Source organism: Nocardia sp. NPDC050717, from assembly GCF_040654275.1.
GTDB lineage: Bacteria > Actinomycetota > Actinomycetes > Mycobacteriales > Mycobacteriaceae > Nocardia.
The window spans coordinates 1-56,333 of record NZ_JBFAHR010000009.1 but is presented as its reverse complement, the minus strand read 5'-3'; the positions used below and the strand labels follow the sequence as shown (position 1 = coordinate 56,333).

General features: G+C 70.5%; 55 protein-coding genes (1 of these 55 running past the window's edge). 27 read left to right on the top strand and 28 right to left on the bottom strand.

Annotated elements, in window-relative coordinates; genetic code table 11:
- The 6 genes from AB0H56_RS19055 to AB0H56_RS19030 all read right to left on the bottom strand — a co-directional run.
- Positions 1–901 carry the 5' portion of an AMP-dependent synthetase/ligase gene (locus tag AB0H56_RS19055; protein WP_357164679.1) on the bottom strand. It extends 764 nt beyond the left edge of the window, so the window shows 901 of its 1,665 coding nt (coding positions 1–901); its start codon is at positions 899–901; the stop codon falls past the left edge of the window.
- Positions 902–988: 87 nt separating this feature from the next.
- Positions 989–1,912 (bottom strand): LysR substrate-binding domain-containing protein, encoded by a 924-nt coding sequence (locus tag AB0H56_RS19050; protein ID WP_232999450.1) that lies wholly within the window; start codon positions 1,910–1,912, stop codon positions 989–991.
- Between the two features lie 206 nt (positions 1,913–2,118).
- On the bottom strand, positions 2,119–2,790 hold the full coding sequence (locus AB0H56_RS19045; RefSeq protein ID WP_357164675.1) for an O-methyltransferase: 672 nt from the start codon (positions 2,788–2,790) through the stop codon (positions 2,119–2,121).
- A gap of 27 nt (positions 2,791–2,817) precedes the next feature.
- Entirely contained in the window at positions 2,818–3,801 is a 984-nt protein-coding gene (locus AB0H56_RS19040) for a hypothetical protein (RefSeq protein WP_357164672.1), read from the bottom strand.
- Between the two features lie 2 nt (positions 3,802–3,803).
- Entirely contained in the window at positions 3,804–4,133 is a 330-nt protein-coding gene (locus AB0H56_RS19035) for a type VII secretion target (RefSeq protein ID WP_357164669.1), read from the bottom strand.
- 111 nt (positions 4,134–4,244) lie between these two features.
- Complete coding sequence (locus AB0H56_RS19030; RefSeq protein ID WP_357164666.1) at positions 4,245–4,781, bottom strand: YbaB/EbfC family nucleoid-associated protein; 537 nt, start codon at positions 4,779–4,781, stop codon at positions 4,245–4,247.
- Positions 4,782–5,046: 265 nt separating this feature from the next.
- Between AB0H56_RS19030 and AB0H56_RS19025 the strand changes: the two genes are divergently transcribed.
- Entirely contained in the window at positions 5,047–6,354 is a 1,308-nt protein-coding gene (locus AB0H56_RS19025; protein WP_357164663.1) for a lipase family protein, read from the top strand.
- A 49-nt stretch (positions 6,355–6,403) separates the two neighbouring features.
- Here AB0H56_RS19025 and AB0H56_RS19020 read toward each other — a convergent pair whose 3' ends face one another.
- The 4 genes from AB0H56_RS19020 to AB0H56_RS19005 all read right to left on the bottom strand — a co-directional run bounded on the left by AB0H56_RS19020 (position 6,404) and on the right by AB0H56_RS19005 (position 9,311).
- Positions 6,404–8,125 carry an urease subunit alpha gene (locus AB0H56_RS19020; protein WP_357164660.1) on the bottom strand — a complete coding sequence of 574 codons (1,722 nt, stop codon included), beginning with the start codon at positions 8,123–8,125 and terminating at the stop codon, positions 6,404–6,406.
- Positions 8,122–8,448, bottom strand: coding sequence for an urease subunit beta (locus tag AB0H56_RS19015; protein ID WP_357164657.1), 327 nt, complete (start codon positions 8,446–8,448; stop codon positions 8,122–8,124). The genes AB0H56_RS19020 and AB0H56_RS19015 overlap by 4 nt, the downstream gene beginning before the upstream one ends.
- Before the next feature lie 9 nt (positions 8,449–8,457).
- Positions 8,458–8,760 carry an urease subunit gamma gene (locus AB0H56_RS19010; RefSeq protein WP_110035401.1) on the bottom strand — a complete coding sequence of 101 codons (303 nt, stop codon included), beginning with the start codon at positions 8,758–8,760 and terminating at the stop codon, positions 8,458–8,460.
- Positions 8,761–8,885: 125 nt separating this feature from the next.
- Positions 8,886–9,311, bottom strand: a complete 426-nt coding sequence (locus tag AB0H56_RS19005; RefSeq protein WP_357164653.1) for a PaaI family thioesterase — start codon at positions 9,309–9,311, stop codon at positions 8,886–8,888.
- A 318-nt stretch (positions 9,312–9,629) separates the two neighbouring features.
- Between AB0H56_RS19005 and AB0H56_RS19000 the strand changes: the two genes are divergently transcribed.
- Positions 9,630–10,142 carry a L,D-transpeptidase gene (locus AB0H56_RS19000; protein ID WP_357164650.1) on the top strand — a complete coding sequence of 171 codons (513 nt, stop codon included), beginning with the start codon at positions 9,630–9,632 and terminating at the stop codon, positions 10,140–10,142.
- On the opposite strand, the gene AB0H56_RS18995 is transcribed toward AB0H56_RS19000, so the two are convergent.
- Entirely contained in the window at positions 10,097–11,080 is a 984-nt protein-coding gene (locus tag AB0H56_RS18995; protein ID WP_357164647.1) for a MerR family transcriptional regulator, read from the bottom strand. The genes AB0H56_RS19000 and AB0H56_RS18995 overlap by 46 nt on opposite strands.
- 68 nt (positions 11,081–11,148) lie before the next feature.
- On the opposite strand from AB0H56_RS18995, the gene AB0H56_RS18990 reads away from it, so the two are divergent.
- Positions 11,149–11,754 carry a maleylpyruvate isomerase family mycothiol-dependent enzyme gene (locus AB0H56_RS18990; protein ID WP_357164644.1) on the top strand — a complete coding sequence of 202 codons (606 nt, stop codon included), beginning with the start codon at positions 11,149–11,151 and terminating at the stop codon, positions 11,752–11,754.
- 174 nt (positions 11,755–11,928) lie between these two features.
- Here the strand turns inward: AB0H56_RS18990 and AB0H56_RS18985 are convergent, their stop codons facing one another.
- Positions 11,929–12,813: an NAD(P)-binding domain-containing protein gene (locus AB0H56_RS18985; RefSeq protein WP_357164641.1), complete on the bottom strand. Its 885-nt coding sequence runs from the start codon at positions 12,811–12,813 to the stop codon at positions 11,929–11,931.
- A gap of 47 nt (positions 12,814–12,860) precedes the next feature.
- Here AB0H56_RS18985 and AB0H56_RS18980 point away from each other — a divergent pair, with 47 nt between their 5' ends.
- The 3 genes from AB0H56_RS18980 to AB0H56_RS18970 all read left to right on the top strand — a co-directional run bounded on the left by AB0H56_RS18980 (position 12,861) and on the right by AB0H56_RS18970 (position 17,706).
- A complete protein-coding gene (locus tag AB0H56_RS18980; protein WP_357164638.1) occupies positions 12,861–13,256 on the top strand; it encodes a MerR family transcriptional regulator in 396 nt (131 codons plus the stop codon).
- Positions 13,257–15,241: 1,985 nt separating this feature from the next.
- Positions 15,242–16,279, top strand: a complete 1,038-nt coding sequence (locus tag AB0H56_RS18975) for an alpha/beta hydrolase family protein (protein ID WP_357164635.1) — start codon at positions 15,242–15,244, stop codon at positions 16,277–16,279.
- On the top strand, positions 16,276–17,706 hold the full coding sequence (locus AB0H56_RS18970) for a wax ester/triacylglycerol synthase family O-acyltransferase (protein WP_357164632.1): 1,431 nt from the start codon (positions 16,276–16,278) through the stop codon (positions 17,704–17,706). Before AB0H56_RS18975 ends, AB0H56_RS18970 begins: the two co-directional genes overlap by 4 nt.
- On the opposite strand, the gene AB0H56_RS18965 is transcribed toward AB0H56_RS18970, so the two are convergent.
- Entirely contained in the window at positions 17,703–18,413 is a 711-nt protein-coding gene (locus AB0H56_RS18965; RefSeq protein WP_357164629.1) for a hypothetical protein, read from the bottom strand. The two genes, AB0H56_RS18970 and AB0H56_RS18965, sit on opposite strands and share 4 nt — an antisense overlap.
- Before the next feature lie 180 nt (positions 18,414–18,593).
- Here AB0H56_RS18965 and AB0H56_RS18960 point away from each other — a divergent pair, with 180 nt between their 5' ends.
- The 13 genes from AB0H56_RS18960 (at position 18,594) to AB0H56_RS18900 (ending at position 31,866) form a co-directional block, all read left to right on the top strand.
- Complete coding sequence (locus tag AB0H56_RS18960) at positions 18,594–19,571, top strand: iron ABC transporter permease (protein WP_357164626.1); 978 nt, start codon at positions 18,594–18,596, stop codon at positions 19,569–19,571.
- A complete protein-coding gene (locus tag AB0H56_RS18955) occupies positions 19,568–20,677 on the top strand; it encodes an iron chelate uptake ABC transporter family permease subunit (RefSeq protein ID WP_357164623.1) in 1,110 nt (369 codons plus the stop codon). The genes AB0H56_RS18960 and AB0H56_RS18955 overlap by 4 nt, the downstream gene beginning before the upstream one ends.
- Positions 20,674–21,498, top strand: a complete 825-nt coding sequence (locus AB0H56_RS18950; RefSeq protein WP_232999470.1) for an ABC transporter ATP-binding protein — start codon at positions 20,674–20,676, stop codon at positions 21,496–21,498. Before AB0H56_RS18955 ends, AB0H56_RS18950 begins: the two co-directional genes overlap by 4 nt.
- A 71-nt stretch (positions 21,499–21,569) precedes the next feature.
- Positions 21,570–21,950, top strand: a complete 381-nt coding sequence (locus tag AB0H56_RS18945; RefSeq protein ID WP_110035413.1) for a BlaI/MecI/CopY family transcriptional regulator — start codon at positions 21,570–21,572, stop codon at positions 21,948–21,950.
- 63 nt (positions 21,951–22,013) lie between these two features.
- On the top strand, positions 22,014–22,952 hold the full coding sequence (locus AB0H56_RS18940; protein ID WP_232999471.1) for a M56 family metallopeptidase: 939 nt from the start codon (positions 22,014–22,016) through the stop codon (positions 22,950–22,952).
- Between the two features lie 299 nt (positions 22,953–23,251).
- Positions 23,252–24,676, top strand: a complete 1,425-nt coding sequence (locus tag AB0H56_RS18935) for a DEAD/DEAH box helicase (protein WP_357165229.1) — start codon at positions 23,252–23,254, stop codon at positions 24,674–24,676.
- A 207-nt stretch (positions 24,677–24,883) separates the two neighbouring features.
- Positions 24,884–25,747: a DMT family transporter gene (locus AB0H56_RS18930; RefSeq protein ID WP_357164618.1), complete on the top strand. Its 864-nt coding sequence runs from the start codon at positions 24,884–24,886 to the stop codon at positions 25,745–25,747.
- 42 nt (positions 25,748–25,789) lie between these two features.
- Positions 25,790–27,226: a GuaB1 family IMP dehydrogenase-related protein gene (locus AB0H56_RS18925; protein WP_110035416.1), complete on the top strand. Its 1,437-nt coding sequence runs from the start codon at positions 25,790–25,792 to the stop codon at positions 27,224–27,226.
- Positions 27,227–27,474: 248 nt separating this feature from the next.
- Entirely contained in the window at positions 27,475–28,830 is a 1,356-nt protein-coding gene (locus AB0H56_RS18920) for a hemolysin family protein (RefSeq protein WP_357164615.1), read from the top strand.
- A complete protein-coding gene (locus tag AB0H56_RS18915) occupies positions 28,823–29,887 on the top strand; it encodes a hemolysin family protein (RefSeq protein ID WP_357164612.1) in 1,065 nt (354 codons plus the stop codon). Before AB0H56_RS18920 ends, AB0H56_RS18915 begins: the two co-directional genes overlap by 8 nt.
- Positions 29,888–29,985: 98 nt before the next feature.
- The gene (locus AB0H56_RS18910; RefSeq protein WP_357164609.1) at positions 29,986–30,921 is read left to right on the top strand and encodes an LLM class F420-dependent oxidoreductase; all 936 of its coding nucleotides are present in this window, start codon (positions 29,986–29,988) and stop codon (positions 30,919–30,921) included.
- Positions 30,922–30,985: 64 nt separating this feature from the next.
- Entirely contained in the window at positions 30,986–31,348 is a 363-nt protein-coding gene (locus tag AB0H56_RS18905) for a metalloregulator ArsR/SmtB family transcription factor (RefSeq protein ID WP_357164606.1), read from the top strand.
- The gene (locus AB0H56_RS18900) at positions 31,345–31,866 is read left to right on the top strand and encodes an SRPBCC family protein (RefSeq protein WP_357164603.1); all 522 of its coding nucleotides are present in this window, start codon (positions 31,345–31,347) and stop codon (positions 31,864–31,866) included. Before AB0H56_RS18905 ends, AB0H56_RS18900 begins: the two co-directional genes overlap by 4 nt.
- Positions 31,867–31,899: 33 nt before the next feature.
- Here the strand turns inward: AB0H56_RS18900 and AB0H56_RS18895 are convergent, their stop codons facing one another.
- From AB0H56_RS18895 to AB0H56_RS18855, 9 genes are all read right to left on the bottom strand, one after another.
- Entirely contained in the window at positions 31,900–32,865 is a 966-nt protein-coding gene (locus AB0H56_RS18895) for a glycine betaine ABC transporter substrate-binding protein (RefSeq protein ID WP_357164600.1), read from the bottom strand.
- Positions 32,862–33,599, bottom strand: coding sequence for an ABC transporter permease (locus AB0H56_RS18890; protein WP_357164597.1), 738 nt, complete (start codon positions 33,597–33,599; stop codon positions 32,862–32,864). The genes AB0H56_RS18895 and AB0H56_RS18890 overlap by 4 nt, the downstream gene beginning before the upstream one ends.
- On the bottom strand, positions 33,596–34,876 hold the full coding sequence (locus AB0H56_RS18885) for an ATP-binding cassette domain-containing protein (RefSeq protein WP_357164594.1): 1,281 nt from the start codon (positions 34,874–34,876) through the stop codon (positions 33,596–33,598). The genes AB0H56_RS18890 and AB0H56_RS18885 overlap by 4 nt, the downstream gene beginning before the upstream one ends.
- Positions 34,873–35,517: an ABC transporter permease gene (locus AB0H56_RS18880; protein ID WP_357164591.1), complete on the bottom strand. Its 645-nt coding sequence runs from the start codon at positions 35,515–35,517 to the stop codon at positions 34,873–34,875. Before AB0H56_RS18880 ends, AB0H56_RS18885 begins: the two co-directional genes overlap by 4 nt.
- 140 nt (positions 35,518–35,657) lie before the next feature.
- Entirely contained in the window at positions 35,658–36,590 is a 933-nt protein-coding gene (locus AB0H56_RS18875; protein WP_357164588.1) for a TauD/TfdA family dioxygenase, read from the bottom strand.
- 218 nt (positions 36,591–36,808) lie between these two features.
- Entirely contained in the window at positions 36,809–37,291 is a 483-nt protein-coding gene (locus AB0H56_RS18870; RefSeq protein ID WP_357164585.1) for a nuclear transport factor 2 family protein, read from the bottom strand.
- 22 nt (positions 37,292–37,313) lie between these two features.
- The gene (locus AB0H56_RS18865; protein WP_357164582.1) at positions 37,314–37,643 is read right to left on the bottom strand and encodes a hypothetical protein; all 330 of its coding nucleotides are present in this window, start codon (positions 37,641–37,643) and stop codon (positions 37,314–37,316) included.
- A gap of 39 nt (positions 37,644–37,682) precedes the next feature.
- The gene (locus AB0H56_RS18860; RefSeq protein WP_357164579.1) at positions 37,683–39,608 is read right to left on the bottom strand and encodes a S9 family peptidase; all 1,926 of its coding nucleotides are present in this window, start codon (positions 39,606–39,608) and stop codon (positions 37,683–37,685) included.
- The gene (locus AB0H56_RS18855; protein WP_357164576.1) at positions 39,589–40,344 is read right to left on the bottom strand and encodes a MerR family transcriptional regulator; all 756 of its coding nucleotides are present in this window, start codon (positions 40,342–40,344) and stop codon (positions 39,589–39,591) included. The genes AB0H56_RS18860 and AB0H56_RS18855 overlap by 20 nt, the downstream gene beginning before the upstream one ends.
- A 184-nt stretch (positions 40,345–40,528) precedes the next feature.
- On the opposite strand from AB0H56_RS18855, the gene AB0H56_RS18850 reads away from it, so the two are divergent.
- Positions 40,529–41,413 carry a 3-methyladenine DNA glycosylase gene (locus AB0H56_RS18850; RefSeq protein ID WP_357165226.1) on the top strand — a complete coding sequence of 295 codons (885 nt, stop codon included), beginning with the start codon at positions 40,529–40,531 and terminating at the stop codon, positions 41,411–41,413.
- Here AB0H56_RS18850 and AB0H56_RS18845 read toward each other — a convergent pair.
- The gene (locus tag AB0H56_RS18845; protein ID WP_244198017.1) at positions 41,410–43,188 is read right to left on the bottom strand and encodes a BCCT family transporter; all 1,779 of its coding nucleotides are present in this window, start codon (positions 43,186–43,188) and stop codon (positions 41,410–41,412) included. The two genes, AB0H56_RS18850 and AB0H56_RS18845, sit on opposite strands and share 4 nt — an antisense overlap.
- Positions 43,189–43,409: 221 nt before the next feature.
- On the opposite strand from AB0H56_RS18845, the gene AB0H56_RS18840 reads away from it, so the two are divergent.
- The 3 genes from AB0H56_RS18840 to AB0H56_RS18830 all read left to right on the top strand — a co-directional run bounded on the left by AB0H56_RS18840 (position 43,410) and on the right by AB0H56_RS18830 (position 46,936).
- Positions 43,410–44,978 carry a hypothetical protein gene (locus tag AB0H56_RS18840; RefSeq protein WP_357164572.1) on the top strand — a complete coding sequence of 523 codons (1,569 nt, stop codon included), beginning with the start codon at positions 43,410–43,412 and terminating at the stop codon, positions 44,976–44,978.
- Entirely contained in the window at positions 44,975–45,589 is a 615-nt protein-coding gene (locus tag AB0H56_RS18835; RefSeq protein ID WP_357164569.1) for a DUF305 domain-containing protein, read from the top strand. The genes AB0H56_RS18840 and AB0H56_RS18835 overlap by 4 nt, the downstream gene beginning before the upstream one ends.
- Positions 45,590–45,727: 138 nt before the next feature.
- On the top strand, positions 45,728–46,936 hold the full coding sequence (locus AB0H56_RS18830; protein ID WP_357164566.1) for a molybdopterin-binding protein: 1,209 nt from the start codon (positions 45,728–45,730) through the stop codon (positions 46,934–46,936).
- 250 nt (positions 46,937–47,186) lie between these two features.
- On the opposite strand, the gene AB0H56_RS18825 is transcribed toward AB0H56_RS18830, so the two are convergent.
- Genes AB0H56_RS18825 through AB0H56_RS18815 form a run of 3 tightly spaced genes read right to left on the bottom strand, consistent with a single transcriptional unit; the run spans position 47,187 to position 49,329 of the window.
- On the bottom strand, positions 47,187–47,843 hold the full coding sequence (locus AB0H56_RS18825) for a GntR family transcriptional regulator (protein ID WP_357164563.1): 657 nt from the start codon (positions 47,841–47,843) through the stop codon (positions 47,187–47,189).
- A complete protein-coding gene (locus AB0H56_RS18820) occupies positions 47,830–48,561 on the bottom strand; it encodes a maleate cis-trans isomerase (RefSeq protein ID WP_357164560.1) in 732 nt (243 codons plus the stop codon). The genes AB0H56_RS18825 and AB0H56_RS18820 overlap by 14 nt, the downstream gene beginning before the upstream one ends.
- A gap of 27 nt (positions 48,562–48,588) precedes the next feature.
- Positions 48,589–49,329 carry an Asp/Glu/hydantoin racemase gene (locus tag AB0H56_RS18815; protein WP_110035438.1) on the bottom strand — a complete coding sequence of 247 codons (741 nt, stop codon included), beginning with the start codon at positions 49,327–49,329 and terminating at the stop codon, positions 48,589–48,591.
- Positions 49,330–49,425: 96 nt separating this feature from the next.
- Here AB0H56_RS18815 and AB0H56_RS18810 point away from each other — a divergent pair, with 96 nt between their 5' ends.
- Together AB0H56_RS18810 and AB0H56_RS18805 are read left to right on the top strand one after the other, a co-directional pair.
- Complete coding sequence (locus AB0H56_RS18810; RefSeq protein WP_357164557.1) at positions 49,426–50,391, top strand: D-2-hydroxyacid dehydrogenase; 966 nt, start codon at positions 49,426–49,428, stop codon at positions 50,389–50,391.
- Positions 50,392–50,402: 11 nt separating this feature from the next.
- Entirely contained in the window at positions 50,403–51,800 is a 1,398-nt protein-coding gene (locus tag AB0H56_RS18805; RefSeq protein WP_357164554.1) for an amidase, read from the top strand.
- 13 nt (positions 51,801–51,813) lie between these two features.
- Here the strand turns inward: AB0H56_RS18805 and AB0H56_RS18800 are convergent, their stop codons facing one another.
- Together AB0H56_RS18800 and AB0H56_RS18795 are read right to left on the bottom strand one after the other, a co-directional pair.
- A complete protein-coding gene (locus AB0H56_RS18800; RefSeq protein WP_357164551.1) occupies positions 51,814–52,308 on the bottom strand; it encodes a DUF3830 family protein in 495 nt (164 codons plus the stop codon).
- Positions 52,309–52,334: 26 nt separating this feature from the next.
- Positions 52,335–53,576, bottom strand: coding sequence for an aminotransferase class III-fold pyridoxal phosphate-dependent enzyme (locus AB0H56_RS18795; protein ID WP_357164548.1), 1,242 nt, complete (start codon positions 53,574–53,576; stop codon positions 52,335–52,337).
- Positions 53,577–53,681: 105 nt separating this feature from the next.
- Between AB0H56_RS18795 and AB0H56_RS18790 the strand changes: the two genes are divergently transcribed.
- Positions 53,682–55,184, top strand: a complete 1,503-nt coding sequence (locus tag AB0H56_RS18790) for an NAD-dependent succinate-semialdehyde dehydrogenase (RefSeq protein ID WP_357164545.1) — start codon at positions 53,682–53,684, stop codon at positions 55,182–55,184.
- A 10-nt stretch (positions 55,185–55,194) separates the two neighbouring features.
- The gene (locus AB0H56_RS18785) at positions 55,195–56,286 is read left to right on the top strand and encodes a tartrate dehydrogenase (protein ID WP_357164542.1); all 1,092 of its coding nucleotides are present in this window, start codon (positions 55,195–55,197) and stop codon (positions 56,284–56,286) included.
- Positions 56,287–56,333 lie beyond the last annotated feature (47 nt).

The following is a 56,333-nucleotide window of genomic DNA, read 5'->3' as shown; positions in this document are numbered from 1 at the left end:
CGGTGGCGGTGGGCGCGGTACCCGCGCGCAGCAGCGCCAGGCCACGCTCGACGGCCGCGGCCTCCTGCCCCTCGGGCAGCAGCGCGCGGACGTGTTTGCGGATCTTCTCCAGCGCGTACGGGATCAGCGCGAGGAAGGTCGGGCGCAGCGTCGCCAGCGCCGGGACCAGGTCGGGCACGCCGGGCAGCAGATGGGTCCGGCTGCCGCCGTACAGGCAGGCGAACAGGATCGTCTGGCCGAACACGTGCGAGAGCGGCAGCGCCAGCACCGTGGTGCCGTCGAAGATCCCCTCGGCCTGCCGCGCGGTGTTCGCGGCCGTGACGTACATGTTGCGGTGGCTGATCATGCAGCCCTTGGCCAGGCCGGTGGTGCCGCTGGTGTAGACGATCATCGCCAGGTCGGCGGCGCCCACCGCGGCGATCCGCGCGTCGAGGCCCGCGTGCTCGCCGCCCTCGGCCCACGAGTCCAGCTCGTCGAACGACCACACGTCGCCGGAGGCGCCCGCGTCGGTCAGGCGGGCGGCGTCGGCGGCGGTCTCGGCCGCGTGGAACCGGCTCCCGCTGTCGCGCAGGATGTGCGCGATCTGCGCGGGCGAGGAGGTCGGGTACACCGGCACGATCACCGCGCCGACGGCCATGGCCGCACAGTCGAGCAGCGCCCACGCCAGGCTCGTGCGGCCGAGCACCGCCACCCGGTCGCCCGCGGCGACCCCGCGGTCGAGCAGGGCCGAGGCGAGCGCGCGGACCCGGGTGTCGAGCTCGCCGGTGGTCAGCTGGGTGCCGTCGGCGGCACACAGTGAGGGACGGGCCGGGTCACGCCGCGCCGCGTCGGAGACAATCGCGTACAGACTGGACGAATCGGCCGGAACGAATCCGTTCGCGGTGACAGACACTGTGTTCACGAATTGAATTCTTCACGGCGCCAACCATTCCCGTCGCCGCCGCGCTCCCGGTTCCTACCGTGCGAAAGTCATCGCCTATCGACGGGTTCACGCCGACAATGCGCGGACATCATCGAGTTGTGCCGATTCGACGCATTCCAGGAACAACGCGACCGCGGGATTCGGTTCGTCGGCCCGCCACACGGCGTGCAAATCCAGGGTCGGCACCGGATCGAACAATTTCACCGCCACCGAACTACTGCCCGGCACACCCATTCCCATCGAAATCGCACGCGGCAACGAGGCGAATCCGACGAGGGGACGCACCGAGACCATGTGCGCGGTGGCGCCGGGATCGTCGGCCGAATGCGTGACATTGAGCGAGATCCTGGTTTCGGCCGCCGACCGCAGGATGGTGTCGTACATCGCCGGACACTGTTCGCGGGCGAACAGCACGCAGTCCTGACTCTGTAGTTCCGCGAACGGGACACCGGGCCGGTCGGCCCACCGATGCCTGCGGCCGACCACGGCGACGAGCGGCACCCGGTGCAGCAGCCGGCGATACCGGAAATCGGCGGTACTGGGATGCCCGTACACCAGGGCCACGTCCAGGGAACCGTCGGCGAGGGCGGCCAGCTGCGGGCCGGTCCGCTTCTCCCACAGCGACACCACGATGTCGGGGTGCCGTTCGGTCATCCTGGTGAGCGCCTCCGGCAGCACATGTCTGCTGGCGGGCAGGTTGTAGCCGATGCTGAGGCTGCCCGCCCTGCCCTCGGCGGTGGCCTTGGCCGCCTGGGCGGCGCGGTCGAGCTGGGCGACGATCTGGCGGGCCTGGTTCTCGAACTCGCGCCCCGCGGGGGTCAACCGGACCTCGTGGGAGTTCCGGGCGACCAGCTGGACGCCGAGCGATTTCTCCAGCTTCTGCAGCTGGGCACTGAGACTTGGTTGGGTCAGATGGAGGCGCTGCGCTGCGCGACCGAAATGCAACTCTTCGGCGATGGTGATGAACGAAACGAGGTGTCGGAATTCCATGACGCCGGGCTCCTTCCGAGTACCACCACGCTATCGAGGCCGGATAACCGGTGATGAATGGCGATCTCCCAGCAGTTGCCGTGCGCGTTGCCGGTGGGTGAACCCGGGCGCGTCCCGACGCGGCGCGCCGGGCGGCCCGGCGAAAGACCCGGCACGGCAACGGCTTACACGTCGGCGAACGGCACAGTCTACCGGCCTGCGGCCGATCAGGCGAGCGAACCGGTGACCACGGCGTAGGCGAAGCCGTCCCAGCCCTTGGCGCCGACGGTCTGGATGACCGTCGCGTCCAGGCTCGGCTCGGCGGCCAGCAGCTCGACCAGTTCGCGGCTGGCGCGCACGCTCGGGTCGTCGGAGTGCTCGTCGGCCAGGGCGCCCCCGCGGACCACATTGTCGACGATGATCACCGAGCCGGGGTGCGTCAGCCGCAGCGCCCACTGCACGTAGTTGGCGTTGTTGACCTTGTCGGCGTCGATGAACACCAGGTCGAACGGTTCGGTGAGGTCCTCGGCGACCTGCGGCAGGGTGTCCAGCGCCGCGCCGACCCGGATGTCCACCCGCGCACCGACGCCGGCGCGGTCGAGGTTCTCCCGCGCCACCTTGGCGTGCCGCGGTTCGAACTCCAACGTGACCACGGTGCCGTCGGTACCCACCGCGCGGGCCAGCCACTCGGTGCTGTAGCCGCCGAGCGTGCCGACCTCGAGCACCCGCTTCGCTCCGGCGCCACGGGCGAGCAGGTGCAGGAACTTCCCCTGCGGCGGTGACACGTCGATCGGTGGCAGTCCCGCGTCGGCGTTGGCGGCGAGCGCGGGCGCGCCCTCGCCGCCGATCAGGGTGTCCACGACGTACCGGTCGACCTCGGCCCAGTTGTTGTCGGTCATAGGCGCCAGTGTGCCACCCCGCGTGGGCTACTTCGCGGTCTCGACCTCGGTGACACCCCGCACCACCGCCACCGCCGTGGACGCCAGGGTCTTCACCTCGACCAGCGCCTTCGCGAGCTCGATCAGCAACGTGCCCACCTTCGCCGACGCCAGCCCGATGTCGAACAGCGCGCGGGCGATCAACGCGGGCGTCGCGGTGCCGCCGGAGATCAGCAACAGCGCGGTGGCCTCGGCGAGCATCCCGGCCAGGCTGCTCAGGATCTCCACGATCACGCCGCGGACGGCTTCGACGATGCGTTTCATCCCCGTGTTGCAGTCCGACAGCACCTGCGCGATCGCCCCCTGTTCGGCGATCTTGCCCGCGAGTTCGGTGGCGTTGGCTCGGTAGGCCTCGGCCGCCGAGCCTGCCCAGGCGCCGATTCCGGAGTCCAGCGCGGTGGCCAGCTGCCCGGCCGTGGTGGTGAGGTGTTCGCCGATGGCCTTCCACGAGTCGGAGTAGGCCTGCACCATGTCGGGGTTGCCGCTGACCGAGTCCAGCGCCTTGCGCAGTGGTTCGACGTGCTCGAGCATCCAGCTCATCAGCTGGGAGCCGAGGAAGTTGAACGGATCGAACTTGCGCAGTGTGGTGGTGCCCTTGATGGCCTGGACGAACATGGTGGCGGCGTCGCCGACGTCGCGCGCGGTGGCACCCGCCTTGGAGATGGCGTCGACCTTGCCCATCACCTCGCCACCGGTCATCGCCGCGTACGCGCTCGCGCCGTTCTCGAGGACGTCACCGTGCAGCGTGCCCTTGAAGAACCCGGCGTTCGGTTCCTCCGCGCCGAGGTCCGGCGCGCCGATGTTGCTCAGCAGCGTCGCGGTCTCCTGGTAGTAGGTCTGCCGGAAGTCCACGCCGTCGCTGAGCAGGTCGTTCTCCGGCGCCTCGGCGTCGTCGAAGGTGTCGATGGTCCCCGGGACGGGCAGGGTGTGCTCGTTGAGCCAGCGGCCGACGGCGGTCTGTTCGTCGGCCATCGCTATGCCACGTCCATGATCTCGGCCGCGGTGGCGACCAGCGCGGTGGCGCTCGCGTTGTCCTGCGACTCGAAGGTGTCGGCGGCGGTGCGCAGGGTGCCCGGCACCTGTCCGCTCCGTTCGGTGAGCAGGTCGAGGAGCCGGGTGATCTCGTCGTGCAGTTCGCCGAGGGTGGTCACCGCGTACGGCTTGACGAACAGCCCGTACGCGTCGTCGGCGTGCGCCAGGTACTCGGCCGCCTCCTGCGCCTTCGCCACCCCGTTCGCGACCTCCTGCACCGCGTCGGCGTGGGCCCGGATCGCCATCGCGTCGACATTCACCGCACCAGTCATGTTCGCCTCCCTCGTCATCGCGGACCACCGCCCGCACACCCGTTCTCGAATTCTTTGGACGCGCCCGCCCCCGATTCGGTTCCCCGCCCGGCGGAACCGGCGCCGCCGCGGCTACTGGAGCCAGGACTTGCGCTGGAAGTACAGGTCGTCCTCGTCGGGCTCGTCCGGGGTGACGACCCGGTCGCGATCCGGCTTGCGCGTGGCGGGCGGGACCGGCGCGGAGTACGCCGGCGTGGGCCACGGCGGCGGGGACGTGGGCGCCGGCGTGGCGGGCGGCGGAGTGGGCGCCGGGTCGGGGAAGCGCTCCGCGTACTGGTCGACGATGGTGCCCGCGGCGGTGTCGGCACCGACGATCTCGTCGATCAGCCCGGTGACCGTCCCGCGCAGGCGCGCCTGGGCGCGGCGGGTGCAGGCCATCAACTCGGCCGCGACCGCTGCGGGGTCCATGCCACGGACGGCGGGAGCCAGGGTGATCGCGGTGGTGGCGCCGTTGACGTCGACGGTGACACCGATCCGCCCGTCGGCCGAGGTCTCGCTGACGCTGACCTCGGTCATCCTGGCGCGCAGTTCCTGGTAGCGGGTCGCTTGCCGCTCGAGCTCGCGGGCCCGCTGCGTGAGTTCGTCGGCGGCGCCGGTCAACTCGTCCATGTCGGTGGCTCTCCCCTCCTGCCGGAAACCCCGGCGGGTACGCGGCGGAGGCGGCCCGAGCGATCCGCCCCCGATCGGATCGCGCCGAGACTAGCGCCGCGCGGATCGCCGCCGTGCGACCGGGTCGGCGGACCGGGCGTGGACCCCGTTCGGTAACAGTGTTACCGTTTGCGCGCCGCCGGAATCGTGACGTGGGTCATGATCGATGTCCGCTGCGGCTCGGGACACGTCCGCGACGGCGCGGACGTGGTTGGGAAGGAATGGCATGCGGCAATCACGATCGCTGGTGCGGCGCGCGGCGCTGACCGTGGCGGCTTGTCTGGCGGCGGTGGCGGGGCCTGGCCTCGGCGCGGCACCGGTGGCAGGCGCGCCGATGAGCGCTTTCTACACCCCGCCCGCGGAGATTCCGCAGGCCCCGGGTTCGATCGTGCGGACCGCCCCGATGACGCTGCTCGCGACCCCGCCGACCGCGAAGGGCTGGCCCACGCAGGGACAGCACGTCCTCTACACCTCCACGCTGCAGGACGGCTCCCCCGTTGCCGTGTCCGGCACCTACATCGAGCCGCAGAACCCCTGGCAGGGACCCGGCGCGCGCCCGACCGTAGTGATCGGCCCCGGCACCTCCGGACAGGGCGACCGGTGCGCGATGTCGGTGGCGTTCTCGACGGGTGTCTCGGTCACCGCCGATCCGCTCGGCCTCTCGGCGAATCAGGAGCTGCCGTCTTCGGCGGTGTGGAGCGCACTGGGCGCGCGCGTGCTGATCACCGATTACATCGGTCTCGGCACGCCGGGCATCCACACCTACGCCAACCGGTTCGAGAGCGGGCACGCCATCCTCGACGGTGCCAGGGCCGCCAACGCGCTCGGCGGTGTCGGCCCCGAGACGCCCCTGATCCTGTGGGGCTATTCGCAGGGCGGCGGCGCCACCGCGGCCGCGGCCGAGATGCAGCCCGAGTACGCACCGGAGCTGAATCTGAAGGGCACCTGGGCGGGCGGTCCGGTGGCCGACCTGGCCGCGATCCTGACCAAGATCGACGGCGCGCTGATCGGCGGCGCCATCGGCTTCGCGGTCAACGGCATGCTCGCCCGCTACCCCGAACTCCACGCGGCGGTCGACCGGGTGACCAGCCCCGCGGGCCGCGAGATGCTGGCGACACTGAGCGACTCCTGCGTCGCCGACCTGATCACCCGGCACCCGTTCCTGCGGACGAATTCGCTGACGGTGGACGGGCGTTCGCTCACCGAGCACCTCGCCGAGATCCCCGAGGCCGCGCCGGTGCTCGCCGAACTGCGCATCGGCGGCGCGGCACCGGCCACCCCGGTGCTCATCACCAGCGGCCGCAACGACGACACCGTCCCGTACGGGCAGGCCAGGCGCCTGGCCGAGGACTGGTGCGGCCAGGGCGCCACGGTCACCTTCCGCACCAACGAACTGCCGCCGATCCTGCCGGGCACCACCATCCCGAACCACTTCGGCCCGGAACTGATCGATGGCTTCGGTCCCGACAACGCGGTGACCTACCTGCTCGACCGGCTTGCCGACAAGCCGGTCGGCGGCTGCTCGTTCGACTGAGCGCCGCGCGAGAGGCCCCGCCGACAACGAGGTCGGCGGGGTTTCGCCGTCAGAACAGGAAGTAGCGCTGCGCCATCGGCAGTTCGGTGGCCGGCTGTTCGGTCCACACCTCGCCGTCGACACGGACGGTGAAGGTGTCGGGGTCCACCTCGATGCGCGGCATGGCGTCGTTGTGCGGCATGTCGGCCTTGGTGATCGCGCGAACGTTCTTGACCGGCGCCAGCTTCCGGCGGATGTCGAGCCGGCCTGCCAGCCCGTCGTCGATGGCCTGCTCGGAGACGAAGTGCAGCGAGGTGGCCGCGGCGGCAGGCGCGGCGGCGCCGAACATGGGGCGCGGCAGCACCGGCTGCGGGGTGGGGATGGAGGCGTTCGCGTCCCCCATGGCGGCCCAGGCGATCATGCCGCCCTTGAGGACCGCGTGCGGGCGGACACCGAAGAACGCGGGCTCCCACAGCACCAGATCGGCGAGCTTGCCGACCTCCACCGAGCCGATCTCGTCGTCGAGCCCGTGCGAGATCGCCGGGCAGATGGTGTATTTCGCGATGTAGCGCCGCACGCGGGCGTTGTCGGCGGCGCCGTCGCCCGCCAGCGCGCCCCTGCGGCGTTTCATCACGTGCGCGGTCTGCCAGGTCCGCATCACGACCTCGCCGATGCGGCCCATCGCCTGGGAATCGGAGCCGATCATGGAGATGGCGCCCAGATCGTGCAGCAGGTCCTCGGCGGCGATGGTGGACGGGCGGATCCGCGATTCGGCGAAAGCCAGGTCCTCGGGAATCGAGGGGCTCAGGTGATGACACACCATGAGCATGTCGAGATGCTCGTCGAGGGTGTTCACGGTGTGCGGCCGGGTGGGGTTCGTCGAGCTGGGCAGCACGTTGAGATGCGAAGCCACGGTGATGATGTCGGGCGCGTGTCCCCCGCCCGCGCCCTCGGTGTGGTAGGCGTGGATGCCGCGGCCCGCGATGGCGGCGAGGGTGTCCTCGACGAAGCCCGCCTCGTTCAAGGTGTCCGAGTGCAGCGCCACCTGCACGCCCGCCGCGTCGGCGACGGTCAGGCAGGCATCGATCGCGGCGGGCGTGGAGCCCCAGTCCTCGTGCAACTTGAATCCCGAAGCGCCGCCGCGCAATTGCTCCCACATGGAGTCCTGGCTGACCGTGTTGCCCTTGCCGAGCAGCACGATGTTCATGGGCCAGTGGTCCAGGGCTTCCAGCATCCGGGCCAGATGCCAGGAGCCGGGGGTGACGGTGGTGGCCTTGGATCCCTCGGCCGGGCCGGTGCCGCCGCCGATCAAGGTGGTGATGCCACCGCCGAGGGCTTCGTCGAGCAGCTGCGGGCAGATGAAGTGCACGTGGCAGTCGATGGCGCCCGCGGTGAGGATGCGGCCGTTGCCCGCGATGATCTCCGTCGACGGGCCGACCACCAGGTCCGGGTGCACACCCGACATGGTGTCGGGGTTGCCCGCCTTGCCGATTCCGCAGATGCGGCCGTCGCGGATGCCGACGTCGGCCTTGATGATCCCCCAGTGATCGACGATGACGACGCCGGTGATGACGGTGTCCGGGGCGCCGTCGGCGCGGGTGGCCCTGGACTGGCCCATCGATTCGCGCAGCACCTTGCCACCGCCGAACACCGCTTCCTCACCGGCCAGTCCCGGTCCGCCGCTGCGGTCCTCGGTGATCTCGATGATCAGGTCGGTGTCGGCGAGGCGGATGCGGTCACCGGTGGTCGGCCCGAACAATTCGGCGTAGCGGGCGCGGCTCAGTTCGGTCATCGGTTCTCTCTCGTCTCGTCCAGGCGCCCCGGCGCGCTCGCGCTGATGCCGTACACCTCGCGGGTGCCGCCGAGCGGAACCAGCGAGACACGCTGCGGCAGACCGGGTTCGAACCGGACCGCGGTGCCCGCGGGAATGTCGAGGCGATGGCCGTGCGCGGCGGCGCGGTCGAACTCCAGCGCGGCGTTGGCCTGGGGGAAGTGCACGTGCGAACCCACCTGGACCGGCCGGTCGCCGGTGTTCACCACCTCGAGGGTGAGCCGGACCGCACCCTCGTTCAACGTGATCGTGCCTTCGGCACAGAGGTATTCACCGGGAATCATGGGCGTGACCTATCCGATCGGGTGGTGCACGGTGACGAGCTTGGTGCCGTCGGGAAAGGTCGCCTCGACCTGCACGTCGTGGATCATCTCCGGCACCCCGGCCATCACGTCGTCGCGGGTGAGCACCGACCGGCCCGAAGACATCAGCTCGGCGACGGTGCGCCCGTCCCGCGCCCCTTCGAGCACGTGGTCGGTGATCAGCGCGACCGCCTCGGGATGATTGAGCTTGAGCCCCCGCGCCTGCCTGCGGCGCGCCAGTTCGGCCGCGTAACTCAGCAGCAGCCGTTCCTGCTCGTGCGGCGACAAGCGCATCGGGTCTCTCCTCGGCGGGTCGTGATCGGGTGAGCGACATTCTGGCACGTCGTCGTGCCCCCCGCCCGCACAGTGCGCTCGAACACAGCCCACCCGTGTCGTCGTCGCACGCTCCCGAGAACGGGTCAGGTGGCGAGGTTCTGGAGGCGGACCTGGCCGCGGGCGACGGTGCGGCCGTCGGCGTCGGTGATCACGACGACCCACAGCTGCTGGCTGCGGCCGCGGTGGATGGGGGTGGCCTCGCCGGTGAGGACACCGTCGCTGACGGCGCGCAGGAAATCGGTGTTGTTGTTGACGCCGACCACGGTGCCGCGGTCACCGAACCAGACGCTGCCGCCGACACTGGCCAGCGTCTCGATGATGGTGCAGTACACGCCGCCGTTCTGGATGCCCGCGGGCTGGAACAGCTGCGGGCGCACCTTCCACTCGCCGCGCACGCGGTCGGCGGTGACCTCGGTGTAGCGCAGCCCGATGAGGTCGGTGAAGGTGCCTTCGCTCATCTTGGTCATCTGCTCGGCCGTGACGTCACGCCACTGTGCGGATTCACTCATGCGTTCCGGTTTACACCATCGCCGACCGACCGGTACGAGACGATGCGGCGGACCCGTCCGGAGACGGGCCCGCCGCGGCAGGAATGAGGGGGTCGACCGCAGCCCTCGGGACCTCCGGCTCATCCATACGCCGCGTTGAGCATAGGTCAGGCTTACCTAAGTGGTCAAGTGCCGTGTCGCGGTGGGCTTGCTCAACAGGATCGCAATACTCCATGATCACTCGTACCTCTATGTTCCGAGGCTTGTGTCGATGTTGAAAGCTCACGATCTGGGCGCACGACGGCCAGGGGGTGGGCGCGGCGAGAGAGGCAAGATTTCGTGAGTAGTAGTCGTATCCCCCGCTGGGCCGCGCAGGCGGCGATGTGCGCGGCCGTGGCAGGCGCGGCCGTCGCGGCGCCGGTCCAGGCCGAACCGCTGTGGCCCGGCGGCCCCGATGTCCCCGGCGTCCCGGCCATCATTCCGGCGCCGCCGCCGGAGCCGGTCGTCGCGCCGTGCAGCGAGAAGGCCAGGGCCTGCCTGCAGCTGTCGACCAACAACGCCTGGCTGATGGACAACGGCAAGGTGACCTTCGGCCCGAGCCCGATGTCGCACGGCCGTCCCGGCTACGAGACCCCGCCCGGCGTCTTCAAGGTGGCGTTCAAGAAGCCGTTCCACTGGAGCACCCTGCACAACGCCCCGATGGAGTACGCCGTGTTCTTCAACGGCGACATCGCCTATCACATCGGGCCCACCGAGGAGCAGTCCCACGGCTGCATCCGGCTGACGCCCGAGGGCGCCAAGGCCCACTACGACTGGCTGGAGCCGGGCGACATCGTCGAAGTGGTTCCGTGAGTTCGCCACGGTGAGTCAGGGGAGGCCGGATCATCGGCCTCCCCTTCGCTTTTCGCCGACACGGTGAGCGCGTCGAACAACCACAGGTGCGCGGCGCCGGAGGTCACCGCGTCGCCGGCGAGGGTCGCGGTGAGCCGCCAGTAGCGACGCGCGGGCTCGACTCCCCCGGCGTCGGCCAGGAGCTGCCTGCGGAAGGACGGGGTGTCGGCGCGGTCCCGTGCCGCGGCGTGGACCTCGACGTAGCGATCGAGCGCGGGCCCCGGCGCGGGCGCGCGACCGGCGGCCACCAGCGGCGCCGCGACGAGGCACGCGTCGGCCACGTCGAGGAGCAGGCGGCGCTGGTCACGGACGCCGGGGGTGCCACGATGCCGGACGGTGCCGGACATGGCCGGGCCGAAGGCCGGATCTGCCACGGCGGCAACGAGTTCCGCATAGGCGAGCACCTGCTCGGGGTCGGCGTCGGCGGCGGGTTCCGGGACGTTCATGTCGACGAAGTCGTCGATCACCTCGGACGGCAGCGGGGCAAGCAGGCGCCGCCAGAACATCCCGAGCGCCGCGCGCGCTGCCGCCGGATCCGACACGGCGGCAAGAAGAGTCAGCTGCTCCGGAGCGCCCCGCTCGACGGCGCGCAGCAGGGAACGGCGGCGCGCCAGCGCGTCCAGCTCCAGCTCGAGGGCGGCACGCTCGGCCGCGACGACCTCCGCGACCGAGCTGGTGCCCGCCAGTACGTCACCGATGGCCGCCAAACCGATGCCCAACGACCGCAGCCGCCGCAGCAGCAGGAGCCGGTCCACCGCGGCCGGGTCGAAGATCCGATGCCCGGCCGAGGTGCGGGAGACATCGAGCAGTCCTTCGTCGCAATAGAACCGGATCGTGCGCACCGCGACGCCCGTGCGCGCGGCGAGCTCGCCGATCGTCCATCGTGTGCTGTCGGTCACAGTCGCTGGCACCTCCACCTCGGTGGAGTTCCTACGGTACCCACGACGACCACACGAAGGAGCCCACGATGACCCGACACCACGTTACCGACGACCTCGTCTGGCTGGCGGTGGCCGAGGAACGGACCACCCTCGCCGATCTGCTCGCCGATCTGCCGGAATCGGCCTGGGACACCGCCTCGCTCTGTGACGGCTGGCGGGTACGGGATGTGGTGGCGCACCTGGTGATCGCCACCAGGGTGACCCTGGGATCGCTGCTGCTCGAGCTGCTCCGCGCCAGGGGGAACACCGATCGGCTCATCCACGACACCGCGGTCCGGCTCGCGGACCGGACCCCGACCGCCGACCTGCTGGCCGATCTGCGGGCGACCGTCGATTCCCGCGTCACACCGATCGGCACCACCCCGATCGACCGGCTCATGGACCTGCTGGTGCACGGCCAGGACATCGCGGTGCCCCTCGGCCTCGACCGAGTGATGCCGATCGAGGCCGCGCAGTGGTCACTGGAACGCGTGTGGACGATGGGCGCACCGTTCCACGCCCGGCGCCGCCTCGCCGGCTACGCGCTCACCGCGACCGACACCGGCTGGACCGCGGGGTCCGGGACGCCGGTCACCGGGACTGCCGCCGACCTGCTGATGATCGTCACGGGCCGGAAGCCGGTGCGGCCCTGAGCATTCCGGCAGCCACGGAGCCGATCGCGGCCACGAAGCGTGCGCTGCCCCGCGCGGCGCCTCGCTCGTCGTCGCCGCGGCGCGCCCGACAGCCGGGACCGGTGCAGCGTCGCCGCGACAACCGAACTCCGCCGAGGCGGCCGAATCACCGGGGAGTGGCTGCCGCCCGGTGCGTCAGGCCGACCGGGACGGCCGGGCGAACTGGTCGATCAGCGCGGCGTAGCTCTCGCCCTCCTGTCCCGCCGCGACCGCGCGGTCGACCACTGCGGCGAAGAGCCTGGGGAGTTCGGCGTTCACACCGAGCCGCTCGGCCTCCTCGACGAGGTGGGACAGGCCGCCCGCATGGGTGGCCAGGGTCGCGTCGTCGGGTGGGAACTTCCCGCTGTCGACCTGCTCGGCGTAGCCGGCCAGCCACCCCGCGGTGCCCTGCGCCATGGCGGTCGCGAACGGCGTGAACGCCGACGCGTCGACACCGGCGGTGCGCAGCAGGGCGACCCCCTGCAGCCAGCCGTTCAGCACACTCCACATCATGCTCAGCCCCGCGACGTCGTAGAGGGCGGACAGCCCGTGGTCCGCCCCGAGGTACGTGGCGGTACCCAGCCCGTCGAGGACCGCGCGGTGGGCGTCGAAGGCGGCCCGCGGGCCACTCACCAGGATCACCGCTTCGGGGGTGCCGATGTCCGGGGGTACCGCCATGATCGCGCCGTCGAGATAGGCCGCCCCCGGTCGCTCGGCCCAGCGGGCGGTGTCGCGGGCTTGCGCCGAGTCGCCCGAGGTGAGGTTCACCAGGACGCGACCGTCAAGCGCGTCGGCGGCCAGCGCCTGGCGCAACGCCGCGTAGTCGGAGACGCACGCGAGCGTCACGGGACTGGCCGCGACCGCGGCGGCGGCCGAGTCGGCGAGCCGCGCGCCCCGGGACACCAGGTCCGCCGCCTTGCCGGGGGTTCGGTTCCACACGGTGACCCGGTGTCCCGCCGTCAGCAGCGCGCCGGCCAGCGCGCTGCCCATGAGACCGAGGCCGATCACCGTCACATCAGAATTCGTCGAAGAAGAAGTCATGGCAGCATCATGAACATTCACACCGGTATGAAGGTCAAGGAGAAACCGTGCACATCGGCGAGCTGAGCCGGCTGAGCGGGGTCAAGGCACACCAGCTGCGGTACTACGAAGCGCAGGGCCTGCTGGAACCGGACCGCACCACGACCGGCTACCGGGTCTACGACCGGACCGATGTCGTGAAGGTGAAGCAGATCCGGCATCTCCTCGACGCCGGACTGTCCACCGACGACATCGCCTACCTGCTCCCCTGCGCGACCGGGGAAGCCCCCGAACTCGCCGGCTGCCCCGAGTTGCTGGCGGCCATGCGAACCAGGTTGCGGCGCTTGGACGATCAGCTGGACGCACTGGCCCGGTCCCGGCAGGCACTGGCGCACTACATCGACGAGGCGGCCCGGATCGGCGGCGAGACCTACGGACCGTTCGGATACCTCCAGGGGGATTGACATTCACGACGGCGAACGTCCACGTTCGCCGTCCGACTGACGGGACTGGTCATCCGTACAGGTCACGGCGCGATCCGTTGTGACGCACACCAACACCGGCTGGTACTTCCACCGGGAAGGATGCCGGACCGAATTGCACCGATCGGGCGATTTTCCTTGCCGAGGGAAATGAGCGGGGCTACGTTACCCACATCACAACAGAGATCTGATTGTGATCACACATCGCGGCCGACGGATTTCCATTTCCGGCCGGATGTTCATCAATCATGCAAGGAGATTCACCATGGGTTCGCTGACCGAGATAATGATGGCCGCTATCGCGGGATTGGGTTCTGCGGTCGAGGGCGACGGCCTGCTGGCAGTCTTCCTCGGCTCGGTCGAGGCCTTCTTCCCGTAAATCGCGCCACCCCGACTCACACGCCCGAACTCGTTGACGAGTTCGGCACCCCTCATCCCTCAGGAGCAGGCACATGGGATCTCTCTACGAATTGATGCAGACCGGCGCGGGCAGCCTCAGCGAGGCAGTCCTGCCTTTCATCCAGGCACTGATCTCGGTCAGCGGCGGAACGCCGACGCCGGGTAAGTAAAACACGGTAGAGCAGTCGGGGGCGGGCCAGGAAGGTCCGCCCCCGACTCGTTTTCCAGGGCACACCACCGCCTGCAATGTCTCCTATTCATAGCTTGTATGCATTACTTGGAATCGTTTTCATCCTTGAATAAAGAGGATTCCCTGGCCACGTACCGACCCACGATCAGACGATTCCGGCGAACCCGGAGCGAGCCGGCAGCGAAACCCCTGCGCCCCCGACTCCCACGGCCCCACGACGCCCGGACGGCACCCGCCCTCAACGCGCCGAAGCCGCCGAGTGACCACTCAAGTACCCAGATCAGACGGCTATCACCAGATATCAAGCCCCATTGACAGACTCATCGTGAACGTCGACGTTCACCACCGGAGGGGCGATTTCCGTACCAGACAGTCGCAGTAACTACAGGTCACACGTAGTCCCGTCGCCCGCGACAGCAATGGGCGAGTAGCTTCCATCGGGAAAGAAAAAAATGAACGAATCAGTCTGAGTGAAACACCCTGTTGCCACTCCTCAGCGGCGGCGCTACGTTACCGGCATCACATCAGCTACACGATCGTGATGACTGCTTCCAGAAAAAGCGCAAGGAGATACCACATGGGCTCGTTCGATGAGCTACTACTCGGCATCCTGGGCGGAATGGCATCCGCGAACCAGGGCGACCTCTTGCTCGAGACCTTCCTGGGCTCGCTCGAATCGTTCTTCCCGTAGTTCGATCCGCCGACCACCCCCGAATTCGGCCGAAACGCCGAATCACCCGTCCCCGAAGGAGTAGAAGTGGGATCGCTCTACGAAATGTTCGCGACCGGCATGGCCAGCCTCGGCGATGGCGCCCTGCCGTTCGTCCAGGCACTGATCTCCCTCAGCGGCGGCACGCCCATCGGCGGCTGACCAGGCGGTTCACTGAGTGAAACACCCGTTTGCCACATTACGGCGAACGCGATATGTTACCGGCGTCACAGGAGCGATCGGCTTGTGACGATGCTCGACAAGCAAGGAGTTAGACCATGGGTTCGTTGACTGAGCTGATGATGGCGGCGATCGCGGGCTTGGGTTCCGCGGCCGAGGGCGACGGCCTGCTCGCCGCCTTCCTGGGTTCGGTGGAGGCCTTCTTCCCGTAGACCCGGTGCTCGACGGCACCTCGGCTCGATTCCGGGCCTGATCCACCTCACCACCATCAGGAGGAAGACATGGGTTCCCTCTACGAACTGCTGGAGACCGGCGCGGGCAGCCTCAGCGACGCGGCGCTGCCCTTCGTGCAGGCGCTGATCAGCCTCAGCGGCGGCACGCCGACTCCGGGCAAGTAATCCCAGCGCACGTAGGTCAGCGCGACCGGGGGTCGGCCGTCATCCGGCCGGCCCCCGCTCCCGCCCGAGAAGTCAGCAGGCTCGCACCACCATGAAGAACGAAATGCTCCGCGGCATCATGTCGGCCGTCTGCGTTCTGGCCGTCGCCGCGGCCCCCGTGTTCGTCGACGCCACGCAGGCAGCGGCCGCTCCCGGCGCCCGGCTGGTGAGCCAGACCCGCTCCGGCCAGGTCGTCGACATCACCGTTTACTCCCCCGCCATGGACCGCACGATCGCGCTGCGAGTCCTGCGCCCCACCGACACCGCGACCCCGGCGCCGACGCTCTACCTGCTCAACGGCGCGGGCGGCGGCGAGGATTCGGCGAACTGGCCCGGGCAGACCGACGCGGGTGGGTTCTTCGCGGACAAGCACGTCAACGTCGTCATCCCGATGGAGGGCGCGTTCAGCTACTACACCGACTGGCAGCGGCCCGACGCCGGACTCGCGAAGAACCTCGAGAACAACGGCAACAACATGTGGACGACGTTCCTCACCCGCGAACTGCCGCCGGTGATCGACGCGACCTTCGGCACCAACGGGGTGAACTCGCTGGCAGGCATCTCGATGGCGGGCACGTCGGTGCTGGATCTGGCGATCCAGGCGCCCGAGCTGTACCGCAGCGTCTCCGCCTACAGCGGCTGCGCGATGACCAGCGACCCGATCGGCCGGGCGTTCGTCTCGCTGGTCGTGCGAATGGGCGGCGGCGACGTCGAGAACATGTGGGGTCCGGCCACCGACGCCGCCTGGCGCGAGCACGACCCCTATGTGCAAGCTCATCGTTTGCCTGATATTCCGATCTATATTTCCGCGGGCACCGGATTGCCGGGGCCGCACGACACTTTGTCGAATCCGCGCGTGCACATCAACGGCAAGAATCCGAATTCGATTCTGACGAATCAAATGCTCGTCGGCGGCGGGATCGAGGCCGCGACCGCGTATTGCACGGCGAATCTGGCGCAGCGCACGCGAGAACTCGGCCGCACGAATATCACTTACAACATCCGCCCGACGGGCACCCATTCGTGGGGCTACTGGGAGGACGATCTGCACGCCTCGTGGCCGATGATGGCGACAGCGCTCGGCATATGAGTGCCGAACTCCGGGTCCGCGCCGAGCGGCTGGACCCGCGCGACGCGGTGTTCGTCTACGACGAGACCGACCGGCACCTGTCCAACGTGGTCGCGGTGTACATCGCCGACGCGTCGGGGCGGGCGCCGCTGACCCGCGACGAGGTGCTGGACTGGGCGCGCGCGAACATCGGCCACGCGGCACTGTTCCATCGGACCCTGCGGCGGGTACCGCTGGACCTGGATCTGCCGTCGTGGGTGCCCGACCCCGGACTGTCGGTGCCCGAGCACGTCGTCCTCGACCGGCCCGGCGACGGGTCGTGGGCGGCGGCGCGCGCCCGGATCGCCGAGATCACCGCGGCGCGGATGGATCTCACCCGGCCGCCGTGGGAGCTCCATCTCCTCGACGGCGTCGAGGGCGTGCCCGCCCTGCCCGGCACGGCCACGGTCATCGTGCTCAAGTTCCATCACAGTGCCGGGGACGGCGTCGCGACCCGCGCGCTCGAGCGCAAGCTGTTCGGGCCGGAGCCCGCGCCGGCGATCCGCCTCGACCCGCCGTCGTCGCTGCGCACCGCAGCACGGACGGCCGGCGCGTTCCTCGCCGCGCCCGTCCGCTTCGCCGGTGGATTGCGGCGCGCCGCGGCGGCCGGTGCGGAACTGCGGGGACTGGTCGAGGCGGGCACGATCCACGAACCGGTCGCACTACGTCCGGCGACGCGGTTCAACCGGGACGTCCACGCCGCGTTGACCTTTCACCTGCTGCCGATTCCGATGGCCGAGGTGCTGGCCGCCAAAGCCGCCGCGCCGTACCGGGTCACGATCAACGACCTGATGCTGACGACGATCGCCGGTGCGCTCGCGGCCTGGCTCGCCGAGCACGGCGAGACTCCGGACGGCTCACTGGCCGCCATGGTCCCGATGTCGATGCGCGGTGTGGCCGACTGGAATTCGGCCAATCAGCTCACCCAGATGATCGTCGACCTGCACACCGACATCGCCGACCCCGCCGAGCGGCTCGCCGCGATCCAGCGGTCGGCGGGCATGGCCAAACAGCGCACCGCGAACCCGGTGGTGCTGCGCGGTGACCGGCGAGTCGAGACCGCGCCCGCGCTGCTGCTCCGCGCGGCCGGATGGGCAAGGGCACAGCGACGTTTCGACGCCGCCGCGACGGTGCCGCTGTGCAACACCACCATCAGCAATGTGCCGCCGGTGACCGACAGCCTGGCCTTCCTCGACCGCCCGATCCGGCGCGTGGTCGGCTCGCTGCCGATCCTCGACGGCGACGGCCTGCGCCATCTGATCACCTCGCAGGGCGAGGAGATCGTGATCGCCGTGACGACCGACGCGGCGATGATGCCGGACCCGGAGCACTACGGCGACCTGCTGGTGCGGTCGTTCCGCGAACTCGCCGCGGCGCTGGGCCGGGACGTGCCCGCGCCGGCGTCCTAGCGTTGCAGGCAGCCGGTGCGCCGGACCGGGAGGCCGCGGTCGGTGAGCGCGCCGAGCAGCAGCTGGCCGCGGCGGGCACCGGCGGCGCCGTCGACGCGGGCCAGGTCGGGCACATAGGTCGCGGCGCCGATGACGGATTCGCCCACCAGCGACCAGAACCGGCGCGCGGGCAGTCCGGAGCAGCGGGTGAGCACCGACTGCAGCGGGATCAGCGCCGAGGCGCACCGCTGGGCCAGCCAGACCGCCATCGCCGCCTCGCACGGCAGCGCGACCGTGCCGGGGTCGGCGGCGTCGGGATCGCCGTCGACGACGCGAATCGTGGTGTCGGACAAGCCCGCCCAGTCGATGCCGCCGTCGTTGTCGTGATGGATCCACAGGTTGTCGCGGCCAGGATCCCAGGCCTGCGCGTCGAGCACGAACAGCGCGGTCACCCGGCCGACGACGGCGTGGATGAGCGCGGTCGCCACCACCTCGGCGGCGATGTCGTCGTTGATCATCTCCGCGGCGTGCCTGCGGTACATGAGTTCGACGCGCCCCTCGGACAGACCGTTGGGGACGTGCCACCAGCGGCGTTTGCCCTGACCTGCCATCGCCGCCACGGCGTAGACCCGCGGATGTTCGGGTTGCAGCGATTGCAACCTGGCGCACGCGCGATCGAACGCGGCGGTGGTGCGGGTCATGGCGGTGGTGGTGACGGGCTCGGGCATCGAACCTCCTCGAACGCTGGGCTCCCGTGACGATGATGTCACGAAACATAGGTTAGGCTTACCAGACTTCACAAGTCGTGTCCGGTATCGAGGCAGGAGAAGTTCGTCGCCGTGATCCACCCTGGCAGTGTCAGACGCCGTCGTCTGACCGGGCTTCTTCTGCTCGCGGTACTGCTCGCCGTGGCAGTGCTCGCGAGCATCGCCATCGGGACCCGCTCGCTCGCACCCACCACGGTGCTAGACGCCGTCGTGCACGCTCTCGGCTGCGACGGCGGCCCGTTCCGCTGCGCGGCCGGCTCCACCGCCGAGGAGATCGTGCGTGAGCTGCGTCTACCGCGCACCGCGCTGGCCCTGATCACCGGCATGGCACTGGGCAGCGCGGGCGCGCTCATCCAGGGGTATACCCGGAATCCGCTCGCTGATGCCGGTTTGTTGGGACTCAATGCCGGCGCGGGCTTCCTGGCCGCGCTCAGCATCTATCTGTTCGGCTTCACGATGCCCGGCCAGTACATCTGGTTCGCCTTCGCCGGCTCCGCGATCGCGGGCGTCATCGTGTTCGGGGTGTCCTCGATCGGCGGCGGTAAGGCAAGCCCGTTGAGCCTGGTGCTCGCGGGCGCGGCACTGACCGCGTTTCTGCAGGCGATGACGAACGCGGTGGTCGTGCTCGACAACGCGGCGCTTGACACCTATCGCTTCTGGGTGGTCGGCACCGTGAACGGTCGCGAGGCCGACGTGTTCTGGCAGGTGCTGCCCTTCCTCGTCCTCGGCATGGCGATGGCGGTCGCGGCCGCGCCGAACCTGAACCTGCTCAGCCTCGGCGACGACGTCGCGCGCGGGCTCGGCGTCGATCTCGGCAGGGCGCGTGCCTTCGGCCTGTGCGCGATCGTGCTGCTCAGCGGCGCGGCGACCGCGGCGGTCGGGCCGATCGCGTTCCTCGGTCTGGTGGTGCCCCATCTCGCGCGCACGATCACCGGACCGGACAATCGGTGGCTGATCCCCTACTCGGCGTTGCTCGGCGGGCTGTTGCTGCTGGTGGCCGACATCGCCGGACGGGTGGTCGCCCGGCCGGGCGAGCTGCAGGTCGGGGTGATGCTGGCCGCGATCGGTGCCCCGTTCTTCATCGCGCTGGTACGCCGCAAGAAGTTGGTGAGTCTGTGAGCACGATCGAGGCCGACACGCCACGGGAGGCCGTGGCCCGGGTGCGACCGGCGCTGCGGGTGGGACCGGTGTCACTGGTCCTGCGGCCCGTGCTGTTCGGCGTGGTCCTCGCGCTGGCGGTGCTGGTGTTCGGCCTGTTCTGCCTCGACATCGCCGTCGGCGACACCCGGATCCCGCTGGGCCGCGTCCTCGAGGTGCTCGGCGGCGGCGGCACCCGGTCGCAGCGGTTCATCATCATGGAGTCCCGGCTGCCGCGCGCGCTCACGGCCGTGGTGGTCGGTGCCGCGCTCGGGCTCTCCGGCGCGCTGATGCAGTCGATCCTGCACAATCCCCTGGCCGGACCGGACGTGCTCGGCATCACCACCGGCGCCAGCGTCGGCGCGGTCGCGGTGCTGGTCGGCAGCGGTGGCGTGACCACCGGGCTGATCGCGACCGTCGGCGCCCCGCTGGCCGCGCTGCTGGGCGGGCTGCTCACGGCGGCACTGATCTATGTGCTCGCCTGGGGACGTGGGCGATCCGGCGAACAGGGCGTCACCGGCTTCCGGCTCGTGCTCATCGGCATCGGCGTCAACGCGGTGCTCATGTCGGTGATCAGCTGGCTGCTCACCAGGGCCACCCTCACCGACGCCGCGAGGGCCCAGATCTGGCTCAACGGCTCGCTGGCCGCGGCCGACATCGCCCGCGTGGTGCCCGCGGCGATCGCGCTCACCGTGGTCACCACGGTGGCGCTGGTCTCGGCCCGCACTTTGGCGGCGCTGCGCCTGGGCGAGGAGTCGACGCGGGTGCTCGGCGTGCGGATCCAGTCCCAGCAGGCGCTGCTGATCGGCGCGTCCGTGGTGGCGGCCTCGGTCGCGACGGCGGCGGTCGGGCCGGTCGGCTTCGTGGCGCTGGCGGCGCCGCAGATCGCCAGGATGGCGCTGCGCACGCCCGGCGAACCGCTCATCGCCTCCGCGCTCACCGGCGCGGGCCTGGTCGCCGGGGCCGACATCGTCTCGCGCACGCTGCTGCCCGTCGAACTGCCGGTCGGTATCGTCACCGCCGCGCTCGGCGGACCGTTCCTGCTGTATCTGCTCGTCCGCATGAACCGGAAGGCCACGCTCTCATGACCAGCCCCGCCCATCGCCTCGCCGCCGACAGCGTCTCCCTCGGCTACGGCGAGCGGGTGATCGTCGACGAGCTCAGCCTCGACATCGCGCCCGGGGTGGTCACCACCGTCATCGGACCCAACGGCTGCGGCAAGTCCACGCTGCTCAAGTCCCTCGGACGGCTGCTGCGCCCGCGCGCGGGCCAGGTCGTGCTCGACGGCAAAGCCATCTCGACGATGAAGACCAAGGACGTGGCCAGGGTCGTCGGGATGCTGCCGCAGACCCCGGTCGCCCCGGAGGGCCTGACCGTCGCCGACCTGGTCGCCCGCGGCAGGCACCCGCACCAGTCCTGGCTGCGGCAGTGGTCGGCCGACGACGAGACCGAGGTGGCGGCCGCGCTGGCCCAGACCGGCATCGCCGACCTGGCCGAACGCACCCTCGACGAGCTCTCCGGCGGCCAGCGCCAGCGCGCCTGGATCTCGATGGCGCTGGCCCAGGGCACCGACATCCTGTTGCTCGACGAGCCGACCACCTATCTCGACCTCGCGCACAGCCTCGAGGTCCTCGACCTCGTCGACCGCCTGCACGCCGACCTCGGCCGCACCATCGTGATGGTGCTGCACGACCTCAACCTCGCCATCCGCTACAGCGACGAGCTCGTGGTGATGGCGCAGGGCCGGATCGTGGCGCAGGGCAAGCCCGCCGAGATCGTCACCGCCGAACTGCTCGCCGAGGTGTTCGGGCTCGAGGCGACCGTGCTCACCGACCCGGTCTCGGGGCGCCCGCTCATCGTCCCGATCGGCACCCGGCACGTGCACGGCGCCGACGGGTATGACGAATGACACACCAGCAAACCCCCCGTTACGACAATCTGTAGTACGCATCTTTGTCGTTGAGTCCGTAAAATTGTGGGATGGCAGGACTCGGCGAACTCGAAAAAGCGGTCATGGACCAGTTGTGGTCGGCCGACGAACCGCAGACGGTGCGGCAGGTCCACGAAGCACTGGCCGCGCGGCGCGAGCTCGCGTACACGACGGTCATGACGGTGCTGCAGCGACTGGCGAAGAAGAATCTGGTGGTGCAGCGCCGCGATGACCGCGCGCATCGATACGCACCGGTGCACACCCGCGACGAGCTGGTCGCGAGCCTGATGGTGGACGCGTTGCAGCAGGCCGACGCCGCGGGCAGCCGCGCCGCCGCGCTGGTGCACTTCGTGGAACAGGTCGGCAAGGACGAGGCCGACGCCCTCCGCGAGGCCCTCGCCAAGCTCGAATCCGACGAGCAGAGCAGCTAGACTCCTGGCGGCTCTCACAACGACGTGAGCGCCCCTGGCCCCACAACGCAGTGAGCAGAGTCGATGAACGCAACCGCGGCAGTCTTCGCAGGTCTCGCCTTGCTTCTCGCAGGGCCGGTGCCCGCACTGCTCAGCCGCGCGACCTGGGTGCACCGCACGCCACGCGCGGCGCTGGTGTTGTGGCAGGCCATCGCGCTGGCCGCGGTGCTCAGCGCCTTCGGCTCCGGGCTGGCCATCGCCAGTCTGCTGCTCGTCCCCGGCCCCGACGGTAGGCCGACCACCTCTCCCACCAAGGAGATCGACGCGCTCGGTCTGCCGCTGTGGACGGTGTACGTCACGGTCTTCGCGTTGACCCTGATGGTCGGCGCCCGGTTGATGTTCTCCATCGTGCGCGTGGGCGTGCACACCCGTCGCCGCAGGTCCCGGCACCGCATGCTGGTCGATCTGCTCGATCAGAGCGGCCCGGTGCGCCGGGCCGCCGACATCCGGGTGCTCGCCGCCACCGAACCCATCGCCTACTGCCTGCCCGGCCTGCGCCAGCGGGTCGTGCTCAGCGAAGGCACCCTCACCAACCTCGACGACGCCGAGGTCACCGCGATCGTGAGCCACGAGCGCTCGCATCTGCGGGCCCGCCACGACCTGGTGCTCGAGGCGTTCACCGCCGTGCACGAGGCCTTTCCCCGGGTGGTCCGCAGCAAGGCGGCGCTCGGCTCGGTGAAACTGCTCATCGAGCTGCTCGCCGACGATTCCGCGGTGAAGGTGACCGGGCCCAAACCGCTGGCCCGCGCGCTCGTCGCGTGCGCGAAGTCGACCGCGCCGCAGGGCGCGCTCGCCGCGGGTGGGCCGACCACGCTGATCCGCATTCAACGTCTCGCCGGGCACACCGGGGACGTGAGAGTCGCCACGGCCGCCTACCTCGGTTCGGCCGCGATCCTGGTGGTGCCGACCCTCGCCGTCGCGGTGCCGTGGTTGCAGGAGCTCAACCGCCTCTTCCACGGCTGACCTGGCGATCAGGCGTTTCCGTTCGGCGCTTTCCCACCCCCGCTCGGCCGTTCCAGGTCCGTACCCGACCACCCAGACAACCACCGGTACAAACCATCGGCTGACCTGCCTGTTTACCCACGCGAGCGCGAACACGCCTATCCTGGGAGACCGGTCCTTCCTGCTGGGCCGCACCCCGGGCCCGTCGTGCGCGGCTCCGGGTCATCGGCACCGGTCATCTTCCAGTGCGATGCGCAGCCCAACGAAAGGCCATTTTGTCTACCTCCACGCGTCCTGACGCCACCTTCGCCGACCTCGGTCTGCCCGTCGCCCTGGTCCAGACCCTGCGCAACGCGGGCATCGAGAAGCCCTTCCCCATCCAGGCCGCCACCATCGGCGACGCGCTCGCCGGCCGTGACGTGCTCGGTCGCGGCCCGACCGGCTCGGGCAAGACCCTGGCCTTCGGCCTGCCGATGCTGACCCGCCTCATCGGCGCCTCCGCCAAGCCCGGCCGCCCGCGCGGCCTGGTCCTGGTGCCCACCCGCGAACTGGCGACCCAGATCGAGCGCGCCCTCGACGAGGCCGCGCTCTCGCTCGGCCTCCGTGTCGCCTCCGTCGTCGGCGGCGCGCCGATCAAGCGCCAGGCCGACCGGCTCGCGCGCGGCGTGGACCTGCTCATCGCCACCCCCGGCCGCCTCGACGACCTGATCAAGCAGCGCGCCGCTGACCTGTCCGACGTGACGATCACCGCGCTCGACGAGGCCGACCACATGGCCGACATGGGCTTCCTGCCCCAGGTCACCCGGCTGCTGGACCGCACGCCGAAAGACGGTCAGCGCCTGCTGTTCTCGGCCACTCTCGACGGTGACGTCGACAAGCTGGTCAAGCGCTACATGAACCAGCCCGTCACCCATTCCACCGCGCCGCCGGAGGCGTCGGTGACGACGATGTCGCACCATCTGCTGTATGTGCGCGACAAGAACGTCAAGCGCACCGTCGCCACCGAGATCGCCGCGCGCGAGGGCCTGACCATCATGTTCGTGCGCACCAAGCACGGCGCCGACCGCCTCGCCAAGCAGCTGCGCGGTGCCGGTGTCGCCGCGGGCTCGCTGCACGGCGGCAAGGCGCAGAACAACCGCACCCGGACGCTGGCGGCCTTCGCCGACGGTTCGGTGCCGGTGCTGGTCACCACCGATGTCGCCGCGCGCGGCATCCACATCGACGGCGTCTCGCTGGTGGTGCACTTCGATCCGCCCGCCGAGCACAAGGCCTACCTGCACCGCGCCGGGCGTACCGCGCGCGCCGGGGAGGACGGTGTGGTGGTCACCCTGGTCACCGACGAGGAGCGCAAGGACGTCGCCGCGATGACCCGCAAGGCGGGCGTGCGGACCGACGGTGTCGACGTGCGCCCCGGCGACCGGAACCTGGTGGAGATCACCGGCGCCCGCAAGCCAAGCGGCATCGCCCTGGCCGCGCCCGCCGCGCCGGTCCAGAACGCGCCGAAGTCGCCCGGCGGCGGACGCCCGCGCCGCGGAAGGTCCGGTGGCGCACCGGGTTCCGAGGCGTCGCAGGGTCACAGCCGTGGCGGCGCGCCGCGCCGGGAACGTCCGGCCGGGGAGACCCGCGGCCGCAAGCCCGCGGGCGCGGGCGGACACGCCCGCAGCGGCGACACGCCGACGAATTCGCGGCGTCGCGCCGCGCGTCCGGCGGGTTCGGCGACCCACCGCAACCGCACCGCAAACTGAATCCCCGCACCGTCCCGAATCACCGCGTGGCCGAACCGAATACGGTTCGGCCACGCGTGTTTCGGTAGGCCGCCCGCCGTTCCCCGGCCGCCGAAACCAGCGGCGACGAGCTCGCCCCGTGGCCTCGGCCCCCGCCGCGCCTGCGGCGGCCCCGACACACGGCCCGCCACCGTGGGCACCGCCGCGCGGATCCGCCACACTGAACAGGTGACGGACCGTCCGATCCTCGCGATCGTGTGCGCCCTGCTGGCCGCGCTGCTGTTCGCGGTGTCCTCGGTGACGCAGCAGCGGGCCGCCGCGGCGGTGCCGCAGGGCCAGGCCCTGGCCGGCGGGCTGATGCGCAGCCCGCGGTGGTGGGCGGCGATCGTCGGGGACGTGGGCGGCTACGGCATGCAGGTGCTCGCCCTCGGCTTCGGCGCGGTACTGCTCGTGCAGCCGATCCTGGTGTGCTCGCTCGTCTTCGCCCTGCCGCTGGCGGCGCGGCTGAACCGGCAGCGCGTCACCGGCCGGGCCGCGGCGACCGCGCTCGTCCTGGTCACCGCGCTGGTGGTCTTCCTCGTCGTCGGCCATCCGACCGCGGGCGCGGAGACGGCGCCGCTGCGCGATTGGCTGGCGCCCCTGGCGATTCTGCTCGGTGTCGTGGCGGCGGCGACCGCGGCGGGATTCCTGCGCGCGGATCGTGCCGAGCAGGCACTGGCCCTCGGCCTCGCCGGTGGCTGCCTGTTCGGTCTGGCCGCCGCGCTCACCGACCGGGTCGTCGCGCTGTTCGGCGACGGCCTCGGCGCCGTGCTCGCAGGCTGGCAGACCTGGGCGCTGGTCGCCGCGGGTCTGCTGGGGTTCGCCCTGCAGCAGCGCGCCTACCAGGTCGGGCCGCTGGTGGCCTCGCTGCCCGCGGCGACGGTGGCCGAACCGCTGGCCGCGGCGTTCCTCGGCCTCACCGCCCTCGACGAGCGGTTACGCACCGGCGGCTTCGGCCTGATCGTGGTCGTGGCCTGCGTGATCGTGCTGTGCGTGACCACCGTGCAGCTGTGCCGGTCGCAGGCGGAGCCGCAGCGCGACACCGTGCGCTGAGGTGTTGCGCACGCCGGCGCTCACAGCGCTATCATCGACCAAGTGCGATTTCTTCCGGGACCCCAGCCGCCGTATGATCTGACCTACGACGACCTCTTCCTCGTCCCGAACCGGACGGATGTCGCGTCCAGGTTCGATGTGGACCTGGCCAGCGTCGACGGGACCGGCACCACCATCCCCCTCGTGGTCGCGAACATGACCGCCGTCGCGGGCAAGCGGATGGCCGAGACCGTCGCCCGGCGCGGTGGCCTCGTGGTGCTCCCCCAGGATCTGCCGATCCCGGCGGCCGCCGACACCATCGCGTTCGTGAAGAGCCGCTCGCTCACCGCCGACACCCCCGTCACCCTCGATCCCGACCAGTCGGTGTCGGACGCGGTGGCGCTGATGCACAAGCGCGCGCACGGCGCGGTGATCGTGGTCGAGGACGGCAAGCCCGTCGGCGTCGTCACCGAGGGAGCCTGTGCCGATGTGGACCGGTTCGCGCGGTTGCGCGAGGTCGCCGTCACCGATTTCGTGCAGGCGCCCGTCGATCTGTCCCCGCGCGAGATCTTCGACCGCCTCGCCGAATCACACGCCCAGCTCGCCGTGCTCACCCACACCGACGGCACCCTGGCCGGCGTGATGACCCGCACCGGCGCGATCCGTGCCGGCATCTACACCCCCGCCGTCGACGCGAACGGCAAGCTGCGGATCGCGGCCGCGGTCGGCATCAACGGCGACGTGGCCGCCAAGGCGAAGGCGCTGGCCGAGGCGGGCGCCGACGTGCTCGTCCTCGACACCGCGCACGGCCACCAGACCAAGATGCTCGAATCCCTGCGCACCGTCGCCGATCTCGGACTCGGGCTGCCGCTGGTCGCGGGCAACGTGGTCTCGGCCGAGGGCACCCGCGACCTGGCCGAGGCCGGCGCGACGATCATCAAGGTCGGTGTCGGACCCGGCGCCATGTGCACCACCCGCATGATGACCGGCGTCGGCCGCCCGCAGTTCTCCGCGGTGGCCGAATGTGCCGCGGCGGCAAAGGAACTCGGCGTGCACGTGTGGGCCGACGGCGGCGTGCGGCACCCGCGCGATGTCGCCTTGGCGCTCGCCGCGGGCGCCTCGAACGTGATGATCGGGTCGTGGTTCGCCGGCACCTACGAGTCCCCTGGCGACCTGCGCGTCGACCGCGACGGCAACAAGTACAAGGAGAGCTTCGGCATGGCGTCCAAGCGGGCCGTCGCCGCCCGCACCGCCGCCGACAGCGGCTTCGACCGCGCCCGCAAGGCCCTGTTCGAGGAGGGTATCTCCAGCTCGCGGATGCGCCTGGATCCCGAGCGCCCCGGTGTCGAGGACCTCATCGACCACATCTGCTCGGGCGTGCGCAGCTCCTGCACCTACGCGGGCGCCCGCTCGCTGCCGGAGTTCCACGAGCGCGCCGTGCTGGGCGTGCAGTCCGCCGCGGGCTTCGCGGAGGGACGCCCGCTGCCCAGCGGCTGGTGACCGCGCCGGGCCGGTTCCCCAGGGGCCGGCCCGCGCCGCTGACACATCATCGGTGGGGACCGATTACTATGGTGTTGCCGGTATCGGCATGCTTCTTCCACCGAAAGGATCCAGTTGTCACCCGCGTCCAAGGGCGCCACACAGGAGGGTTCCTCTACGGAGCCGGGTGACAAACCCGGCGTCCGCGACCTCCTTTCCGCAGCGTCCGTTCGATCCGTCCCCGCCACCGTGTCCGGGTGGTGCTGAGGATGTCCCCCGTGCTGACCGTGCTCAGCCTGATCGGTTTCGTCGCTCTCACCCTCGGTACGGCGTTGTTCGTCGCCGCCGAGTTCTCCCTCACCGCCCTGGAACGCAGCTCCGTCGAGGCCGCCGCGCGCGCCGGTGACGTGCGGTCCCGGCTGGTCAAGCAGGCCCACAACACCCTGTCGTTCCAGCTCTCCGGCGCGCAGCTCGGCATCACCATCACCACGCTGATCACCGGCTTCATCGCCGAGCCGGTGCTCGCCCGGTTGTTCGCGCCGCTGCTGGACGCGGTGGGGCTCGGCCCCGGCGCCGCGCAGGGTGTCGCCCTCGCGCTGGCACTGGTGCTGGCCACCTCGCTGTCGATGATCTACGGCGAGCTGGTGCCCAAGAACATCGCGATCGCCGAACCGATGTCGACGGCCCGGCTCACCGCGGGCCCTATGATCTGGTTCTCCGCGCTGTTCAAGTGGCTGATCCGGTTCCTCAACGGCGCCGCCAACTGGATCGTGCGCAGGCTCGGCATCGAGCCCGCCGAGGAGCTGCGCTCAGCGCGTTCCCCGCAGGAACTCGGCTCGCTGGTGCGCACTTCGGCGCTGCGCGGCGCCATGGACCAGCGCACCGCGCAGGTGATGGACCGTTCACTGGAATTCGGTGAGCGCAGCGCCGAAGACCTGATGACACCGCGGGTGAAGGTCGAATCCCTCGACCGCGACGACACCATCGCCGACCTCATCGCGGCCTCCGCCCGCACCGGCTACTCCCGGTTCCCGGTCATCGACGGCGACCTGGACAACTCGCTCGGCGTGGTGCACGTCAAGCAGGCGTTCACCCATCCGGCGCATCTGCGCAAGCACATCCCGCTGAGCAAGCTGGCGGTGGCGGTGCCGATCGTGCCCGCCAGTCTCGACGGCGACGAAGTGCTCGAGCGGGTACGCGCCGACGGTATGCAGGTGGCGCTGGTCGTCGACGAATACGGCGGCACCGCGGGCCTGGTCACCATGGAGGATCTGATCGAGGAGATCCTCGGCGATGTGCGCGACGAGCACGACGAGGAGGAACGCGATGTCCGCCGGGTCTCCGACGGCTGGGACTGCTCGGGACTGCTGCGCATCGACGAGGTGTCGCGCGCGACGGGCTACGAGGCGCCCGAAGGCGAATACGAGACCCTGGGCGGCCTGGTGCTGACCCAGCTGGGACAGATCCCGGCGACCGGGGAGGAAGTGGTGCTGCCCGAATCCCGCGGCACCGGCGGCGGCTGGATCGCGCGGGTGGACCGGATGGACGGCCGCCGCATCGACCGGGTGCGGTTGATCCCGGTGGACGCGGAGAACCTGGCGGCACGGGAGCACCACCATGGGTGACCTGTTCGGCATCGTGCTGACCATCGTGCTGCTGGCGGCGAACGCGTTCTTCGTCGCCGCCGAGTTCGCGCTGATCTCGGCGCGCCGCGACCGCTTGGAAGCCCTTGTCGCGCAGGGCAAGCGCAAGGCCGAGACCGTCATCGCGGCGGGCGAGAACCTCTCGATCATGCTGGCGGCGGCCCAGCTCGGCATCACCATCTGTTCGATCCTGCTCGGCCGCGTCGGCGAGCCCGCGGTGGCGCATCTGCTCGAGCAGCCGTTCCACGCGCTCGGCATGCCCGATCAGCTGCTGCATCCGGTGTCGTTCACCCTGGCGCTGACGCTGGTGGTGATCCTGCACATCCTGCTGGGCGAGATGGTGCCGAAGAACATCGCGCTGGCCGGGCCGGAGCGCTCCGCGCTGCTGCTGGTGCCGGTCCACCTGGTGTGGTTGCGGATCGCGCGCCCGCTCATCGCGCTGTACAACTTCCTGGCCAACATCTCGCTGCGGATGCTGCGGGTGGAGCCCAAGGACGAGCTGGAGGCGACGGTGTCGACGGTGGAGCTGGCCGAGATGATCGGCGAGTCCCGCTCGGAGGGACTGCTCGACGAGGAGGAGCACCGCAGGCTCACCCAGGCGCTCGGCACCTCCGAGCGCATCGTCGGCGATGTGATGGTGCCGCTGGCCCAGGCCCGCTCGGTGCCGTTGCGCGGCAACGGAACCACCCTCGGTGACATCGAGGCGGCGGTCGGCGAGACCGGCTTCTCGCGGTACCCGGTGCGGGCCGCCGACGGCTCGCTGGTCGGCTATCTGCACGTGAAGGACGTGCTCGACAAGGTGGCCGACGACACCGCCGGACCCGACACCCAGATCCCCCGCACCGACATCAGGCCGCTGCCGACGGTGAGCACGGGCACCGCGCTCTACGAGGCGCTGGCGCGGCTGCGCCGCACCAACTCGCATCTGGGCCGGGTGGTGGACGGCCGGGGCAACACCGTCGGTGTGGTGGCGCTGGAGGACCTCATCGAGGAGTTCGTCGGTACCGTCCGCGACGGCACCCACCGCCTCAGCGAATGAGCGTCGAGCCCGCGCGGCAGCAGACCGCGCGGGCTCGATCCGTTCAGGCCGTCGCGCCACGCACGGGAGGGTGTCCGGTGCACGGTACGTTGGAGCGCGTGGACCTACGGATCTTCACCGAACCCCAGCAAGGCGCGACCTACGACGATCTCCTCCGTGTCGCGCGGGCCACCGAGGACGCGGGCTACGACGCGTTCTTCCGCTCCGACCACTACCTGCACATGGGTAGCGTGTCCGGTCTGCCCGGCCCCACCGACGCGTGGATCACCCTGGCGGGCCTGGCCCGCGAGACCTCCCGGATCCGGCTGGGCACGCTGGTGACCGCCGCGACCTTCCGGCATCCCGCGGTGCTGGCCATCTCCGTCGCGCAGGTCGACCAGATGTCTGGTGGCCGAGTGGATTTCGGGTTCGGCGCGGGCTGGTTCGCCGACGAGCACACCGCGTACGGGATCACGCTCCCGGAGGTGCGCGAGCGGTTCGACCGCTACGCCGAGCAGCTAGAGATCATCACCGGGCTGTGGGAGACCCCGGTCGGTGAGACCTTCGACTTCGTCGGCAAGCACTACGAGCTGACGCGGTCCCCCGCGCTGCCCAAGCCCGTCCAGCGGCCGCGTCCGCCGGTGATCATCGGCGGCACCGGCAAGAAGCGCACGCCGGAGCTGGCGGCCCGCTTCGCCCAGGAGTTCAACCTGCCCTTCGCCGACCCCGACACGGCCATCGCGCAGTTCGACCGCGTGGCAGCCGCCGCTCGCGCGATCGGCCGGAACCCGGACGAGATCATCCGCTCGGCGGCGCAGGTCGTGTGCGTCGGCCGCGACGACGCCGAGGTGGCCCGCCGAGCCGCCGCGATCGGCCGCGAGGTCGACGAGCTGCGCGTCAACGGACTCACCGGCACCCCGGCCGAGGTGGTCGACAAGATCGGCCGCTACCACGAGCTGACCGGCATCTCCCGCCTGTATCTGCAGGTCCTCGACCTGTCGGACCTCGACCACCTCGAGCTCGTCGCCGCGGAGGTGGCACCGCAGCTGACCTGACTCCCCACTCGTTCCCGATGAGCAACCCTTGACGATTGGTAATCGATAGGTTACCAATTAGAGGGTGGACGTGTTCGAAGCTCTGGCCGACCCGGTCCGGCGTGACCTGCTCGAACGACTCGCCGGTGCCCCGGCCCGGGTCGTCGACCTCGCCGCGGAGTATCCGATCAGCCGACCCGCGATCAGCAAGCACCTGCGGCTGCTCACCGAGGCGGGCCTGGTCAGCGCCGAAGCGCACGGGCGCGAACGGCACTATCGCCTCGCCTCGACGGGCCTCGAACCCCTCCACCGCTATCTGGAACGGTTGCGGCCCGCCGCGCCCCCGATTCCGGAGCACGCGCTCGACGGCCTCGACCTCGAGGTTCGCCGGACCACCAGGGAACGCCGCACCACCGGCATCGAGACCGACAAGGAGCAGACAGCATGACCACTCCCACCGCGACCGGCCACCGCCGCGAACACACCGACGGCACCTACTGCGAATGGACCCGCACCTTCCGTGCGCCGATCGAGGACGTGTGGGCCGCGGTCACCGAGCCGCAGCGCCTCGCGCGCTGGCTCGGTACCTGGACCGGCGACCCGGCGACCGGCCAGGTGACCTTCCAGATGTTGTTCGAAGGCGAGACGCCCGCCGAGGGGTTCCGCATCGATGAGTGCGAGGCACCGCACCGCCTGCGGATCACCACGTCGTCGCCGCACGACGGCGACGATCCCGAACACTGGCAGTTGCGCCTGGATCTCACCGAGGAGGCAGGCATCACCACCCTGGTCTTCGCCCAGAACGTGCCCGACCCCACCATGGCCGAGGGCGTCGGGCCGGGCTGGGACTACTACCTCGATCGCCTGGTCGCCGCCGAGGCGGACCGCGACCCCGCCACGGTGAACTTCGACGACTACTTCCCGGCCCTGTCCGAGCACTACCGCAAGGAATTCGGCACGAACTGAGGCCGGCGCGGTGAATCCCGCTCCGGCGCCGGACTACTCGATCAGCCCCTCGCTCCGCAACCAGTCGTAGGCCACGTCGGCGGGGTCCTCCCCGTCGATGTCCACGCGGCCGTTGAGTTCCTGCATCAGATCGTCGGTGAGGCGTTCGGAGATGGTGCCGAGCAGGTCCTTGAGCTCGGGGTGCCGCTCGATGACCGCGCCGCGCACGACCGCGGTGCCGCTGTAGGGCAGGAAGTACTTCTTGTCGTCGTCCAAGACGACCAGATTCAGGTTCTTGACCCGACCGTCGGTGGTGTAGACCATGCCGAAGTTGCAGGGCGCGCTGCGGGCGGTGGCCGTGTAGACCACACCCGCGTCCATCCGGGTGACATTGCCCGCGGGCACGCCGTTCGGATCGTTGTACGGGATCCCGTATTTCTGCAGCATCGGCAGGAAACCGTCGGAGCGGCTGAAGAATTCGTCGTCGACGCAGAAGGTGCGCTCCGAAACGGGCAGCGCGGCCGCCGCCGTCAGGGATCGGACGCCGAGCCGTTCGGCGGTCGGGGTCGACGCGGCGAAGGCGTAGGTGTCGTTGAAGTTCGCCGGGGCCAGCCATTCGAGATCGTGGTCGCGGCGCTCGATGTCGTGCACGCGGCGCCACAGCTCGTCGGGATCGGCGATCGTCTCGGTCTGGTTGTGGTAATTCACCCAGCCGGTGCCGGTGTACTCCCACAGCACGTCGGCGTGGCCGTTGAGCTGGGCCTGGCGCGAGGAGGCCGAGCCGGGCGCGCCGGTCAGATCGGTGACGGTGGCGCCTGCGGCCGCGAGGTAGGTCGCGGTGATCTTGCCGAGCAGCACGCCCTCGGTGAAGCTCTTCGAGGTGACGACGAGCTTCGCGCCGTCGAGCGGGCGCTCATCGCCGGGCAGGCTCGCGTCGTGGAAGGTCCCCGAGGAACTCACCAGCCCGCAGCCGGTGAGCAGCGCCATCGTCGCGACGAGCGCCGGGATCAGCCGTCTCATGAGATTCCTCGTGGGGTCGCGGCCAGTTCGACGAGCCGGCCGAGCCAGTCGATGGTCAGCGCCAACAGGCCGACCAGGACGGCGCCGGAGATGAGCAGCTTGGGCAGGAACAGCGTGACCCCGGTGGTGATGAGCGTGCCCAGGCTGGTCGCGCCGATGAACGTGCTCAGCGTGGCGGTGCCGACGAGGATGACCAGCGCGGTGCGCACCCCGTTCAGGATCACCGGCACCGCGAGCGGCAACTCCACCTGGACCAGCGTGCGCACGGCCGAGAAGCCGATGCCGCGGGCGGCCTCGATGGTGCGCTGGTCCACCTGCCGCAGCCCGATGATCGTGTTCTGCAGGATGGGCAGGATCGCGTAGACGACCAGACCCACGATCGCCGTGCGGAATCCGGTGCCGAGCCAGAAGGTGAACAGCACGAGCAGCCCCACCGCGGGCGCGGCCTGACCGATGTTGGCGATGTTCACCGCGAGCGGCTCGAGCCGCTTCAGCGCGGGTCTGGTGAGCGCGATACCCAGCGGAATGGCGACCACCACCACGATCACCGTGGCGACGACCGTGAGCCGGATGTGCTCACCGATCGTGGTGCGCAGCGTCGACCAGCCGAGCGCGGCCTGTTCGGTCGGGGTGAAGGTCGTCGAGCGGTACCAGAGCAGGTAGCCGATGCCGATCACCAGGATGACGATCGGTTCGAACCACACGTCGACCGGGACGCGGCGCCATCGGTTCACGACGGTTCGGCCGTTCCGGGGAGGTCGTCGGCGGCGACGATCGGCGTCGGCGTCGGATCGGACCCGTCGACGTAGGTCTCGTAGGAGGGCGCGGCCTCGGCGGCGTGGCCCTCGGCCAGCTTGGTCTGGATCACCTCGGTCACCGACCCGATGCTGAGCGAGCCGACGACCGCGCCGCGGCCGTCGGTGACGAGCGTGGCGCCCTGACTGGCGGCCAGCATCGCGTCGAGCGCGTCGTTGAGCGTGGAGGACTGCGCGACCACCGGCAGCCTGCGGTCGAGGTAGTCCGACACCTCCGGCTTGCTCGCCACCTCGGTCAGCGACGGCCACGACCGGGGGCGGCCCGCCGCGTCGACGACCACCACCCAGGTGTGGCCCGCCGCCTTCGCCCGCTGGATCACCGTCTGCGCGGGTTCGCCGATCCGGGCGGTGGTGACCGGGTCGACCTCCACGTCACGCACCCGGGAGACGGTCAGGTACGCGAGCTTGGCGCCCGACCCGACGAACTCCTCCACGAACGGTGTCGCCGGATCGGTGAGGATCTCCTCCGGTCGCGCGTACTGCTCGACGTGCCCGCCCTCGGACAGGATGAGCACCTTGTCACCGAGCTTGGTGGCCTCCTCGAAATCGTGGGTGACGATCACGATGGTCTTGCCGAGCTCCTGCTGGATCGCGATCAGGCTGTCCTGCAACCGAACCCGGGTGATCGGGTCGACCGCGCCGAAGGGTTCGTCCATCAGCAGCACCGGCGGATCGGCGGCGAGCGCGCGGGCGACGCCGACGCGCTGCTGCTGGCCGCCGGACATGTCCTTGGGCAGCCGGTCGGCGAAGGTGGTGGGGTCGAGACCGACCAGATCGAGCAGGTATTCGGTCCGCTCGGCGATGCGCGCGCTGTCCCAGCCGAGCACCCGCGGAATGGCGCCGATGTTCTTGGCGACCGACCAGTGCGGGAACAGCCCGCCGGACTGGATGACGTAGCCGATCGACTGGCGCAGCTTGTCGGGATCTTCCCTGGTGACGTCGCGACCGCCGATGAGGATCCGGCCCTCGGTCGGCTCGATCAGCCGGTTGATCATCTTGAGCGTGGTGGTCTTGCCGCAGCCCGACGGCCCGACGAACGCGACGATGTCACCGGCTTCGATCTCGAGATCGAGGCGTTCCACGGCGGGCGTGCGCTGGCCCTTGTACCGCTTGACGACCCCGTCGAGCGTGATGGACGCGCCGGTGACGTTGCGCTCCGGCGTCGCGGGGGTGGGCTGGCTGGTCACCTCGGTCATGACAGTCCTTCGGCGATGGTGAGTCGTCCGAGCAGGACGAGGAGGGCGTCGAAGACCAACGCGATCGCGACGATGAGCAGGGTGCCGGTCAGCGCCATCTCGAGGGCGTTGGCGCCGCCGAGCCGGGACAGACCGTTGAAGATGAGCGAGCCGAGTCCCGGCCCGAGCACATAGGCGACGATCGCCGCGACGCCGACGATCATCTGCGTGGAGACCCGGATGCCGGTGAGGATCACCGGCCAGGCGATCGGGAACTCGACGGTCAGCAGGATCCGCCAGCGCGGCAACCCGATACCGCGCGCGGACTCCACCACCGTGGCCGGCACCGCGCGCAGGCCGACGATGGCGTTGCCGATCACCGGCAGCGCCGCGAAGAAGGTCAGCATGAGGAACGAGGGCACCACGCCGAGCCCGAACGGCACCAGCAGCAGGGCCAGCAGCGCCAGGGAGGGAATGGTCAGCGCCACCCGGCTCGAGGTGAGAGTGAGCGACGCGGCCAGCGGCAGCCGGTAGACCGCGACGGCGATGAGCAGCGCGATGAGGGTGCCGACCAGCACGGTCTGGAAGGCCAGGGACGCGTGCTGGTAGGTCAGGAAGGCGAGCACCTCCCCCCGCCCCTGGACATAACTCCACAGGTTCACGGAAATCCCCTCGTCGGATCGGGCCGGTCAGGACCTGTACGCGCGCGAGCACCGGGCAAACGTGTCGTCGAAGGGTAGTTCATGACAGGCGCCGGTCCGGGGACCCGAAGCTCAGAAGGCGTTGCGGTGAGCGTCAATTGCTAGGCCGCGCGTCCCAGCGGGGCGCTCGCGTACGCCTCGGCGTCGCCCGCGATGACGGTACTCGGGGTGCCGTCGACACCGACCGGGATCGCGCCGGCCAGCGTGATGCGGGTGAGGCGGCGGTGCGCGCCGTCGTAGTCGTCGACGGCGTAGTGCTGGGTGGCGCGGTTGTCCCAGATCGCGACGTCACCGAGCGACCAGTCCCAGCGGGTGGTGTGCTCGAGGCGGGTCACCCGATCCTGGAAGAGCCGGAACAGCGCGCGGGATTCGGCGCTGGACAGGCCGACGATCTCCTGCACGAAGCAGCCGAGCAGCAAGGCGCGTTCGCCGGTCTCGGGATGCACCTCGACCACGGGGTGTTCGGTCTCGAAGTAGGTCGACTCGAATTCGCGACGGTAGGTGCGGTCCTTGTCGTCGGGACGGTCCTCGACATCGGCGGCGTAGTCGTAGCGATTGGAGTGCCGGGCGCGCAGGTTCTCGGCCAGCAGGCGCAACGGCGCGGGCAGCGACCGGTAGGCGGCGACCGTCGAGGCCCAGGTGGTCGAGCCGCCGTAGGCGGGCAGCGCGACCGCGCGCAGGATGGAGGCGCTGGGAACGCGGTCGACGAAGGTGACATCGGTGTGCCAGACATTGGATCGGGTCTGGTGCGAGTCGATCGCCAGGCTCTTCGCGCCCGCCGAGGTGACCGTGGGATGCGGTGTGGTCGGGGTGCCGAGCAGCCGCGCGAACTCGTACTGGCCGTCCTCGGTGAGGTGGTGCTGACCGCGGAAGAAGATCACCTTGTGCTCGTGCAGCGCGGCCCGGATGTCGGCCACTGTCCGCGCGTCCAGGTCGCCCCCGAGCCGCACACCCTCGATCCTGGCCCCGAGGTGCGCCCCCAGCTTGACCACCCGCACACCGCTCCCGGAAACAGCTGCGTCATCGACGGACATACGGTGGCCTTTCGCTCGAACCAGGAACTGGTTCACACGAAACCACCCCCACCCCACCCCGACCACCTTTCGGCTCACCACGAGCCGAATCCCTCCGAGCGGATCACGCCCCGCTCGCCGCCCCGATCACGGCACTCGTCCGGTCACTGCGGTTCCGGTCCGGAGTGACCGCGGCCCGTCGTCGGCATCTCGGGTGGGTTGTCGAGACCACCGGAACCTCAGTGCGGCAGGTTCTCGGCCCAGCGGTTCGCCAGGAGGGTGAAGCTCGGGGTGTCGGCCAGGGAGGTGCGGGACTCGTAGATGCGTTCGTAGCCGGTGGCGGTGATGCGCCACTGTCCGTCGGGGTCCTTGCGGTACTCGTCGAAGTAGTAGCCGGCGCCCTCGATGCGCATCTTGTAGTCGGGGACGAGCACCGTGTCCTCGAAGGCCCAGGTGCCGCGGGCGACGGAGCCGTCCACGTCGATCTCGGGATGGTTGGCGATGTGGACGGTGACGATCTGCGGACCCAGGTTCTCCGACATGAACCGCACGACGGCCTCGCGCGAGTCGTAGTGCAGCGGGTCGCCCATCGCGTGGGTGCCGTACCTGGCCTTGATGTCGGTGGCCAGGCAGTCACCGAAGTCGCTCCACTGCTTGAGATCCAGGGTGCGGAAGTAGCGATACTTGAGGCGCTTGATCTCCTCGATCGCGATGAGGTCCATGCGTCCGATGATAGAACGCGTTCTAGTTCTGGTGGCCGGATCCGGTCCGATCGTTCGGCACGCCAAGGGCCGAGCGCACCGAGGTCTTGCTGCTGAACAGACCGATGCCGAAGCCGAGGACCGTCAGCCCGAAGAAGCACATCAGCAATCCGCCGATCTTCGCCTCGGCGTCGGTGTCCGGGCTGCGCGCGGAGCGCGACGACCCGGCGACCACGGCGCCCGGGTCCACGATCGCGTCGATGCCGGTGTACAGCAGCCCCGCCGCCACCAGGATCAGGGCGGCACCACCGAGCATGCGCTGGACGGTGCGGCGGGGCGGGGCGAGGTCGTCGGCGGGTTCGGGGGCGGACATGGCACGCAACCTATCAGCGATGCCGGTTCCTTGCGTGCGCTAACGAATCGGCTCGAGCGCGCGCCCACCCAGGTGCCGGGCGAAATGCCGTTCGACCGCGCGATAGAACCGGATCTGGTTCTCCGGGTTGGCGAAACCGTGCCCCTCGTCCTGCGCCACGAGGTATTCGACCGGCACACCCCGCTCGCGCAGGGAGGCGACGATGTTGTCGGATTCGGCCTGCACCACCCGGACATCGTTGGCGCCCTGGGCGACCAGCAGCGGGGTGCGGATCCGGTCGGCCATGGTGAGCGGCGAGCGGGCGCGCATGTCGGCCTCCTGGGCGGGGTCCTCGGGGTCGCCGACGTACCGGTACCAGCTGTTGACGTTGTAGGGCCGGACGAACGGCGGCAGGGTCCGCAGGAAGTTCGCCAGATCCGAGATGCCCACGTAGTCGACGGCGGCGGCGAAGTAGTCGGGCGTGACGGTGACCCCGACGAGGGCTGCGTAGCCCCCGTAGGACCCGCCCATGATGCCGATCCGCGCCGGGTCGGCGTAGCCCTCGGCGACCGCCCAGTCGGCCGCGTCGATGAGGTCGTCGTGCATGGCACCGGCGAATTCGCCGATCGCCGCGGTCAGGTGGCGTCTGCCGTAGCCGGTCGAGCCGCGGAAGTTGACCTGCAGCACCGCGTAACCGCGGTTGGCGAGGAACTGCGCCGGGGCGTCGTATCCCCAGGAGTCGTTCGCCCACGGCCCGCCGTGCACCAGCAGCACCAACGGCAGCTTCCGGGGTTCGACCCCGACCGGCAGGGTGAGGAAACCGTGCAGGGGCAGTCCGTCGCGCGCCGCGAAGGCGACCGCGGTCATCGGCGCCGCCGTCGCCGGGTCCAGGCGCGGATAGGCGCGGAACAGCTGCCTGCTCTCGCCGGTCTCGTGGTCGTAGAGCCAGGCCACCGCCGGATCGCGGTCGTGGACGAAGGTCGCTACCCAGCACCGCTCGGATTCGTCCGAGGACAGCGTGCCGAGCACGCCGTCCGACAGCCGGGCGAGCCGCGCGTAGATCTCGGCGAAGGCCGGGTCGACCACCTCGATCCGGGGCCGGTCGCCGACGAACCGCGCCGCGAGCACCTCCCCGGTCCGCCTGCTGCGGAACACGGTGGGCGGCAGCACATCCGGCGCCATCGTGCCCATGATGTCCAGGCTGTGCCCCGGCACGGCGGCCACCACATCGCGCTCGCCGGTCTCCCGATCGATACGGACCAGGGCCAGCTCGTCGGAGTCCTGATACACGCCGACGAGCAGAGCGTCGCCGTGCGGCGTCACCAGCTGGGGCTGCACGCCCACCGGATGCTCCGCGCCGCCGATGCGCTGCAGCGGGCGCTCGTCCCCGGTCTCGGGGTCGATCGCGTGGAACTCGATGGTGCCGTCGTCGGCCTGCCGTGACACGAACGCCGGTCGCTCCCGGCGGTCCAGCAGGACCGTGGTGCCGGGTTCGGTCTGCTCCAGGTGCAGGGTGGTCACCCCGGTGGCGACCTCGATGCGGAAGGTGTCGAGGAACATCGGCCGCCGGTTCATCCAGGCCAGCACGGTGCCGGGAACCTCGGTCGACCGTTCGATCCCGAAGACGCGGGAGCCCGGCGCCATCGGGGTCAGGTCGACGGCGGGTTCACCCGGCGCGTCGAGGTCCACCCGGAACAGGTGCCAGTCCTCGTTGCCGTCGGTGTCCTGCAGGTACAGCAGCCAGCGCGGATCGTCGGTCCAGTGGAAGGCGGTGATGCCGCGCCGCGCGTCGTGGGTCACGCAGACGGCGTCGGCGTGGTCCTGCTCGATGCCGCGCACCCAGATGTTGAGCCTGCCGTACGCGGGCGCGCGGTAGGCGATGCGGGTGCCGTCCGGCGAGATCGTGGCCCCGGAGAACTCCGGGTCGGCGAAGAACTCCTCGATGTCGATCAGCTCGGGCAGGGCGTCATTCGTCGTTGTCGTCATGGGTGGCTCCTCCGGAACGGCGACCGTCGTCGGCCATGATGGATTCGATGTGGCGCAGGACCCCCAGTTGCGCCGGGTTGTAGAGGTCGCGCAGCACCTGCGCGACCGTGTCGGCGGTGACCTCGACGGCCGGTGCGGTGTAGGCGGCGGGATCGGCGGCCCAGGGGTGCCGCTGCCGCAGGTCCTGGATGACGGGAACCATCCGCTCGGCCAGATCCTCGACCGTGTCGGCGCTCGCGTCGGCGGGCAACGCGTCGAACTCGTCATCGGTGGGATGGCGTCGCGCGACCATCTCGGACAGTTGCGTCATCGCCTCCGCGGTGAACAGCCGCGAGTAGACGGTGATCAGCGACCGATCCGAGGCGGACAGCTCCTGCGCGAGATGACCGAATCCGGTCGGCACGTCGACCGGCGCCCGGTATCGCAGCAGGACCGCCAGTTCCGCGCGGATCCGCTGCAGCCGCTCGATGGTCGCCGCGAGCTCGGCGTCCAGCACCCGGATGGCCGCGTCGGGGTCCTCGTCCGCGCGTCCCATCGCCTCGATCTGCGCCAGGGGCACGCCGAGGTCGCTGAGCCGCTTGATCTGCAACAGCCGCACCAAATGCTCGGTGCGGTACTGCTTGTACCCGTTCGCGGCGCGCTCGGGTTCCGCGAGCAACCCGATGTCGTGATAGTGCCGCACCGCCTTGACTGTCGTGCCCGCCAGCTCGGCGAGTTGCCGCGTACTCCACGCCATCGTCTTCCTTCCCGCGCCGCCTCGACCGCGCACCGCTCGACGACCACCAGTGGAAACCATGCCCTCGGGGCACAGTCAACTCCTCCCCTGCGACCAGGTCTCGCACGTTCGGCACGCGGGGGCGGCCGAGGACGACCGCGCGGTGCGGGAGAATGGCCGGGTGAGCACGCGCGACAACCTGGACCTGTCTCTCGACCCGCGGGTATTACCGGCGGTCGAGTGGCGGGCGCGTGCCGGGGAGCATCGGGAGCGGCTCGATCGTCTGGTCGGGCCGTATCTGGAGCGGCGGGCAGCGGGGACCACGCATCCGGTCATCGATTTCCTGTTCACCTACTACGGCAACAAGCCGTCACAGCTGCGGCGCTGGCATCCCGGGTTCGGGATCGGGATGGCCGACGCGCACGACTACGCGGACGCGCGGGGATACCACCGGGTGGGCGACGCGGTGTACACCGCGGATCCGGCGTATCTGCGCAAACGCCGCGACACCATCGAATTCGTGGCGCGACTGCTGAGCGCGACCGCGACCCGCCCGGCACAGCTGTCGTGCTTCGGCTTGCACGAATGGGCGATGGTGTACCGGACCGACGAGGTGCGTCATCAGCAGGTGCCGCTGCGGCTCGGGCACGCCGGGACCGACGCCGTGGTGGAGTCGATGTCGTTGCGCTGCACCCATTTCGACGCGTTCCGGTTCTTCACCCCCGAGGCGGTGGGCCGCAATGCCGAGCCGCTGACGCGGGCCGACCAGGTGCAGCGGGAACAGCCGGGCTGCCTGCACGCCAACATGGACCTGTACAAGTGGGGTTTCAAGCTCGCGCCGCTGATCTCCTCGGACCTGCTGCTCGACTGCTTCGAACTCGCCTGCACCGCACGCGAACTCGACATGCGCGCGAGCCCCTACGATCTTCGCGACCTCGGCTACGAGCCGGTGCGCATAGAAACACCGCCCGGGCGCGCGGAATACGTGCGCGCCCAGGCGGCGATCAGCGAGTCCGCCGAGGTCCTGCGTGACCGTCTCCATACAGCGTGCACGGAACTCTCGGCGGTCCTGGAGCGGACCGGGAACTAGCTGCGGTCCAGCGGTTTCTCCGCGTCGAGCCCGTTGCCGAGATCGACCGGCTTCTCGATCACGATGACCTCCTCCATCGGTTCGGTCACCAGCGAGAAGTCACCGTCGTGCTGTTCGGTGCCGAGGTCGACGGCGGTCTCCACGAGCTCGATGCCGCGATCGGCGCGCAGGATCAGCGGATCCTCCCGCAGGTCCTTGTACAGCGACACGCACATCGCCGCCATCACCACCAGGAAGGGCAGCGACACGACCGTCGTCAGCGCCTGCAGACCGGTGAGCGCGCCACCGAGGTCGTCGGAGTCGGCGATCACCAGCATGATGGCCGCCACCGCGCCGGTCGCCGCGCCCCAGAAGATGACGATCGGCTTGGACGGCTCGATGCTGCCGCGCTCGGACAGCGTGCCCATCACGATGGAGGCCGCGTCGGCACCCGAGACGAAGAAGATGCCGACCAGGATCATCACCAGCACGGTGGTGACCCCGACGATCGGATACTGATCGAGCAGGTGGAACAGCGTGAAGTTGGAGTCGACGGATCCGTCGGCCTCGGTGAGCGCGCCGTCCTTGCCCTGTTCGAAGATGCCCGCCCCGCCGAACACGGCGAACCACAGCAGGCTCACCACGCTGGGCACCAGCAGCACGCCGGTGACGAACTGCCGGATGGTGCGACCGCGGCTGATCCGCGCGATGAACATGCCGACGAACGGGGTCCACGAGATCCACCAGGCCCAGTAGAAGATGGTCCAGCTCGACAGCCACGCCTGCATCGCCTCGTCGCTCGCGCCGGTGCGCGAGGCCATGGTCGGCAGCATCTCGATGTAGTCGCCGATCGAGGTCGGAATCAGGTTGAGCACCAACAGGGTCGGGCCCGCGATGAACACGAACGCCGCGATCACCAGGGCCAGCACCATGTTGATGTTGGACAGCCACTGGATGCCGCGCTCGATGCCCGACACCGCCGACAGCACGAACGCGACCGTCAGGCCGGAGATGATGGCGACCAGGCCGATCTTGCCGATGCCGTCGATCCAGCCGTTGAACTCCATGCCCGCGCCGATCTGCAGGGCGCCGAGGCCCAACGAGGCGGCCGAGCCGAACAGCGTCGCGAAGATCGCCATCATGTCGATCGCGCGCCCACCCAGACCCTCGGCGTGGCGGCCGAGCAGCGGCCGGAACACCGAGGAGATCAGCTGCGAGCGGCCTTTGCGGAAGGTGCCGTAGGCGATGGCCAGACCCGCGACGGCGTAGATCGCCCAGGGGTGCAGCGTCCAGTGGAACAGCGTCGTGGCCATGGCCACCTCGGCCGCCTCCGGGCTGCCCGCGGCCGCGGTGTGCGGTGGCGGGTTCACGAAATGCGAGAGCGGTTCGGCCACACCCCAGAACATGAGACCGATGCCCATGCCCGCGCTGAACATCATCGCGATCCACGAGACCGTACGGAACTCGGGCTTCTCGTCGTCGGCGCCCAGCGGGATCCGGCCGTAGCGGCTGATCGCCAGCCAGATCACGAACACCACGAACGCGGTGGCGACCAGGACGAACAGCCAGCCCGTGTTGGTGATGACCCACTTCTGCGCTTTCCCGGCCGCGGAGGCCAGGCTCTTGTCGTCCAGCACGCCCCACGCGACGAACGCCAGCGCCCCGATCGCGGTGGCACTGAAGACGAGTCGGTCCAGCCGTGGCCGATCCCGCCGTGGCTCGTCCGGCGACACACCGGTTACCGATTTCTCGGTCCGGTCCGCGTCGCCGGACCTCCCTATCACATCGTTCGACATGGAATCCGAGTCCTTTCCGGTCGCGGAGACGGCCCAAGAGGTATACCCATTCGAAACTGAGGCAACCGTACAGCTTTCCCGGACGGTGAGGCGGGAAGCGGGCCGTGAGCCCGTACGGGTCCGCGGAAACCGCCCGCACGGCGGCGTCGGGCGCTCTACCATCCCTCATACCGGAGACAACTGTCTGAGTCAGCTCCGGCCGCAGAGTTGGGGAGGTTTCGATGCGACGACGGATCGGATACCCGCGCGCCATGGCGCTCGCGGTGGCGGCAGCACTGATAGCCATCGGTTTGCCCGCCGGTGCGGCGGCCGACCCGGTCGCCGACCTCGCCGGAACGGTCCGCGAGTTCCTCGAGGTCGGGCGGACCTCGGTCCCGCGCGCGGACTGCGGCCCCGGATCCCTGCCCGAGACCGGCATGCAGGGCGACGTCCCCGCGGGCGACCGCGACAGCGGTCGCAGCACCGAGGGCTACCGCTGCAACATATCGATGCTCGGCCGCTACACCGGCCGCGGCGCCGGGATCACCTCGACCAGCTTCGAGCACTGCGCCTACGTCGGGTCGTTCTTCCCCGGCACCATGCTCAGCGAGCATCCGGGCGTGCAGGTGCTCGACGCGTCCGATCCCGCGAATCCCCGGCTCACCGCGACCCTCACCGAGCCGGCGATGCTGGCCGGGACCTGGGAGACCCTGAAGGTCAACACCGCGCGCAAACTCCTCGTCGGGACGGGGGTGCCGGTGGGGATCGGCGCCGGGTACCTGTCGGTCTACGACATCTCCGACTGCGCGCATCCGCGCCTGCTCAATCCGGGCACCGGCACGAATCTGCTGATGCCGCTGCCGATCACGACCCACGAGGGCGGGTTCTCCCCCGACGGCCGCACCTATTGGGCCTCGGGCATCGCGCCGGGATTCGTCAGCGCGATCGATCTGACCGATCCGTCCCAGCCGCGCGTGATCTGGCAGGGCCTCACCGGGATCGAGGCGCACGGGCTCGGCGTGAGCCCGGACGGGAACCGGCTCTACATCTCGGCGCTCGGCGGGTTCACCGTCCTGGATGTGAGCGCGGTGCAGCGGCGGGACCCGAATCCGCAGGTGCCGCACCTGGGCCGGACGTTCTGGAGCGACGGCTGGGCCACCCAGCACAGCGTGCCGGTGACCTATGCCGGGGTGCGGCACGTGTTCACCGTCGACGAGGGCGGTTCCGGTGGGGTGAAACTCCTCGACGTCTCCGACGACACCGATCCACGGATCGTGTCCAAGATCAAACTGGAGGTCAATCTGCCGGCGAACATCGACGCCAATGTCGGTTCGTCGATGGGTGGTTCGGCGTTCGCCTACGAGTCGCACTACTGCGCGGCCGATCGGCCCGACGATCCGACGGCGCTGGCCTGCGGGTGGATCTCTTCGGGCATCCGGGTGTTCGATGTGCGCGATCCCGGCGCGATCCGCGAGATCGCGTACTTCAATCCACCCGCGCGGACCGGACGCAATCTGGAGCTGTGGAACTCGCCGCACGCGCTGGCCTCGATCATCGGGGTGCCGGTGATGAGCGCGCCCGCCGCGCTGCGGGCCATGGCGGAGGGGCTGTTCGATCCTTCGCAGGTGCTCACGGCGCGGGCCGGCGATGTCGCGTTCGGCGACATGTCGAGCGACTGGTGTTTCTCGCCACCGGAGTGGCGCGGTGATCAGCTCTATGTCACCTGTTCCGACAACGGGTTCATGGTGTTGCAACTCGACAACGAGGTGTACACCCCGCCCGCCGACCAGCAGTCCACGGTCGGGTCGTGAACCGGGCGGTGCGCGCGGCCGGACTGGTCGGTGTCGCGGTGTTCCTGCTGGTGCTCGGCGCGGGCCTGCGGCCGCTGCTGTTTCCCGAGAAGGCCGCCGCGGCACCGGTGCTCAGCGCGACCGAACTCGGGTTCGTCCAGGACATGACGGCCCACCACCAGCAGGCGCTGATCCTCACCGAACGCCTCGACCCCGCCGCCGATCCCGCGGTACGCAGGCTGGCCGACCAGATCGCCGACGCCCAGCGGGTGGAGCTGGGCACCCTGCTCGGCTGGACCCAGCTCGCGAACGCGGCCCCCACCGCGCCGCGGCCGATGACCTGGATGGCGAATACCGCCGGACACCACCATGATTCGGCCACCACCATGCCCGGCATGGCCACCACCGCCGACCTCGACGCCCTCTCCGCCGCCCGCGGCGCCGACGCCGAAACCCTGTTCCTGCGCCTGATGTACCGCCACCACGCGGGCGGCATCACCATGGCCCGCGCCGCCGACACCCTGCTCCCGACGGGCCCGGTCAAACAATCCGCCCGCGCCATGGCCCAGTCGCAGAGCCAGGAACTCGGCTACCTCGGCGTCCTCCTCACCGGCCGAGGCCTCACGCCCTGACCCGGAACCCGCACCGGAGCGGGGGCCGTGGGGTGAGGACAACGTCATCGGGGGGCAACTGGGGGGAAAATCGCAGGTAATGGGGGGTGCGGACGATGTGGTGGATCGTCGGTGAACTGTGGGCGGAGGGTGGACGTGGTGAGCGCACGCGTGGGTGTGGTCGATGCGGCGGTGGGGTGTGGGCTGGCCGAGGTGCGTGCGCGGATCGCGGAGCGGCTGCGGCCGATCGGGGTGCGGGAACTCCCGGTGGCCGAGGCCGTCGGCGCGACACTGGCTGCCGCGCTCACCACCGGCACGCCCCTGCCGCGGGTGGACAGTGCCGCGATGGACGGCTACGCGGTGGCCGGGCCGGGACCGTGGTGGCGGCTGCACGAGGAGGTCCGCTACGCGGGACGCGGGTGTTCGGTGGTGCTCGCGCCCGGTGAGGCGGTGCGGATAGCGACCGGCGCCGCCACCCCGTTGGGCACGACCGCGACCCTGCGCGACGAGCACGTGGTGACCACGACCGTGTCGGGCAACCCGGTGGTGATGCGCTCTCCCGGCGCACCCGTGCGTGACGACACCCGGCGCCAAGGCGAGCACTGGGGCAGCGGAGTCGAACTGGCCCAGGCGGGCACACGGATCTCCCCCGCACTCGCCTCGGCCGCGTTGAGCGCCGAAGCCGAGACGGTGACCGTACGCGGTCCGCTCCGCGCCGATGTGGTGATGACCGGTGACGAGATCCGCGCCGTCGGCCCGCTCGGCGCCGGCGAGACCAGGGACTCGCTCGGCCCCGTGCTGCCGGAGTTCCTGCGCTGCTGCGACATCGAGAGCACCGGCCTGTGGCACCTCGCCGACGGACGCGATCTTCTGCGTTCCTGGCTGTCGCTGAAATCGCACGCCGACCTCGTGGTGATGGTCGGGGCCACCGGCCGCGGCGCCGCCGATCACCTGCGCGCCCTGCTCGCCGACCTCGGTGCGCGCATCGTCGTCGAGCGCGCGGCGATCCGGCCCGGCGGGTCCACCCTGGTGGCCCAGCTCCCCGACGGCCGGGTCCTGCTCGGGCTGCCGGGCAATCCACTCGCCGCCGTCGCCGCCCTGCTCGCCATCGGCCCCGCCGTGGTCGACGCGCTCACCCAGCGCACGCCCGGCCCGACCATGTGGGGCAGGCTCTCCGACGCCGGAGTGATGGAGGGCTCCGCCACCCGCATCGTCCCCGTTCACCAGCAGATCGGCGGCGTCTGGCGCAGCACCGGCCCCGCCCACACACCCCACCTCGCCGGCCTCATCGGCTGCCAGGCCCTGGCCGTCCTCCCCCCGGGCACCGGCCGCGGCACCCTGGTCGAACTCCTGCCCCTCCCCCACTGACACCACCCTCGTCCGCCAGAACAGACCCGACATCGGCCACGTGCTTTCAGCCCCGGCTCGCCTGGGTTCTCAGCACATCGACCTCGCAGCCCGGCGCGGCAGGGTCGAACCCGTGCTCGACCAGCCAGCGGGCCCCGCGGAGGCTCCGCAACGACCACCACGCGCGGATCACATCGAGGTCTACGTCGGCGCCGTATCCCGCGAGGATGTCGCGGGATACGGCGCTGCCCGGTCCGCGGCGCCCGGCCGGCTAGCGGTCGCGTAGGCGGCGGACCGCGTCGTCCATGTGTTCCACGAGCAGGGTGCGGGCGCGGTCCGGCGATCCGGCGCCGATCGCCTCCTGCAGGTCGACGTGTTCGCGTGCCTGGTCGCGCAGGTCGGGGTAGGTGGTCTGCAGGGCGCCGAGGCACATGCGCGTCTCGATGAGCAGGGTGCGGGCCGCGCGGACCAGGCGCGGACTGTCGGCGGCACCGACCAGGGCCTCGTGGAACTCCTGGTCGGCGTCGGAGACACCCGGCGCGTCACCCGCCGCCGCTCGGTCGCGCATCGCGTCCACGCTGGGTTGCAGTGCGGCGTAGGCGATCTCGCGGCGCCCGTCGAGTATGAGCTCGAGCGCGCCGCCTTCGAGCGCGGTGCGGGCGCGGTAGATGTCGACCACGTCGTCGATGGCCAGTTCGATGACGAAGATGCCGCGATTGCGGATGCTGAACAGCAGACCCTCCTGCACCAGCCGCTGCATCGCCTCGCGCACCGGTCCGCGCGAGACGCCGAAACTGGCGGCCAGATCGGCCTCGCCGAGCTGGCTGCCCGGCGCCAGCGCGCCGCGCATGATCGCCGCGCGCAGGCGGTCGGCGATCATCTCCGCGGTCGACTGCTGATTGACCGGTTCGAAGTCAGTGATCGACATGGCGGCCTCCCTCGGCGAACAGCGCTCCCAAGCCCGCGGCGACCGGCCTGACCCCGGCCAGCCGCAGTCCCTCCCAGATGGTGACCTGGTTGGCCGTCAGCACCGGCTTGCCCAGCGCGGCCTCGAGTTTCGGGAGCACTTCGAGAGTATGCATGGCCGTGTCCGGAATCAGCAGCCCCTGAGCCCCGGGATGGTCGTTGGCGAGCGCCAGCGCGAGGACCTGGTCGGGGGTGAGCGTGCCGACCTCGGCGGCGGTGTCGATCCCGGCGCTCGTCATCGACACCACCTCGATGCCGGCGTCGGCCAGGAAGTCCACGAACAACCGCGCGACCTCGTCCGGGTAGCTAGCCACGACCGCGACCCGGTGCAGGCCGAGGGCGCGCGCGGCCGCGACGAAGGCGAAGCTGGTGCTGGAGGCGGGCACCCCCGCCGCCGCGGCCAACCCGTCGACCTGGCCGCGCGCCCCCTCGGGCCCGTACACGAAACTGCCCGAGGTGCATGCCCAGACGACCGCGGCGGGCGCGCTGGCGGCGAGCAGTTCGGCGCCGTGGCGCAGCTTCGCCGGGCTGCCGAGATCGAGCAGTTCGGGGATCGCGTGCAGGTCGGTGCCGTAGATGTGGGCGACCGGCAGCGCGGCGTCGAGGAGGGCGGCGGCGCGGGGGTAGTCGTCCTCGGCGGCGTGGTCGGGGTAGATGAATCCGACGGTGGCTACGGGCATCTCGTTCTCCGATCGCGGGTGACGTGCTCAGAAGACATTGACCAGCCATTTCCCCGGGCCCATCATGGGCAGCTTCATCCGGCCCAGGCAGGACCACATGGTGAGCTGGTTGGCGGTCAGCACGGGCTTGCCCAGTGCCTGTTCGAGTGGCTCGATCACGTCGTAGGTGGGCAGGTTGGTGCAGCTGACGAAGATGGCCTCCGAGCGCGGGTCGTCGGCGCCGAGGATGCGTTCGGCGATGGTGCGGTAGTTGACCTTCCAGATGCCGCCGCCGAGCCCGAGGTGATCGGAGCGGATCGTCGCGCACCCGGCCTCGGCGAGAAAATCGTGCAGGCGGCCGGTGAGCACCTCGTCGTAGGGGGTGATGACCGACATCCGGGTGATGTTCAGGTGCCGGATGGCCTCCACCAGGGCACCCGAAGTGGTCACCGCGTCGGGCGCGCCGGCCAGGCAGATCGTCTCGCGCAGGGATCGCTCGTAGGCGAGGCCGTGGATGAAGCTGCCCGACGTACACAGGTAGGCCACGACTTCCGGCTCCACGTGCAGCACGTTGTGGGTGGCCGCGGTGAGGTGCAGGGGATTCGAGACGAGCTCGGCCATGGCCAGCGAGACCGGCACGGGTTCGTAGGGTGTCCGCGCCAGGTGCAGGCTCACCTCCAGGGGCGCCCACCGCCACAGCTCGCGTTCGAGGGCCAGGTCGAACGGCGCGATGATGCCGATACCCCGTTGGGCCACCGGTCCGTCGATCTCCGGGAAGGTGAACTCCACTCCTGGCCCCTCTCGCGCTCAGCCGGGCAGACCTCCGAGAACGCTGAACACGATCGGATTGTTGACAATCATACGATCTGCTCGTACGGTGTCAACGTGGAAAAGGGGCCGATTGTCACCGTCCTGCATCGTGACAGTGTGCCCGCATCGGACCTCATGGCCCCCGTCGCCGATCGTGCCGTGGTGCGCTACACGGAGGCCGCCGGGCTCGCCGACGCGTTGCGTGGCGCCGAGGTGTTGTTCGTCTACGACTTCCAGAGTCCGGCCGTGCCCGGCGCGTGGCACGCCGCGGACCGGCTGCGCTGGCTGCATATGGGCGGCGTCGGCGTCGATCCGGTGATGTTCCCGGAACTGCGCGCCTCCGAGGTGGTGGTGACCAACACCCGCAACGTCTTCGACGGCCCGATCGCGGAGTACGTGCTCGGCCAGATCATCGCCTTCGCCAAGGATCTGCCGGAATCCATGCGCCTGCAACGCAGGCACGAGTGGCGGCACCGGGAGTCCGAACGCGTGGCGGGCGCGACGGCGCTGATCGTCGGCACCGGTTCGATCGGGCGCGCCACCGCGCGCCTGCTGCGCGCCGCGGGGATGCAGGTGCGCGGCGTAGGCCGGCGGGCACGCGCGGACGATCCGGATTTCGGCACCATCAGCACCGACCTCTACGCCGAACTGCCCACCGCCGACTATGTCGTCGCGATCGCACCGCTCACCGAGCGGACCAGGAAGATGTTCGACGCCACCGCGTTCGCCGCGATGAAACCCCACGCCAGGTTTGTCAACGTGGGCCGCGGGGAACTCGTGGTCACCGACGATCTCGTCGCCGCGTTGCGTCACGGCACCATCGCCGCGGCCGCGCTCGACGTGGTCGACCCGGAGCCGCCGCCTGCCGGGCACCCACTCTGGGATCTGCCGAATGTGGTTCTCACACCGCACAATTCGGGTGATTTCCATGGCTGGCGCGCCGAGATCGTCCGCGCATTCACCGACAACTTCGGCAGGTGGGCCGACGGCAGGCCGCTGCACAACGTTGTCGACAAGACGCTCGGGTACGTGCCCGGCTGAAGGAGCCCGCCATGACGCAGCCCGACCTCGATCCGCCCACCGATCCCACCGCCATGACCGCGGTGCAGCTGGTCTCGGCGTACGCCGCCGGGCAGCTGTCCCCCGTCGAGGCCACCCAGGCCTGCCTCGACGCCGTCGCGACCAGGGACGGCGAACTCAACGCCTTCTGCCTGGTCGATCCGGACCGGACCCTGGTGCAGGCCAAGGACTCCGAGGCACGCTGGCATTCCGGCAATCCACGCGGCCTGCTCGACGGCGTGCCGATCTCCATCAAGGACATCTTCCTCACCGAGGGCTGGCCGACGCTGCGTGGCTCCACGTCCGTCGACGCGGCCGGACCGTGGCTGGTGGACAGCCCGGTGGCGGCCCGCCTGCGCGAGGACGGGATGGTGTTCCTCGGCAAGACCACCACCCCGGAGATCGCGTGGAAGGCCGTCACCGACAGCCCGCTCACCGGCATCACCCGCAATCCCGCCGATCCGCGCACGACCGCGGGCGGCTCGTCCGGCGGCAGCGCCGCGGCGGTGGCGGCGGGCATGGGGCCGGTCTCGGTCGGCACCGACGGCGGCGGCAGCATCCGCATTCCGGCCTCGTTCTGCGGCATCGTCGGTTTCAAGCCGACGCACGGCCGGATCCCGCTCTACCCGGCCAGCCCGTTCGGCCCCCTGGCCCACGCCGGACCGATGACGCGCACCGTCGAGGACGCGGCCCTGCTGATGGACATCCTCTCGCTGCCCGACCCACGCGACCCCACCGCGCTCGCGCCCACCCTCACCACCTTCCGCGGCCAGATGCAGCGCGATGTCCGCGGCCTGTCGGTCGGCTATTCCGCCACGCTCGGCTACGCCGGCGTCGACCCGGAGGTCGCCGAGATCGTCGAGGCCGCGGTGCGGACGCTGGCCGCCGATCTCGTCATCGACGCCGTCGACCCGGGCTTCGCCGATCCGCGCGAGGCGTTCGAGATCCTGTGGGCCGCGGGGGCGGCGACCATGCTGTCGAAGTACCCCGCCGGCACCAGGGAGCGGGTCGATCCCGGACTCGGCGCGGTGTGGGCGCGCGGCGAATCCGTCAGCGCGGTGGAGTATCTCGACGCCCGTCACGTGGCCGCCGAACTGGGCATCACCATGGGCAATTTCCACATGGCCTTCGACGTGCTGATCACCCCGACCATGCCGGGCACCGCGTTCGCCGCCGGGCACGACGTGCCCCCGGGCAGCGGACTCGGCGGGTGGCCGGAGTGGACGCCGTTCACCTATCCGTTCAACATGACCCAGCAGCCCGCCATCAGCATTCCGGTCGGCCGCACCCGCGCCGGGCTGCCGGTCGGGTTGCAGATCGTGGGGCCGCGGCACTCCGACGACCTCGTGCTCGCGGTCGCCCGGCACGCCGAACACGTGCTGAGCGCCTGATCCGGCCGGGGTGTCAGGCGCGGGCGAAGGCCAGCGTCTCCCCCTCGACACCGCGCAACCAGAGACCGTTGCAGGCGGCGGCGAGCTCGGTGAGGCCGTCCTCGATGGTGGCGAACACACTGCCCGGCACCCAGCCGAGGTCACCGTTGATCAGCAGATTGTTGCGGCCGTAGAACAGCGCCAGATCGGTGGCGCCCTTGGCGTGGTGGGCCGCGGACCCCGGCTCGTAGCCGTAGGCGGGGTTGCCGATCTCCCACGGTTCGAAGTCGAACAGGCACACGTCGCCGGGAATCGGTGTGACGGTGGGGTTCTCGCGACGCGGTGCCGCGCCGATCCGCGGCACCAGGGTGTAGACCTCGTTGCGGGCGTACTTGGCGTGGAACGCGTCGCCCTCCTGAGGCAGCGCGTCCCAGACCGCCGCGCAGGTGGCGGGCGCCTCGTCGTCGAGCAGCCGGGCCCGGCAGGTGACGCCGGCCTTGGTGAGGGTGATGCTCATGTAGCGGGCCATCGGATCCTGCTTCCCGGCGCGGTGGCCTAGAGTTCGGCGAGCACGTCGGACCAGATGGCCAGCGCGTCCTCGATCTGGGCGTCGGTGACGATCAGCGGCGGGATCATCCGGACGACGTTCATGTGCGCGCCACAGGTCAGCAGCAACAGCCCCTTCGCCACCGCGAGCCGCTGGGCGGCGGTGGCGGTCTCGGTGTCGGGTTCGCCGGTCGCCGTGGTGAACTCGGAGCCGACGAGCAGTCCGAGCCCGCGCACGTCACCGACCGCCTTGGTGGCGAGTTCCCGTGCGCCGGAGAGCAGTTGGGTCCCCCGCGCGGCGGCATTGCCGACCAGGCCCTCGGCTTCGATCACCTCGAGGGTGGCCACCGCGGCGGCGCATGCCACCGCGTTGCCGCCGTAGGTGCCGCCCTGCGAGCCGGGCCAGGCCCGCGCCATCAGTTCGCGCGAGGCGGCGATGCCCGAGAGCGGGAAGCCGCTGGCCAAGCCCTTCGCGATGGTGATCACGTCGGGTCGCACGCCGAAGTGCTGGTGGCCGAAGAACTTTCCGGTGCGGCCGAAGCCGGTCTGGATCTCGTCGACGACGAGCAGGATGCCGTGCCGGTCGGCGCGCTCGCGCAGGCCCTGGAAGAACCGGGTGTTGCCCGGGATGTAGCCGCCCTCCCCGAGGACCGGCTCCACGACGAACGCCGCGGTCTCGGCGGGCGAGGTGAGGGTGGCGAACACGTAGTCCAGCTCACGCAGCGCGAAGTCGGTGGCCTGCTCCTCGGTCCAGCCGTATCGGAACGCGGTGGGGAACGGCGCGACGTGCACACCGGACATCAGCGGGGAGAACCCCGCCGAGAAGCGCGTGCCCGAGGTGGTCATGGTCGCGGCCGCGACAGTGCGGCCGTGGAAACCCCCGTGGAAGACGATCACATTCGGCCGACCGGTGGCCTGACGCACCAGCCGCAGCGCCGCCTCGATCGCCTCGCTGCCGGAGTTGGCGAAGAACAGCGCGTCGAGCCCCTCGGGCAGGACCGCGCCGAGGCGCTCGGTGAGTTCGAGCAGCGGACGGTGCATCACCGTCGTGTACTGACCGTGGATCAGCCGCGCGACCTGCGCCTGCGCCGCCGCCACCACGGCGGGATGACAGTGGCCGGTGCTGGTGACGCCGATGCCCGCGGTGAAGTCCAGGTAGCGGCGGCCGTCGGTGTCGTAGAGGTAGCAGCCCGCGCCGTGGTCGACCTGGACGGGAGTGGCCTGCTTCAGGACGGGAGACAACGCGGTCATGAACGCTCCCCTGATTGTCTATTGTCGGATTGTTGACAATATGCATAACATGGCGGCAGGGGTCACAGCAATGGCTGATCCGCCGTGTCGGGAGAAGGGCAACGCATGGACGAGTCCGGGGGCAGCACAGGACTGCGTGAGCACGAGGCACCGCTGGACGCCGCCGAGCGGGCCGCGATCGACAGCGTGCCCAAGGGCCTGTTCATCGACGGCACGTGGCGCGACTCCCCCGTCGCCCTGCCCGTCCTCGACCCCGCCACCGGCCGGACCCTGTGCTCGGTGGCCGACGCGCGCCCGGAGGACGGCCTCGCGGCGCTCACCGCCGCCACCGCCGCGCAGGCCGACTGGGCGCGCACGCCACCGCGCACCAGGGCCGACATCCTGATCCGCGCCCACCACGCCCTGCTCGCCGACGCCGACCGCCTCGCCCTCGTGATGACCCTCGAGATGGGCAAGCCGCTGCCCGAGGCGCGCGGCGAGATCGCCTACGCCGCCGAGTTCTTCCGGTGGTTCGCCGAGGAGGCCGTCCGGCTCGACGGCGGCTATCTGCCCGCGCCGGGCGGGGGTTCCCGATTCCTGGTGACCAGGCAGCCGGTCGGGCCGAGCCTGCTGATCACGCCGTGGAACTTCCCGATGGCGATGGGCGCGCGCAAGATCGCGCCCGCGCTGGCGGCCGGCTGCACCTGTGTCGTGAAACCCGCTGAGCAGACGCCCTTGTCGATGCTGGCGCTGGCGGCGATCCTGGCCGAGGCCGGGGTGCCCGCGGGGGTGGTCAATGTCGTCAGCACGGCCGACCCCGGCGCGCTGATCGCCCCGCTCATCGCCGACACGCGCTCGCGCAAGCTCTCCTTCACCGGCTCGACGGCGATCGGGAAGCTGCTGCTCGAGCAGTGCGCCCGCACGGTGATGCGCACCTCGATGGAGCTGGGCGGCAACGCGCCGCTGCTCGTGTTCGACGACGCGGATCTCGACGAGGCCGTGGACGGCGCGCTGGCGGCGAAGATGCGCAACATCGGGCAGGCCTGCACGGCCGCGAACCGGATCCTGGTGCAGCGCGGTGTCGCCGGGGCGTTCGCCGAGCGGCTGGCCGAGAGCATGGCCGCCCTGCCGATGGGCCGCGGGACCGAGCCGGGCGTGGTCGTCGGGCCGCTCATCGACGCCGACGCCGTCGCCAAGGTGGAGCGGCTGGTCGCCGATGCCACCGGGCGCGGCGCGCGCGTACTCCTCGGTGGGGAGGCCACCGACCGACCCGGCACCTTCTATCCCCCGACCGTGCTCACCGACGTGCCCGACGACGCCGAACTCTGCCACACCGAGATCTTCGGTCCGGTCGCGGCGATCGGCACCTTCGACACCGAGGACGAGGCCGTCACCCGCGCCAACGACACCCCGTACGGCCTGGTCGCCTACGTGTTCACCGAGAATCTGCGGCGCGGGCTGCGCGTGTGCGAGGCGCTCGAGACCGGCATGGTCGGCCTCAATCAGGGGGTCGTGTCGAATCCGGCGGCGCCGTTCGGCGGCGTGAAGGAGTCCGGCCTCGGCCGGGAAGGTGGATCCGTCGGCATCGACGAGTTCCTGGAGATCAAGTACATCGGCGTCAAGGTGTAGGGAGACAGGCGTGGGCAGCTACCGGATCGCGACCATTCCGGGCGACGGGATCGGCGTGGACGTGACCGCCGAGGCGGTGAAGGTGATCGACCGGGTCCTGCCCGGCGTCTCCTGGACCGAATTCGACTGGTCGTGCGAGAACTATCTGCGCACCGGTGCCATGATGCCGGACGACGGCGTGCGGCAGCTGACCGGATTCGACGCGATCTTCCTCGGCGCCGTCGGCTTTCCCGGTGTGCCCGACCATGTTTCGCTGTGGGGGCTGCTGATCCCGCTGCGCCGCGCCTTCGGGCAGTACGTCAACCTGCGGCCGGTGCGGCTGCTGCCCGGCACCGAATCGGCGCTGCGCGACCGCACGGCCGCCGACCTCGATCTGCTCATCGTGCGCGAGAACTCCGAGGGCGAGTACTCCGAGATCGGCGGCATCCACAATCCGGGCAGGCCGGACGAATTCGTGCTGCAGGAATCGGTGTTCACCCGCACCGGCTGCGAACGCATCATCCGCTACGCCTTCAACCGGGCGGCCGAACGCTCGGGCCTGCTCTGCTCGGCGACCAAGTCCAACGGGCTGATCCACTCGATGCCCTACTGGGACAGCGTCTTCGAGCGGATCGCCGCGGAATACCCGGCCGTGCGGACCCGGCAGATGCACGTCGACGCGCTCGCCGCCGAGATCGTGCTGCACCCCGACCGCCTCGACGTGATCGTGGGCTCGAACCTGTTCGGCGACATCCTGTCCGACCTCGCCGCCGCCGTCACCGGTGGTCTGGGCCTGGCGCCCTCGGGCAACATCAATCCCGCGCGCGACGCGCCGTCGATGTTCGAGGCCGTGCACGGCAGCGCGCCCGACATCGCCGGGCTCGGCATCGCCGATCCGGTCGCCCAGATCCTCGCGGGCGCCATGATGCTGGAGCACCTCGGCGAGCACGCCGCGGCGGCGGCCGTCGACCGGGCCGTCTGCGAGGTCCTCGCCGAGGGTGCGGTCCGCACCCCCGACCTGGGCGGCAGCGCCACCACCGCCGAGCTGGGCACCGCCGTCGCCGACCGCGCCGCCGAACTCAGCCGCGCGCGGCCTCACGCGCGGACGGGTCCGCCGAGGTGAGGGCCGCCAGGTGGGCCGGGGTGTCGGTCGCGCGACCGTAGGCGTGG

Bases quoted from the DNA above. Each gene is read 5' to 3' on its own strand.
- AB0H56_RS19050 (WP_232999450.1), bottom strand. From the start codon at position 1,912: ATGGAATTCCGACACCTCGTTTCGTTCATCACCATCGCCGAAGAGTTG.
- AB0H56_RS19045 (WP_357164675.1), bottom strand. From the start codon at position 2,790: ATGACCGACAACAACTGGGCCGAGGTCGACCGGTACGTCGTGGACACC.
- AB0H56_RS19040 (WP_357164672.1), bottom strand. From the start codon at position 3,801: ATGGCCGACGAACAGACCGCCGTCGGCCGCTGGCTCAACGAGCACACC.
- AB0H56_RS19035 (WP_357164669.1), bottom strand. From the start codon at position 4,133: ATGACTGGTGCGGTGAATGTCGACGCGATGGCGATCCGGGCCCACGCC.
- AB0H56_RS19030 (WP_357164666.1), bottom strand. From the start codon at position 4,781: ATGGACGAGTTGACCGGCGCCGCCGACGAACTCACGCAGCGGGCCCGC.
- AB0H56_RS19025 (WP_357164663.1), top strand. From the start codon at position 5,047: ATGCGGCAATCACGATCGCTGGTGCGGCGCGCGGCGCTGACCGTGGCG.
- AB0H56_RS19020 (WP_357164660.1), bottom strand. From the start codon at position 8,125: ATGACCGAACTGAGCCGCGCCCGCTACGCCGAATTGTTCGGGCCGACC.
- AB0H56_RS19015 (WP_357164657.1), bottom strand. From the start codon at position 8,448: ATGATTCCCGGTGAATACCTCTGTGCCGAAGGCACGATCACGTTGAAC.
- AB0H56_RS19010 (WP_110035401.1), bottom strand. From the start codon at position 8,760: ATGCGCTTGTCGCCGCACGAGCAGGAACGGCTGCTGCTGAGTTACGCG.
- AB0H56_RS19005 (WP_357164653.1), bottom strand. From the start codon at position 9,311: ATGAGTGAATCCGCACAGTGGCGTGACGTCACGGCCGAGCAGATGACC.
- AB0H56_RS18990 (WP_357164644.1), top strand. From the start codon at position 11,149: ATGACCCGACACCACGTTACCGACGACCTCGTCTGGCTGGCGGTGGCC.
- AB0H56_RS18985 (WP_357164641.1), bottom strand. From the start codon at position 12,813: ATGACTTCTTCTTCGACGAATTCTGATGTGACGGTGATCGGCCTCGGT.
- AB0H56_RS18975 (WP_357164635.1), top strand. From the start codon at position 15,242: ATGAAGAACGAAATGCTCCGCGGCATCATGTCGGCCGTCTGCGTTCTG.
- AB0H56_RS18970 (WP_357164632.1), top strand. From the start codon at position 16,276: ATGAGTGCCGAACTCCGGGTCCGCGCCGAGCGGCTGGACCCGCGCGAC.
- AB0H56_RS18965 (WP_357164629.1), bottom strand. From the start codon at position 18,413: ATGCCCGAGCCCGTCACCACCACCGCCATGACCCGCACCACCGCCGCG.
- AB0H56_RS18950 (WP_232999470.1), top strand. From the start codon at position 20,674: ATGACCAGCCCCGCCCATCGCCTCGCCGCCGACAGCGTCTCCCTCGGC.
- AB0H56_RS18945 (WP_110035413.1), top strand. From the start codon at position 21,570: ATGGCAGGACTCGGCGAACTCGAAAAAGCGGTCATGGACCAGTTGTGG.
- AB0H56_RS18940 (WP_232999471.1), top strand. From the start codon at position 22,014: ATGAACGCAACCGCGGCAGTCTTCGCAGGTCTCGCCTTGCTTCTCGCA.
- AB0H56_RS18920 (WP_357164615.1), top strand. From the start codon at position 27,475: ATGTCCCCCGTGCTGACCGTGCTCAGCCTGATCGGTTTCGTCGCTCTC.
- AB0H56_RS18915 (WP_357164612.1), top strand. From the start codon at position 28,823: ATGGGTGACCTGTTCGGCATCGTGCTGACCATCGTGCTGCTGGCGGCG.
- AB0H56_RS18900 (WP_357164603.1), top strand. From the start codon at position 31,345: ATGACCACTCCCACCGCGACCGGCCACCGCCGCGAACACACCGACGGC.
- AB0H56_RS18895 (WP_357164600.1), bottom strand. From the start codon at position 32,865: ATGAGACGGCTGATCCCGGCGCTCGTCGCGACGATGGCGCTGCTCACC.
- AB0H56_RS18885 (WP_357164594.1), bottom strand. From the start codon at position 34,876: ATGACCGAGGTGACCAGCCAGCCCACCCCCGCGACGCCGGAGCGCAAC.
- AB0H56_RS18875 (WP_357164588.1), bottom strand. From the start codon at position 36,590: ATGTCCGTCGATGACGCAGCTGTTTCCGGGAGCGGTGTGCGGGTGGTC.
- AB0H56_RS18870 (WP_357164585.1), bottom strand. From the start codon at position 37,291: ATGGACCTCATCGCGATCGAGGAGATCAAGCGCCTCAAGTATCGCTAC.
- AB0H56_RS18865 (WP_357164582.1), bottom strand. From the start codon at position 37,643: ATGTCCGCCCCCGAACCCGCCGACGACCTCGCCCCGCCCCGCCGCACC.
- AB0H56_RS18860 (WP_357164579.1), bottom strand. From the start codon at position 39,608: ATGACGACAACGACGAATGACGCCCTGCCCGAGCTGATCGACATCGAG.
- AB0H56_RS18855 (WP_357164576.1), bottom strand. From the start codon at position 40,344: ATGGCGTGGAGTACGCGGCAACTCGCCGAGCTGGCGGGCACGACAGTC.
- AB0H56_RS18845 (WP_244198017.1), bottom strand. From the start codon at position 43,188: ATGTCGAACGATGTGATAGGGAGGTCCGGCGACGCGGACCGGACCGAG.
- AB0H56_RS18840 (WP_357164572.1), top strand. From the start codon at position 43,410: ATGCGACGACGGATCGGATACCCGCGCGCCATGGCGCTCGCGGTGGCG.
- AB0H56_RS18825 (WP_357164563.1), bottom strand. From the start codon at position 47,843: ATGTCGATCACTGACTTCGAACCGGTCAATCAGCAGTCGACCGCGGAG.
- AB0H56_RS18820 (WP_357164560.1), bottom strand. From the start codon at position 48,561: ATGCCCGTAGCCACCGTCGGATTCATCTACCCCGACCACGCCGCCGAG.
- AB0H56_RS18805 (WP_357164554.1), top strand. From the start codon at position 50,403: ATGACGCAGCCCGACCTCGATCCGCCCACCGATCCCACCGCCATGACC.
- AB0H56_RS18800 (WP_357164551.1), bottom strand. From the start codon at position 52,308: ATGGCCCGCTACATGAGCATCACCCTCACCAAGGCCGGCGTCACCTGC.
- AB0H56_RS18795 (WP_357164548.1), bottom strand. From the start codon at position 53,576: ATGACCGCGTTGTCTCCCGTCCTGAAGCAGGCCACTCCCGTCCAGGTC.
- AB0H56_RS18790 (WP_357164545.1), top strand. From the start codon at position 53,682: ATGGACGAGTCCGGGGGCAGCACAGGACTGCGTGAGCACGAGGCACCG.